Annotated in this window: 58 protein-coding genes and 1 tRNA gene (2 of these 59 running past the window's edge); 23 read left to right on the top strand and 36 right to left on the bottom strand. The window is 60.0% G+C overall.

The genetic code is table 11. The features are described 5' to 3' along the window. The 4 genes from AOA59_RS07615 to AOA59_RS07600 all read left to right on the top strand — a co-directional run. Positions 1–368 carry the 3' end of an alpha-L-glutamate ligase-like protein gene (locus AOA59_RS07615; protein WP_065929897.1) on the top strand. It extends 619 nt beyond the left edge of the window, so 368 of the gene's 987 nt are visible here — the last part of the coding sequence; its start codon lies off the left edge, out of view; the stop codon is at positions 366–368. 185 nt (positions 369–553) lie between these two features. Then, positions 554–1,897, top strand: a complete 1,344-nt coding sequence (gene pabB, locus AOA59_RS07610; RefSeq protein ID WP_099486681.1) for an aminodeoxychorismate synthase component I — start codon at positions 554–556, stop codon at positions 1,895–1,897. Positions 1,898–2,124: 227 nt separating this feature from the next. Beyond that, complete coding sequence (locus AOA59_RS07605; RefSeq protein WP_056861583.1) at positions 2,125–2,427, top strand: type II toxin-antitoxin system HigB family toxin; 303 nt, start codon at positions 2,125–2,127, stop codon at positions 2,425–2,427. Next, on the top strand, positions 2,427–2,783 hold the full coding sequence (locus AOA59_RS07600; protein ID WP_065929900.1) for a type II toxin-antitoxin system HigA family antitoxin: 357 nt from the start codon (positions 2,427–2,429) through the stop codon (positions 2,781–2,783). Before AOA59_RS07605 ends, AOA59_RS07600 begins: the two co-directional genes overlap by 1 nt. A 98-nt stretch (positions 2,784–2,881) precedes the next feature. Here AOA59_RS07600 and thrH read toward each other — a convergent pair whose 3' ends face one another. Then, positions 2,882–3,499, bottom strand: a complete 618-nt coding sequence (gene thrH / locus AOA59_RS07595; RefSeq protein ID WP_065929901.1) for a bifunctional phosphoserine phosphatase/homoserine phosphotransferase ThrH — start codon at positions 3,497–3,499, stop codon at positions 2,882–2,884. A 151-nt stretch (positions 3,500–3,650) separates the two neighbouring features. Here thrH and AOA59_RS07590 point away from each other — a divergent pair, with 151 nt between their 5' ends. From AOA59_RS07590 to AOA59_RS07580, 3 genes are all read left to right on the top strand, one after another. After that, the gene (locus tag AOA59_RS07590) at positions 3,651–4,385 is read left to right on the top strand and encodes a phosphoadenylyl-sulfate reductase (RefSeq protein WP_065929902.1); all 735 of its coding nucleotides are present in this window, start codon (positions 3,651–3,653) and stop codon (positions 4,383–4,385) included. Between the two features lie 471 nt (positions 4,386–4,856). Continuing rightward, positions 4,857–6,386 carry an NCS1 family nucleobase:cation symporter-1 gene (locus tag AOA59_RS07585; protein ID WP_065929903.1) on the top strand — a complete coding sequence of 510 codons (1,530 nt, stop codon included), beginning with the start codon at positions 4,857–4,859 and terminating at the stop codon, positions 6,384–6,386. 13 nt (positions 6,387–6,399) lie between these two features. Further along, a complete protein-coding gene (locus AOA59_RS07580) occupies positions 6,400–7,119 on the top strand; it encodes an aspartate/glutamate racemase family protein (RefSeq protein ID WP_099486679.1) in 720 nt (239 codons plus the stop codon). Positions 7,120–7,225: 106 nt separating this feature from the next. On the opposite strand, the gene AOA59_RS07575 is transcribed toward AOA59_RS07580, so the two are convergent. Beyond that, positions 7,226–8,149 carry a LysR family transcriptional regulator gene (locus tag AOA59_RS07575; RefSeq protein WP_099486677.1) on the bottom strand — a complete coding sequence of 308 codons (924 nt, stop codon included), beginning with the start codon at positions 8,147–8,149 and terminating at the stop codon, positions 7,226–7,228. A gap of 105 nt (positions 8,150–8,254) precedes the next feature. Here AOA59_RS07575 and AOA59_RS07570 point away from each other — a divergent pair, with 105 nt between their 5' ends. Then, entirely contained in the window at positions 8,255–9,001 is a 747-nt protein-coding gene (locus AOA59_RS07570; RefSeq protein WP_099486675.1) for a 3-oxoacyl-ACP reductase family protein, read from the top strand. 90 nt (positions 9,002–9,091) lie between these two features. Here the strand turns inward: AOA59_RS07570 and AOA59_RS07565 are convergent, their stop codons facing one another. Continuing rightward, positions 9,092–9,781: an HAD-IA family hydrolase gene (locus tag AOA59_RS07565; RefSeq protein WP_099486673.1), complete on the bottom strand. Its 690-nt coding sequence runs from the start codon at positions 9,779–9,781 to the stop codon at positions 9,092–9,094. 222 nt (positions 9,782–10,003) lie between these two features. On the opposite strand from AOA59_RS07565, the gene AOA59_RS07560 reads away from it, so the two are divergent. Continuing rightward, on the top strand, positions 10,004–10,387 hold the full coding sequence (locus tag AOA59_RS07560) for a DUF2784 domain-containing protein (RefSeq protein ID WP_099486671.1): 384 nt from the start codon (positions 10,004–10,006) through the stop codon (positions 10,385–10,387). Here AOA59_RS07560 and AOA59_RS07555 read toward each other — a convergent pair. Next, positions 10,347–11,315 carry an NAD-dependent epimerase/dehydratase family protein gene (locus AOA59_RS07555; RefSeq protein ID WP_099486669.1) on the bottom strand — a complete coding sequence of 323 codons (969 nt, stop codon included), beginning with the start codon at positions 11,313–11,315 and terminating at the stop codon, positions 10,347–10,349. The genes AOA59_RS07560 and AOA59_RS07555 overlap by 41 nt on opposite strands. A gap of 93 nt (positions 11,316–11,408) precedes the next feature. Here AOA59_RS07555 and AOA59_RS07550 point away from each other — a divergent pair, with 93 nt between their 5' ends. From AOA59_RS07550 to AOA59_RS07535, 4 genes are all read left to right on the top strand, one after another. Beyond that, positions 11,409–12,293, top strand: a complete 885-nt coding sequence (locus AOA59_RS07550) for a LysR family transcriptional regulator (RefSeq protein WP_099486668.1) — start codon at positions 11,409–11,411, stop codon at positions 12,291–12,293. Between the two features lie 54 nt (positions 12,294–12,347). Beyond that, on the top strand, positions 12,348–12,926 hold the full coding sequence (locus tag AOA59_RS07545) for a DUF4337 domain-containing protein (protein ID WP_065929911.1): 579 nt from the start codon (positions 12,348–12,350) through the stop codon (positions 12,924–12,926). A 252-nt stretch (positions 12,927–13,178) separates the two neighbouring features. Further along, entirely contained in the window at positions 13,179–13,514 is a 336-nt protein-coding gene (locus tag AOA59_RS07540) for a hypothetical protein (protein WP_056861597.1), read from the top strand. Positions 13,515–13,582: 68 nt separating this feature from the next. Continuing rightward, positions 13,583–14,623: a DMT family transporter gene (locus AOA59_RS07535; protein ID WP_099486666.1), complete on the top strand. Its 1,041-nt coding sequence runs from the start codon at positions 13,583–13,585 to the stop codon at positions 14,621–14,623. 71 nt (positions 14,624–14,694) lie between these two features. Here AOA59_RS07535 and AOA59_RS07530 read toward each other — a convergent pair whose 3' ends face one another. Beyond that, the gene (locus AOA59_RS07530) at positions 14,695–15,054 is read right to left on the bottom strand and encodes a hypothetical protein (RefSeq protein WP_065929913.1); all 360 of its coding nucleotides are present in this window, start codon (positions 15,052–15,054) and stop codon (positions 14,695–14,697) included. Further along, on the bottom strand, positions 15,055–16,029 hold the full coding sequence (locus AOA59_RS07525; protein ID WP_099486664.1) for a hypothetical protein: 975 nt from the start codon (positions 16,027–16,029) through the stop codon (positions 15,055–15,057). A 505-nt stretch (positions 16,030–16,534) separates the two neighbouring features. On the opposite strand from AOA59_RS07525, the gene AOA59_RS07520 reads away from it, so the two are divergent. Continuing rightward, positions 16,535–16,807 (top strand): short-chain dehydrogenase, encoded by a 273-nt coding sequence (locus AOA59_RS07520; protein ID WP_099486662.1) that lies wholly within the window; start codon positions 16,535–16,537, stop codon positions 16,805–16,807. 268 nt (positions 16,808–17,075) lie between these two features. On the opposite strand, the gene AOA59_RS07515 is transcribed toward AOA59_RS07520, so the two are convergent. Further along, positions 17,076–17,165 (bottom strand) — tRNA-Ser (locus AOA59_RS07515). A 336-nt stretch (positions 17,166–17,501) separates the two neighbouring features. Here AOA59_RS07515 and AOA59_RS07510 point away from each other — a divergent pair. From AOA59_RS07510 to AOA59_RS07500, 3 genes are all read left to right on the top strand, one after another. Then, entirely contained in the window at positions 17,502–18,194 is a 693-nt protein-coding gene (locus AOA59_RS07510) for a crotonase/enoyl-CoA hydratase family protein (RefSeq protein ID WP_099486660.1), read from the top strand. A 427-nt stretch (positions 18,195–18,621) separates the two neighbouring features. Then, positions 18,622–19,368 (top strand): 1-acyl-sn-glycerol-3-phosphate acyltransferase, encoded by a 747-nt coding sequence (locus AOA59_RS07505; RefSeq protein WP_065929916.1) that lies wholly within the window; start codon positions 18,622–18,624, stop codon positions 19,366–19,368. A gap of 42 nt (positions 19,369–19,410) precedes the next feature. After that, positions 19,411–20,382, top strand: coding sequence for a magnesium and cobalt transport protein CorA (locus AOA59_RS07500; protein ID WP_099486658.1), 972 nt, complete (start codon positions 19,411–19,413; stop codon positions 20,380–20,382). On the opposite strand, the gene AOA59_RS07495 is transcribed toward AOA59_RS07500, so the two are convergent. From AOA59_RS07495 to AOA59_RS07485, 3 genes are all read right to left on the bottom strand, one after another. Beyond that, positions 20,379–21,104: an amidotransferase gene (locus AOA59_RS07495; protein WP_065929918.1), complete on the bottom strand. Its 726-nt coding sequence runs from the start codon at positions 21,102–21,104 to the stop codon at positions 20,379–20,381. The genes AOA59_RS07500 and AOA59_RS07495 overlap by 4 nt on opposite strands. A 189-nt stretch (positions 21,105–21,293) precedes the next feature. Beyond that, entirely contained in the window at positions 21,294–23,441 is a 2,148-nt protein-coding gene (locus tag AOA59_RS07490) for a 3-hydroxyacyl-CoA dehydrogenase NAD-binding domain-containing protein (protein WP_099486656.1), read from the bottom strand. A gap of 16 nt (positions 23,442–23,457) precedes the next feature. Beyond that, positions 23,458–24,663 carry an acetyl-CoA C-acetyltransferase gene (locus AOA59_RS07485; protein ID WP_099486655.1) on the bottom strand — a complete coding sequence of 402 codons (1,206 nt, stop codon included), beginning with the start codon at positions 24,661–24,663 and terminating at the stop codon, positions 23,458–23,460. Between the two features lie 648 nt (positions 24,664–25,311). On the opposite strand from AOA59_RS07485, the gene AOA59_RS07480 reads away from it, so the two are divergent. After that, on the top strand, positions 25,312–26,118 hold the full coding sequence (locus AOA59_RS07480) for a cytochrome c (protein ID WP_069787982.1): 807 nt from the start codon (positions 25,312–25,314) through the stop codon (positions 26,116–26,118). 121 nt (positions 26,119–26,239) lie between these two features. On the opposite strand, the gene AOA59_RS07475 is transcribed toward AOA59_RS07480, so the two are convergent. From AOA59_RS07475 to AOA59_RS07405, 14 genes are all read right to left on the bottom strand, one after another. After that, positions 26,240–27,043 carry a transglutaminase family protein gene (locus AOA59_RS07475; RefSeq protein ID WP_099486653.1) on the bottom strand — a complete coding sequence of 268 codons (804 nt, stop codon included), beginning with the start codon at positions 27,041–27,043 and terminating at the stop codon, positions 26,240–26,242. Further along, positions 27,040–27,990 carry an alpha-E domain-containing protein gene (locus tag AOA59_RS07470; protein WP_056861611.1) on the bottom strand — a complete coding sequence of 317 codons (951 nt, stop codon included), beginning with the start codon at positions 27,988–27,990 and terminating at the stop codon, positions 27,040–27,042. The genes AOA59_RS07475 and AOA59_RS07470 overlap by 4 nt, the downstream gene beginning before the upstream one ends. 3 nt (positions 27,991–27,993) lie before the next feature. Next, complete coding sequence (locus AOA59_RS07465) at positions 27,994–29,403, bottom strand: circularly permuted type 2 ATP-grasp protein (RefSeq protein ID WP_065929923.1); 1,410 nt, start codon at positions 29,401–29,403, stop codon at positions 27,994–27,996. 414 nt (positions 29,404–29,817) lie between these two features. Beyond that, complete coding sequence (locus AOA59_RS07460) at positions 29,818–30,159, bottom strand: ribonuclease E inhibitor RraB (RefSeq protein WP_003193463.1); 342 nt, start codon at positions 30,157–30,159, stop codon at positions 29,818–29,820. Between the two features lie 213 nt (positions 30,160–30,372). Beyond that, entirely contained in the window at positions 30,373–30,609 is a 237-nt protein-coding gene (locus tag AOA59_RS07455; RefSeq protein ID WP_026013791.1) for a hypothetical protein, read from the bottom strand. Between the two features lie 103 nt (positions 30,610–30,712). Then, entirely contained in the window at positions 30,713–31,318 is a 606-nt protein-coding gene (locus AOA59_RS07450; protein ID WP_065929924.1) for an START domain-containing protein, read from the bottom strand. A gap of 41 nt (positions 31,319–31,359) precedes the next feature. After that, positions 31,360–31,614 (bottom strand): YkgJ family cysteine cluster protein, encoded by a 255-nt coding sequence (locus tag AOA59_RS07445; RefSeq protein WP_017138333.1) that lies wholly within the window; start codon positions 31,612–31,614, stop codon positions 31,360–31,362. Between the two features lie 161 nt (positions 31,615–31,775). Next, entirely contained in the window at positions 31,776–32,267 is a 492-nt protein-coding gene (locus tag AOA59_RS07440; RefSeq protein WP_065929925.1) for a translation initiation factor 2, read from the bottom strand. Positions 32,268–32,382: 115 nt separating this feature from the next. After that, positions 32,383–33,822: a PLP-dependent aminotransferase family protein gene (locus tag AOA59_RS07435; RefSeq protein WP_017138335.1), complete on the bottom strand. Its 1,440-nt coding sequence runs from the start codon at positions 33,820–33,822 to the stop codon at positions 32,383–32,385. Between the two features lie 285 nt (positions 33,823–34,107). After that, positions 34,108–34,923, bottom strand: coding sequence for an OmpA family protein (locus AOA59_RS07425; protein ID WP_099486649.1), 816 nt, complete (start codon positions 34,921–34,923; stop codon positions 34,108–34,110). Beyond that, positions 34,920–35,282, bottom strand: coding sequence for a DUF4398 domain-containing protein (locus AOA59_RS07420; RefSeq protein WP_017138337.1), 363 nt, complete (start codon positions 35,280–35,282; stop codon positions 34,920–34,922). Before AOA59_RS07420 ends, AOA59_RS07425 begins: the two co-directional genes overlap by 4 nt. 9 nt (positions 35,283–35,291) lie before the next feature. After that, positions 35,292–36,101: an ABC transporter substrate-binding protein gene (locus AOA59_RS07415; RefSeq protein ID WP_099486895.1), complete on the bottom strand. Its 810-nt coding sequence runs from the start codon at positions 36,099–36,101 to the stop codon at positions 35,292–35,294. 73 nt (positions 36,102–36,174) lie between these two features. Beyond that, complete coding sequence (locus AOA59_RS07410; protein ID WP_056861617.1) at positions 36,175–37,104, bottom strand: electron transfer flavoprotein subunit alpha/FixB family protein; 930 nt, start codon at positions 37,102–37,104, stop codon at positions 36,175–36,177. A 2-nt stretch (positions 37,105–37,106) separates the two neighbouring features. Then, on the bottom strand, positions 37,107–37,856 hold the full coding sequence (locus AOA59_RS07405; RefSeq protein ID WP_099486647.1) for an electron transfer flavoprotein subunit beta/FixA family protein: 750 nt from the start codon (positions 37,854–37,856) through the stop codon (positions 37,107–37,109). Between the two features lie 508 nt (positions 37,857–38,364). On the opposite strand from AOA59_RS07405, the gene AOA59_RS07400 reads away from it, so the two are divergent. Next, positions 38,365–40,029 carry an electron transfer flavoprotein-ubiquinone oxidoreductase gene (locus AOA59_RS07400; RefSeq protein ID WP_099486646.1) on the top strand — a complete coding sequence of 555 codons (1,665 nt, stop codon included), beginning with the start codon at positions 38,365–38,367 and terminating at the stop codon, positions 40,027–40,029. Positions 40,030–40,199: 170 nt separating this feature from the next. Here the strand turns inward: AOA59_RS07400 and AOA59_RS07395 are convergent, their stop codons facing one another. Further along, positions 40,200–41,093 carry an AraC family transcriptional regulator gene (locus tag AOA59_RS07395; RefSeq protein WP_099486644.1) on the bottom strand — a complete coding sequence of 298 codons (894 nt, stop codon included), beginning with the start codon at positions 41,091–41,093 and terminating at the stop codon, positions 40,200–40,202. A gap of 181 nt (positions 41,094–41,274) precedes the next feature. Here AOA59_RS07395 and AOA59_RS07390 point away from each other — a divergent pair, with 181 nt between their 5' ends. Then, on the top strand, positions 41,275–42,327 hold the full coding sequence (locus tag AOA59_RS07390; protein ID WP_069787974.1) for an NAD(P)-dependent alcohol dehydrogenase: 1,053 nt from the start codon (positions 41,275–41,277) through the stop codon (positions 42,325–42,327). Here the strand turns inward: AOA59_RS07390 and AOA59_RS07385 are convergent, their stop codons facing one another. From AOA59_RS07385 to AOA59_RS07360, 6 genes are all read right to left on the bottom strand, one after another. Next, on the bottom strand, positions 42,328–43,131 hold the full coding sequence (locus AOA59_RS07385) for an IclR family transcriptional regulator (protein WP_065929302.1): 804 nt from the start codon (positions 43,129–43,131) through the stop codon (positions 42,328–42,330). It lies immediately after the preceding gene. A gap of 186 nt (positions 43,132–43,317) precedes the next feature. Further along, positions 43,318–44,283, bottom strand: coding sequence for an L-arabinose ABC transporter permease AraH (gene araH / locus AOA59_RS07380; RefSeq protein ID WP_056861621.1), 966 nt, complete (start codon positions 44,281–44,283; stop codon positions 43,318–43,320). Between the two features lie 19 nt (positions 44,284–44,302). Continuing rightward, positions 44,303–45,802: an L-arabinose ABC transporter ATP-binding protein AraG gene (gene araG, locus AOA59_RS07375; protein WP_099486642.1), complete on the bottom strand. Its 1,500-nt coding sequence runs from the start codon at positions 45,800–45,802 to the stop codon at positions 44,303–44,305. After that, positions 45,799–46,779: a substrate-binding domain-containing protein gene (locus tag AOA59_RS07370; RefSeq protein WP_099486641.1), complete on the bottom strand. Its 981-nt coding sequence runs from the start codon at positions 46,777–46,779 to the stop codon at positions 45,799–45,801. The genes araG and AOA59_RS07370 overlap by 4 nt, the downstream gene beginning before the upstream one ends. 22 nt (positions 46,780–46,801) lie before the next feature. Beyond that, positions 46,802–47,623, bottom strand: coding sequence for an SDR family oxidoreductase (locus AOA59_RS07365; protein WP_099486640.1), 822 nt, complete (start codon positions 47,621–47,623; stop codon positions 46,802–46,804). 154 nt (positions 47,624–47,777) lie between these two features. Next, positions 47,778–48,257 carry a GNAT family N-acetyltransferase gene (locus tag AOA59_RS07360; RefSeq protein ID WP_099486893.1) on the bottom strand — a complete coding sequence of 160 codons (480 nt, stop codon included), beginning with the start codon at positions 48,255–48,257 and terminating at the stop codon, positions 47,778–47,780. 187 nt (positions 48,258–48,444) lie between these two features. On the opposite strand from AOA59_RS07360, the gene AOA59_RS07355 reads away from it, so the two are divergent. The 3 genes from AOA59_RS07355 to AOA59_RS07345 all read left to right on the top strand — a co-directional run bounded on the left by AOA59_RS07355 (position 48,445) and on the right by AOA59_RS07345 (position 50,371). Then, a complete protein-coding gene (locus AOA59_RS07355) occupies positions 48,445–49,641 on the top strand; it encodes an MFS transporter (RefSeq protein ID WP_099486638.1) in 1,197 nt (398 codons plus the stop codon). An 85-nt stretch (positions 49,642–49,726) separates the two neighbouring features. After that, positions 49,727–50,053: a hypothetical protein gene (locus tag AOA59_RS07350; protein ID WP_099486637.1), complete on the top strand. Its 327-nt coding sequence runs from the start codon at positions 49,727–49,729 to the stop codon at positions 50,051–50,053. A 51-nt stretch (positions 50,054–50,104) separates the two neighbouring features. Continuing rightward, positions 50,105–50,371 carry a hypothetical protein gene (locus AOA59_RS07345; RefSeq protein ID WP_058420784.1) on the top strand — a complete coding sequence of 89 codons (267 nt, stop codon included), beginning with the start codon at positions 50,105–50,107 and terminating at the stop codon, positions 50,369–50,371. A gap of 119 nt (positions 50,372–50,490) precedes the next feature. Here AOA59_RS07345 and AOA59_RS07340 read toward each other — a convergent pair whose 3' ends face one another. The 5 genes from AOA59_RS07340 to AOA59_RS07320 all read right to left on the bottom strand — a co-directional run. Beyond that, positions 50,491–51,408: a PfkB family carbohydrate kinase gene (locus tag AOA59_RS07340; protein ID WP_099486635.1), complete on the bottom strand. Its 918-nt coding sequence runs from the start codon at positions 51,406–51,408 to the stop codon at positions 50,491–50,493. Then, a complete protein-coding gene (locus tag AOA59_RS07335) occupies positions 51,401–52,867 on the bottom strand; it encodes a cytosine permease (RefSeq protein ID WP_099486633.1) in 1,467 nt (488 codons plus the stop codon). The genes AOA59_RS07340 and AOA59_RS07335 overlap by 8 nt, the downstream gene beginning before the upstream one ends. Before the next feature lie 192 nt (positions 52,868–53,059). Then, entirely contained in the window at positions 53,060–54,061 is a 1,002-nt protein-coding gene (locus AOA59_RS07330; protein ID WP_099486632.1) for an ADP-ribosylglycohydrolase family protein, read from the bottom strand. Beyond that, a complete protein-coding gene (locus AOA59_RS07325) occupies positions 54,058–54,771 on the bottom strand; it encodes a GntR family transcriptional regulator (protein WP_099486630.1) in 714 nt (237 codons plus the stop codon). Before AOA59_RS07325 ends, AOA59_RS07330 begins: the two co-directional genes overlap by 4 nt. Positions 54,772–54,842: 71 nt before the next feature. Beyond that, positions 54,843–54,885 carry the final stretch of a DUF1285 domain-containing protein gene (locus tag AOA59_RS07320; RefSeq protein WP_099486629.1) on the bottom strand. Its footprint extends 518 nt past the window's final position, so the window shows 43 of its 561 coding nt (coding positions 519–561); its start codon lies beyond the right edge, outside the window; the stop codon is at positions 54,843–54,845.

Genomic DNA, 54,885 nt, shown 5'->3' with positions numbered 1-54,885 from the left:
TGCGCGGCACCTGGCTGAACAACATCATTACCAAACACCCCGACACCACCAACGCGGTGGATGGCGTGCAGTTGCCCAACTGGGACGGGTTCATGAAGCTCGCGGCCGGCTGTTACGAGCTGTGCGGGCTGGGCTATATCGGCGTGGACATGGTGCTGGACCAGGAAAAAGGCCCGTTGATCCTGGAGCTGAATGCGCGGCCGGGGCTGAATATCCAAATCGCCAATGACTGCGGTTTGACCTTGCGTACCCACGCGGTGGAAGCGCGACTGGACGAACTCAAAGCGGCTGGCGTGACGGAAACTGCGGAAGAACGCGTGAAGTTTGTGCAGGAAATGTTTGGGCATATTCCTGCGGTGGAAGGCTGATCGCCTCATCGCAGGCAAGCCAGCTCCCACATGAGAACGCGATCAACCAGTGGGAGCTGGCTTGCCTGCGATAGCCTTCTGACAAGCAACACCTCTATCGAGCTATCACCGACATCCCCTCTAGGACCAAACCCTTCAGGGGAATACAATCGCCACCCCCACGCCAACAGCTGATCCACCCTGCAATGTCGACCTGCTCCGTACACCCGCTGCCCTACCGGGCCAACCCCGCCGACTACTTTGCGGCGATTCGCCATGCCCCTGGCGCAGTGCTGCTCGACAGTGGCCGCCCAGCTGCCGAACGCGGGCGTTATGACCTGCTCAGCGCCTGGCCGCAAGCGACATTGACGGTAGCGCCCGACGAAAGTGGCGCTGATTTCCTGCAACGCTTGCGGGCAAACCTGACGCAATTGGGCGAAGCGGATCTGCCGGCAGGTTACGCGCTGCCCTTCGCTGGCGGCCTGATTGGCTACTTGAGTTATGACTTTGGCCGGCACCTGGAGCAACTGCCTGATTGGGCCGTGGATGACCTGCACCTGCCGGATGCGCGCTTCGGCCTGTATGCCTGGGCGCTGATCAGCGATCACCAGGCGCAGACCAGCCAGTTGGTATTCCACCCTGCGTTGGCCGACAGCGAACGGCTTCGGTTGCTCGACCTGTTTGGGCAACCAACGGCTGAATCATCTGACACCTTCAAGCTGAACGGTCCCATGGCGTCGGACCTCACGCCCGAGGACTACCGACAGGCCATCGTGCGTATTCAGGCCTACATCCAGGCGGGCGACTGCTACCAGGTCAACTTTGCGCAACGTTTTCGCGCGCCCTGTGCCGGCGATCCCTGGGTCGCGTATTGTGCGCTGCGTGAGGCCTGCCCTACACCGTTTTCCGGGTTTCAGAGCTTGCCGGATGACGGCGCGATACTCAGTCTGTCGCCGGAACGTTTCGTGCAGATCAGCGAACGCCATGTGGAGACCCGCCCGATCAAAGGCACCCGCCCGCGGGGTTTGACGCAGGAAGAGGATGCCGCCAACGCCGCCGAACTCCTGGCCAGCCCAAAGGATCGCGCCGAAAACCTGATGATTGTCGACCTGCTGCGCAACGACCTCGGCCGCACGTGCCGCACCGGCTCGGTAAAGGTGCCGGAGTTGTTCAGCCTGGAAAGCTACCCCAATGTGCACCACTTGGTGAGCAGCGTGACCGGGGTGCTGGCCGATGACAAAGACGCCCTCGACCTGATCGCCGGCAGCTTCCCTGGCGGCTCCATCACCGGCGCGCCGAAGATCCGCGCGATGCAGATCATCGATGAGCTGGAGCCGACCCGGCGCGGGTTGTACTGCGGCTCGCTGGTGTATCTGGATGTACGCGGCGAAATGGACAGCTCCATCGCCATCCGCAGTTTGCTGGTCAAGGATGGGCACGTGAACTGCTGGGGCGGTGGCGGGATCGTGGCGGATTCGCAATGGGAGGCGGAGTATCAAGAGTCGCTGACCAAAGTACGGGTCTTGTTACACACGTTGGAAAACTTGTAGCACCCCGCCTTTCCTGGCGCTCGCACGCGGCGCCCAGCAACAGAAAAAACCTGAATCAGAATGGCTGTGGACGGAGTATGAGCGGGCCGATAGCGTCCGGCTCAGACCGTCCACCCGCCACCTGTGAAGGATCACATGAAGCGAATGCCTACTCGTCAGAAATTATTTCCGGGATTGCATCTCACACCAACCCCACCTAACATCTCCCAAATTGGGAGGATACAGCGATGCGGATAATCGCTCTCTCGACCTTACGGACATTCTGGGAAAGCCATCCCGCTTATACCGATGCCAAGACACCGCTGGTCGAGCTGTATCGCCATATGGAGAGGACCACTTACACAACGCCACAGGCACTCAAGGCAGAGCTTAGAACGGCGAGTATTCTCAAGGGCAGCCGGGTGGTGTTTAACGTGGGCGGCAACAAGTATCGAGTGATCATGGCGATCGACTATCAACGACAGCTGGGGTTCGTGCGTTTCGTGGGCACCCATATGCAATATGACCAGATCAACGCGGAGACCGTGTGATGAACATCAAACCTATTCATTCCCAGGAAGACCTGGCTGCCGCGCTTGCGCGTGTGGAGCAGCTTTGGGGCGCGCCAATCGGCTCGCCTGAGGGTGACGAGCTGGAAATTCTCGCCGTACTCATCGAGAAGTACGAGGCGGAACACTTTCCCATGCCACCTTCGGACCCGGTGGAAGCGATTAAATTTCGCATGGAACAGCTTGGCATGACAGCCCGTGATCTGGAGCCCTTCATTGGCACCAGCGGGCGGGTGTCAGAGGTGCTGAACCACAAGCGCAAGCTGAGCCTGTCGATGATCAAACGGCTGCACGAAGGCTTGAGCATTCCTTATGAGCGGTTACTGGCCGGGGTTTAAGCAGTGGCCGCACGGACCTCATCGCAGGCAAGCCAGCTCCCACGGGTGATGTGGGAGCTGGCTTGCCTGCGATGGGGCCATCAACAGCGCTGGGTGTATTACAGGCTCAACTGCCGATTCGACGCCTTGATAAATTCTTTCTTCAAGTCCTCAAAGGTGTGCACCGCCGGGAACTGCGGGAACTCGCGAATCACATTTTCCGGCGCATGAAACAGAATCCCACGGTCAGCTTCACCCAGCATCGTGGTGTCATTGTAGGAATCGCCAGCGGCGATCACGCGGTAGTAAAGGGTCTTGAACGCCAGCACGGACTGGCGCTTAGGGTCTTTCTGACGCAGTTGATAGCTCACCACTCGATCATTTTCATCAGTGATCAGGCGGTGGCACAGCAAGGTCGGGAAACCGAGCTGGCGCATCAATGGCTGGGAAAATTCGTAGAAGGTGTCCGACAGAATCACCACCTGGAAGCGTTCGCGCAGCCAGTTGACGAACTCGATAGCGCCATCCAGCGGCTTGAGGGTGGCGATCACTTCCTGAATATCGGCAAGTTTGAGCCCATGCTCGTCAAGAATGCGCAGACGCTGCTTCATCAGCACGTCGTAGTCGGGAATGTCACGAGTGGTGGCCCGCAGGGATTCAATACCGGTTTTTTCGGCGAAGGCGATCCAGATTTCCGGGACCAGCACCCCTTCCAGGTCGAGACAGGCAATTTCCACAAGACACTCCTATTGGATGTTATTAGTTGAGCGAGCAAAAGGACTGCCGAACTCTAGCGATTCAAGCGCGGCGCCGCAACGCAGAGCGGATTTTGATACCATCGCTCCCCTATAGAGCGCTCAGCGCCACTGACCTGTAGGAACCGTCCTGATGAACCAAGCCTTCGACGTCGCTGAACTCGCCGCGACTTATGCCAACAAATCCGCCCAGGACATTCTCAAACTGGCATTCAGCCAGTTCGGTGATGACCTGTGGATTTCCTTCAGCGGTGCCGAGGATGTGGTGCTGGTCGATATGGCATGGAAGCTGAACAAGAACGTCAAGGTGTTCAGCCTCGATACCGGCCGCCTGCACCCGGAGACCTACCGGTTTATCGAGCAGGTGCGCGACTTCTACAAGATCGACATCGAGCTGATTTCGCCGGACCAGAGCAAGCTGGAGCCCTTCGTCAAAGAGAAAGGCCTGTTCAGCTTCTACAAAGACGGCCATGGTGAATGCTGTGGCATACGCAAGATCGAACCGCTGCGCCGCAAGCTGTCCGGCGTGAACGCCTGGGCCACCGGCCAACGCCGCGACCAGAGCCCCGGCACTCGCAGCCAGGTGGCGGCGCTGGAGATCGATACGGCGTTCTCCACCCCGGAGCGCACCCTGTACAAATTCAACCCGCTGGCGCAGATGACCAGCGAGGAAGTCTGGGGCTACATCCGCATGCTGGAGCTGCCCTACAACAGCCTGCATGAGCGCGGGTTTATCAGCATCGGCTGCGAGCCCTGCACCCGCCCGGTATTGCCTAACCAGCACGAGCGCGAAGGGCGTTGGTGGTGGGAGGAAGCCACGCAGAAGGAATGTGGGCTGCATGCTGGGAATATCATCAGCAAGGCTTGAGAACTAACACGGTAAAAAAGTGTGGGAGCGGGCTTGCTCGCGAAGGCGGTGGATCAGTCATTTATAAGTCGACTGACACGCCGTCTTCGCGAGCAAGCCCGCTCCCACATTTTGTTTTGCACCGCCTATAAAAAATGTACACATCAATGTAACCATAAGTGCCATTTATGTGTGCAATCCGGGGGCATCCGCACCAAAACGTAACACCCATTTACGCACGCTGTTCGACGCTTCAATAGCGCGCCTCCCCGTAAAAAAATAAATACCTGTTCAATCGGTCAATTTATATTTCTTTTAATTCAGCTAGTTATTTATCTAACCTATAAAAACGAAATTAACCCATATTTTCATAGACCCGAAACTGGCACACATGTGGCTTAAGGTGAGTAGCACTTTGTATACAATAAATACAAAACATACATACACTTTGCCATCTGCACTGTTCCTGCAGATGCGCCGGAGCCTGCCGGAATGCGTACAAGCCTCTCGAATGACATCGCACTGGATCTGCCCTCCTCTTCCCTGAACCCCGAGGCGGCAAGCCTCGGCCCATTGGTGCTCAGCCCACGCCTGCACAACAAGGACCTGGCGCCCACCAAAGCCGAAGGCCGACGCTGGGGGCGTTACAGCATCTTCGCGTTGTGGACCAACGACGTGCACAACATCGCCAACTATTCGTTTGCCATCGGCTTGTATGCGCTGGGCCTCGGCGGCTGGCAGATCCTGTTGTCCCTGGGGATCGGCGCGGCGCTGGTGTATTTCTTCATGAACTTGTCGGGGTTTATGGGCCAGAAAACCGGCGTGCCGTTTCCGGTGATCAGCCGTATCAGTTTCGGCATCCATGGTGCGCAGATCCCGGCGTTGATCCGCGCGGTGATTGCGATTGCCTGGTTTGGTATTCAGACCTACCTGGCCTCGGTGGTTTTCCGTGTGCTGCTGTCGGCGATTCATCCAGGATTTGCCGATTATGACCACAACTCGATTCTCGGCCTGTCGACCCTGGGCTGGGCGTGTTTTATAACGATCTGGTTTGTGCAACTGGCGATCCTGGCCTACGGCATGGAAATGGTGCGCCGCTATGAAGCCTTCGCCGGGCCGGTGATTCTGGTGACCGTGGCGTCGCTGGCCGGCTGGATGTACTTTCAGGTCGGCGGCAATATCGCCTGGTCGATCCGCGAGCCTTTGAGCGGCGGCGAGATGTGGCGCAACATTTTTGCCGGTGGCGCGCTGTGGCTGAGCATCTACGGCACACTGATCCTCAATTTTTGCGATTTCGCCCGCTCCTCGCCCTGCCGCAAGACCATCCTGGTCGGCAACTTCTGGGGCTTGCCGGTGAATATCCTGGTGTTTGCCGCGATCACCGTGTTGCTCTGCGGCGGGCAGTTCCAGCTCAATGGCCGGGTGATCGAAAGCCCGACCGAAATCATCGCGGCCATCCCCAATACCTTCTTCCTCGTGCTGGGCTGCCTGGCGTTCCTGATCGTTACCGTGGCGGTGAACATCATGGCCAACTTTGTCGCGCCGGCCTTTGTGCTCAGCAACCTGGCGCCCAAGTATCTGAACTTCCGGCGGGCCGGGCTGATCAGCGCCACTGTGGCGGTGCTGATCCTGCCGTGGAACCTCTACAACAGCCCGCTGGTGATCGTGTATTTCCTCTCCGGGCTGGGTGCGCTGCTGGGGCCGTTGTATGGGGTGATCATGGTCGATTATTGGCTGATCCGTAAAAGCCAGGTGGATGTACTGCAGCTGTATAGCGAAGACCCGAATGGCGTTTATTACTACAGCCGTGGCGTCAATTTACGCGCGGTCGCGGCGTTTATTCCGGCGGCAGTCATCGCGATTCTGCTGGCGCTGTTGCCCGGTTTTGCCAGCGTCGCACCGTTTTCCTGGCTGTTTGGCGCCGGTATTGCAGGGCTGTTGTACTTGCTGATTGCCAAGCGCCAAGGGTTCTACGCCGATGTCAGCGGCGAAAGCATTGCAGTCGATAACGTCAGTCATTAATCAAGGACATTCCATGCGCATCCTCGTGGTCAACGTCAACACCACCGCATCCATCACCGACACCATCGCCCAGCAGGCGCGGGCCGTGGCCTCACCCGGCACCGAAATCGTCGGGCTTACGCCGTTCTTTGGCGCCGAGTCCGTGGAAGGCAACTTTGAAAGCTACCTGGCCGCCATCGCCGTGATGGACCGGGTGATGGCCTACGATCAACCGTTCGATGCGGTGATCCAGGCCGGCTACGGCGAACATGGCCGTGAAGGTTTGCAGGAATTGCTCAACGTACCGGTGGTAGACATCACCGAAGCGGCGGCCAGCACGGCGATGTTTCTGGGCCATGCCTATTCGGTGGTCACTACCCTGGACCGCACCGTGCCGCTGATTGAAGACCGCTTGAAACTCGCGGGTCTCTATCAACGCTGCGCCTCGGTGCGCGCCAGCGGCATGGCGGTGCTGGAGCTGGAAGAAGACCCGCTGGCCGCCATGCAAGCCATCGTGCGCGAGGCGGAGCTGGCCATTCGCGACGACAAGGCCGAAGTGATCTGCCTGGGCTGCGGCGGCATGGCCGGGCTGGATGAGCAGATTCGCCAGCGTACCGGCGTGCCGGTGGTGGATGGCGTCACGGCGGCGGTGACCATTGCCGAATCCCTGGTGCGCCTGGGGTTGTCGACGTCGAAGATCAGGACTTATGCGACGCCGAGGCCGAAGAAAGTGATTGGTTGGCCAGGTCGGTAGACCGAGGCGTCCGCATCGCGGGCAAGCCCGGCTCCCACAGTTGATCGCATTCCCCTGTGTGAGCCGGGCTTGCCCGCGATGGCCGCGACTCGGTAGATCGCCTTGATCAAATCGCGCTGAATGCTTGCCCCCGTTTCTGCTCGGCAAACTGCTCGATGATGAAGTCGACAAACGCCCGGGTCTTGCCGGGCAGCAGTTTGTGTTCAGCGTAGTAAATGGAGATGTTGCCATCGTCGACGTACCAGTCGGGCAGTACGCGTACCAGCTTGCCGCTGGCCAGCCAAGGCACGGCAAACGGCATGCTCACCAGCGCGATGCCCAACCCTTGACCTGCCGCGACGCAGGCCGCCTGGGAATCGCTCATGGTCATGCGCGCCTTGAGGTTCAGCGGCGCGTGCCCGCCGTGGCGGCCGGTCAGTTGCCAGGAGCGTACTCGGCCGGTTTGTGGCGAACGAATCAGAATGCCTTCGCAGTGCTCAAGGTCGTTGGGCTGCAACAGCTTCGCACGTGTCGCCAGATAATCGGGTGAGGCCACCAGCACTCGATGCGCCGGCGCGAGCTTACGCGCGACCACGCCCTGAGGCAGTTCAAAACCACCGCCCAATGCCGCGTCGAAGCCTTGGCCAATCAGATCAACCTGGCGATTATCAAAATGCCAGTCGGGGCTGATATCCGGGAAGCGTTTTAGAAACTCGCCCAGCAACGGCACGATGTACAAGCACCCCACCACCGTGCCCATGCTGACTTTCAAGGTTCCCACCGGCCGCCCTTCGGCGCTGGCCAGGTTGGCCACCGCGTTCTGGATGGTGGTGAGGCTGGCGCTGACTTCTTCGAGGAACAGCTTGCCGGCTTCGGTCAGCGCCAGCCGCCGGGTGCTGCGCTGAAACAGCCGAACACCCAGGCGCGCTTCCAGCTTGGCGACGCTTTTACCGACTGCCGCCGGGGTCAAACTCAGATGCCGCGCGGCTTCGGCAAAGCTGCCACCTTCGGCGCTGCGCACGAAACATTCGATACTGCCAAAGCTCTCCATATCGACCACTCTAAACTTTTGGTTTACACAGACTATAGCAATCACGGTCTACCGGCTGGAGTGGGTGAGGCCGATACTCGGTCCATCAACTACTTGGAGATCGACATGACCACACTCAACCTCAGCGGCAAAGTTGCATTGATCCAGGGCGGTTCCCGCGGTATTGGCGCTGCCATCGTCAAGCGTCTGGCAGCGCAGGGTGCAACCGTCGCCTTTACCTACGTCAGCTCCGCCGCCAAGGCCGAAGAACTACAAAACAGCGTGATCAGCGCAGGCGGCAAAGCCTTGGCGATTCAGGCCGACAGCGCCGATGCCACGGCAATTCGCAACGCGGTCAACGCCACCGTCGAAGCTTTTGGGCGCCTGGATATTCTGGTGAACAACGCAGGCGTGCTGGCCATCGCGCCACTGGAAGACTTCACGCTGGAAGACTTCGACCAGACCTTGGCGATCAATGTGCGCAGTGTATTTATCGCCACTCAGGAGGCGGCCAAACACATGGGCGAAGGCGGCCGCGTGATCAATATCGGCAGCACCAATGCCGAGCGCATGCCGTTTGGCGGTGGCGGGCCGTATGCGATGAGCAAGGCGGCGCTGGTGGGGCTGACCAAGGGCCTGGCCCGGGATCTGGGACCGCGTGGCATCACCATCAACAATGTGCAGCCTGGGCCGGTGGATACCGATATGAACCCGGCGGACAGTGAGTTTGCGGCGAGTTTGATTGGGTTGATGGCGGTTGGGCGGTATGGGCAGGTGGAGGAGATTGCCAGCTTCGTGGCGTACCTGGCCGGCCCGGAAGCGGGCTACATCACAGGTGCGAGCCTGACCATCGATGGTGGTTTCAGCGCATAACCAAATGTGGGAGCTGGCTTGCCTGCGATAGCGTCCTCAAGATCGCCATCGCAGGCAAGCCAGCTCCCACATTTTTTTGACCGCGTTTACTCAGGACATCGGTGGCAAGCCGTAGGCCGCCAGGTCAAAGTCCGCCAGCTTGCGGATGATCTGGTCGGCATGCTGGTACTTGCTGTCGGCCATGGCTTCATCGGGCACGGCGATGGCGGTCATGTGGGCGGCCTTGGCGGCGGTCACGCCAAACGGCGAGTCTTCGAACACCAGGCAATCCTCGGGCGCGACACCCAAGCGGCGGGCGGCAGTGAGGAAGATATCCGGTGCGGGTTTGGCGGCCCCCACTTCAGGGTCATCGGCGGTGACAATCGTGCCGAACAAGCCAAACCACTCACGGTGCAACGTAGTCTTGTGGCCAAACGAATTACGCGAGGAACTGGTGCCCACGGCAATCGGAATATTGTGCGCCTTCAAATGCCGCACCAGCGCTTCGGCACCGGGCATGCCCAAGGCCTTGGGGAAACGCTCGCTCATCAAAGGCTCGCGAATCTGCAGAAACTCCGCCGGTGTGATCGGCAAGTCCAGTGCCTTCACCACATATTCGGCCAGGTCCTGAGCGCCTCGGCCGATGATATGCTGCTTGATGCCCCAATCGTAGGTGCGGCCGTATCGTTCGGCGATGATCTGTGTGACTTCGGTGTAGATGCCTTCGGTATCCAGCAACAACCCGTCCATATCGAAAATCACGGCCTTGATGGGACCGACTGCGGTACGCGGTACATTCATCGCAACAGAACCTTGGGGGAAGGACTAAAAGGATTCAGCACAATAGCGGCCTACAGCGTAGGTAAGCAACCTTGGCGGCCCTCCACCCTGCGGCGATATTCAAGGTGCCCACGGTGCGCTGTACTTGTATGACTTCAACCGCAGCAACACGCCAAAAAAACTGCGCGTGTTTATCGACTACCTGCAAACTCAACGCCAGCCCTGATAAAAGTGAACCTCTTCATGCTCTATCGCATTGCCGCCGACAGCCTCGTACTGTTCCACCTGTGTTTTATCCTGTTCGTGCTGTTTGGCGGCTTGCTGGCTCTCAAGTGGCGGCCAGTCATGTGGCTGCACCTGCCCGCTGCGACCTGGGGCGTGGCGGTGGAAGTGTTCCACCTGCCCTGCCCGCTGACCCGCTGGGAGAACCTGCTGCGTCACCTCGCCGGGCAGGACGGTTATGGCGGCGGTTTTATCGAGCATTACCTCCTTACACTGATCTACCCGGCCGGGCTGACCCCACAGATTCAGCTGGGGCTGGGCGCCGTGGTGCTGCTGGTGAATATCGCGGTGTATGTGCGCTTGATCAGACGGCGTCAGGCAAACAACCCAGACCGAGCAATGTAGCTTCCACCGCCTGCTCCAGCGGCGTGTGCGGCTCGCGCCCCAAAGCCGCGACCAACCGCGTGTTGTCCAGACGCAACGGGGTTTGCCACAGGTAACGCATCTCCTGCATCTCGCGAAGGGTGACGGCAAAGGGCGCAGCCACTTTCAGCAACCACCATGGGAAACGACCTACGCGTGGTTGCTGGCCGGTCCTGCGCAGCACCACCTGTTGTATCGCCTGGGTCATCTGCGTGCCGTCCGTGTCCATATGCCCGGCCATGTGAAAGCGCGCAAAAGCCTCCAGGGTTGACCGGCGTTCAAGCAGCTCGACCATGGTGCGCGCCACGTCCGGCAAATAAGCCCATTGGTGCGCCACACCCGGCGCGCCCGGATAGCTCACGGCATGTACCGGTTTGCCGGGTTTGATCAAGCCTTGGGCAAACCAGTTGTTGGCCAGCCGAGCGCCGAAAAAATCCCCGGCGCGCACAATCAGCACACGGGCGCCACGGCGGCACGCCTGTTCCAGACGCTGCTCCAGTTGTACGCGAATAGCCCCCTTGCGCGTTCGCGGGTGCTGCGGCGAATCCTCATACAGCACCGGAAACACATCCGGCCCGAAGTTGTAGACCGTGCCCGGCAACACAATCGTCGCGCCCTCGGCGATGGCCGCCGCAATGCTGTTGTCGATCATCGGTATGACCAGCTCAGCCCAATGGCGATAACCCGGAGGGTTGACGGCATGCACGATCACCGCACAACCACGGGCGGCGGCGCGTACCTCATCACGGTTGAGCGCGTCGCCCTCGACCCACGAAAAGTCGGCATTCGCCCGGCGGGCCTTGCCCACATCCCGCGTCAGCGCACACACCTCCCAGCCAGACGCGTGCAGTTGCCGCGCCACTTCACCGCCGATCCCGCCGGTTGCACCCAGCACCAGAACCTTCCTCATCACCTTCTCCTACACGGGTTGGTGAGGCCAGTGTGTGTGCGGCCTTGCTATAGATAAATTGCCGAAGACCATCCAGCCGCTATACATTTATGCATGGCATCGACAATTGGATGGGAGCTCTACCGGTCGTTCCTCGGCGTACTCAAGGAGGGATCGTTATCGGGTGCCGCGCGGCAGCTCGGTATCACACAGCCTACGGTGGGCCGGCACATCGCTGCGCTGGAAGCCGAGCTGGGCGTGGTGCTGTTCACCCGCTCGCCCGCCGGATTGCTGCCGACGGCGGTGGCCCACACCTTGCGCGCCCATGCCGACACCATGGAGCGCACCGCCGCCGCCCTGGAGCGCACCGCGTCTGCCCACGGCGAGGAAGTGCGCGGCGTGGTGCGGGTGTCAGCCAGCGAAGTGGTCGGCGTGGAAGTACTGCCGCCGATCATCACCCAACTGCGCCGCCAACATCCACGCCTGCGGGTTGAGCTGGTGCTGAGCAACCGCCTCAGCGACCTGCTGCAACTAGAAGCCGACATCGCCGTGCGCATGGTCCGCCCCAGCCAGGAGCAACTGCTGGCGCAGCGCGTCGGTTTGATTGAGGTCGGCTTGCACGCCCGCGACGATTACCTGCAACGGCATGGCACTCCTCTGCACATGCAGGATCTGGTCAACCATTGCGTCATTGGTTTCGACCAGGAAAACGCGTTTATCCGCAGCCTGGCCATCAAGGGCTTTGAACGCAGCGCCTTCGCCATCAGCAGCGACAGCGACCTGGCGCAATTGGCGCTGATCCGCGCCGGTGCCGGTATCGGCGGTTGCCAGGTGCAACTGGCCCAGCGCGACCCGCGTTTGCGCCGCGTGCTGCCCGAGGGCTTTGCGCTCAAATTGGACACTTGGGTGACCATGCACGAAGACCTGCGCAACAGCCCGCGCTGCCGCGTGACATTTGATGCACTGGTGCAGGGTTTGCAGCGTTACGTACAGGCTTGAGACAGCTTCACTGGTAAAGAATCAGACTCCCTCAGTCCCTTCATAGACGCCCCCATGTCCGAAGCCTTCGAAGTCCCCAGCCCCCACGAAAAACACCTTGAACACACCACCGAACATGCCCACGGGCGCGGTGACAACTTTGCCAGCCGCATCGCCGTAATGACCGCATTGATGGCCACCCTGGGTGCCATGCTCAGCTACCAGGCCGGCTCCACCGAGAGCGAAGCAGCGATGGACAAGAACAACGCCGCCATCATCAAGACCGAAGCCGCCAACCAGTGGAACTACTACCAGGCCAAATCCAGCCGCCAGAACCTGGCGGAGCTGGCCACGCATATTCCGGGTGTGGATGCCGCGCATTACAAGGACGAGATCGAGCGCTACAAGGGCCAGAAGGAAGAGGTGCGCAAACAGGCCGAGAAGCTTGAGGCGACATCCAAGGAATGGGACCAGAAATCCGAAGAGGCGCTGCACCAGCATCACCGCTGGGCGCAGGCGATGACCGCGATTCAGATCGCAATTTCGTTGGCGGCGATTACGTTGCTGACGCGCAAGGAGTGGCTCAAGCGTATGTCTTATACCGCAGGTGGTGTGGCAGTGGTGCTGGGTAGTCTGGCGTGGCTGCACCTCTGACTGACTGAACGCGGTTAAACAGGTGGGAGCTGGCTTGCCTGCGATGGCGGTGGGCCAGCTCCCACATTACCCGTATGCCCGGCGGTGAACTCTGGAAATCCAGATCCTGACCCGCGTACGTCCTACGGCGCGTTTTACGTGCAGGCCTGAAAATGAAACATCCGGGTAATTTATTTCAATCTGCCCGTGTGGGGATTAAAGTAGTGCCCCCTCGAGAATTGAATCCCGGGGGTCAGTCCATGGAGTTTCACAGTGAAGTACGTCAGTAAAGTAGTTGCCGCAGCTGTTCTCGGTTTCACCCTCGCAGGCTGCACCGGCACCGCCATCAAATCCCCGCAGTACGACAGCAGCCAATACACCGTTTTGGGCCACAGTGAAGGCAGCGCCACCGGCGTGATGTTGCTCGGCATCATCCCGATCGGCCAGAACAGCCGCTTCGTGCGCGCCCAGGATGCCGCCATCAAGGCCAAAGGCGGCGACGCGCTGATCAACACTCAAGTGCAGGAAAAATGGTTCTGGGCCTGGGTACTGAACGGTTACACCACCAAGATTTCGGGTGATGTGATCAAGCTGAAAACCGCGCAGTAAATATAAAGTTGTCAGGGCGCTGACCCTGGCAAGCGACGTATCATGGGTCAACCTTTCGAGGATGGCCCATGAACCTCAGCATCGTTTACGCACTCGCCGCCGCCGCCCTGTTCGGCGCCAGCACCCCGCTCGCCAAAAGCCTCGGCCTGAACCTTTCGCCCGTACTGCTCGCCGGCCTGCTCTACCTCGGCAGCGGCCTCGGCCTGGCCTGCGTGCGCCTTATCCGTGATCGCGGCTGGAAACCCAGCGGGCTGACCCGCCCTGAATGGCCCTGGCTGCTCGGCGCCATCGCCTTCGGCGGCATCCTCGGCCCGGTTGCCTTGATGTTCGGCCTGACCCGCACCGCCGGCGCGACCGCCTCCCTGATGCTCAACCTTGAATCGGTGCTGACCGCCGTGATCGCCTGGCTGGTGTTCAGAGAAAACGCCGACCGCCGCATCGTCCTCGGCATGCTCGCGATCGTGCTGGGCGGCGTGGTGTTGTCATGGTCCGACGGCGGCGGCGCCAGCCACGACTGGACCGGCCCGTTTGCCGTGGCGCTGGCGTGTGCATGCTGGGGGATTGATAACAACCTGACGCGCAAAGTCTCGGCCTCGGACGCGCTGTTTATCGCCGGCGCCAAGGGGTTGATTGCCGGGCTGGTGAATTGCAGCCTGGCGCTTTACCTCGGCGCGCAGATTCCGGGCGTGGCGCAGTTGGCGCCGATCTTGGTGGTTGGATTTTTGGGGTATGGCATCAGCCTGGTCATGTTCGTGCTGGCGTTACGCGGGTTGGGCAGTGCGCGCACGGGCGCTTACTTCTCGACGGCACCGTTCCTCGGCGCGGCTGTTGCCCTGCTGGCATTCGGGGAATCGGTAACGGTGGCGTTCTGGATTGCATCAGCATTGATGGCCCTGGGCGTGTGGCTGCACCTGACGGAGCGGCATGCCCATGAGCACCTGCATGAGGCGACGGAACATGGGCATCGGCATGTGCATGATGAACATCATCAGCATGAGCACGGGTTTGAGTGGGACCCGGCGCAGCCGCACAGCCATGTGCATGTTCATAGTGTGATGCGGCATAGCCATGCGCATTTTCCGGATGTGCATCATCGGCATCGGCATTGAGGGCCTGACGACAGAAGTCTGCCGGATGACAATATGGGAAAGGGCGAAAGACAGTCGCCCAAAAAGGCGGATTAGTTTTCTATAAAAAGCCAGGCGACACACATGACGGTAGCGGAAGTGAAAGCAATCAGTGTCGGTATGACCATCCAATATTTGAGATGTCGTGGGATTTTTTCAACATCCTCAACCCGCACTAAACGCCTCCATTGGAGTACTTTTGGCATAAGAATGATGGTGGCCATGGCGAATACGCGCACTTGTCGGCCTTCAAATGGAGCATTACGAAAAATGCGCTTGTGCATGGCTACATAGTCGCTGTGCTCCACAAAGCGTTCTGCTGCATCGAGCTTTTTGAACATGACAAAAAAAGTGAGAGGAAGGCTGAGCAGCATGATGACGCCCGCACACATGCCGATGTATTCGAAGACCATTTAATCCCTCACCGCCGCATAGAGAACTTTTCCCGTGCTTTCTCCGAGAGCGCTTGCAGCTTTGCCTAAAACGAGTCCGCCTGTGGCGCCGCCAACGATGGCACACCCCAAGGCTCCGGCACCTGCTGTAGGTATGCCAAAAACAACCATGCAGGCGCCTATTCCTACAGAGGCACCTATACTTCCACCTAACGATGCACCACCGACTCCAAACACTAACTTACCCCCTTCAACATACGTCGCCTGCGTACACGCTTGCTCACGCCCCGTGGAACACGCCTCCGTTATCTCCAGCGCCGTCGCCCCAACATCCAGCGCTATGCCAATGTAAGTCCCCTTCTTCAATATTTGCGAGGCCTTGGCCAAATGCTTGACCCTTTCCTCATACCCGCGAATTTCTCCGTGGTGCCAATAGCTTTTACTGGAAATCCCCAACATCTTTTTTATCGAACCTTCGTTTTTCAACCCCGTACCAAAGCGCGCCATGCCCGAGATTTGGCTATCAAACTTGGCAAACAGTGCCCTTCGTTTAACCAAAAACTCCTCCCTCGCCCCAGTGGTGCCTTTGCTCAAGTACTGCTTATGCAAACTCTCGATTTCGATAAGGGTCTTCTCAACTTGCGCCAAATGCTTGCTCCATGCACTGCTGGCACTGCCGATGCCAAGGGACGAATAGGTCAAGATGGCCTGCACCTGATCATAGTTTTTGATCAGAAATTGGTCAGTTGCGGAGTGCGCCAACAGGGCGAGCCTTATATTTTGCGCCGAGCGCATCAGCTGTGCTTCTTCAGCGGTGCAAGCGGCGGTTCGGCTATCCCCCATGATCACCAATTGCCCCGGCAACACCACCGTGTTGCGAATGTGCTGGTTGAGGGTGTCGAACTTGGTGTGTGTATACGGATCAAGCGCCAGGCTTAGTTTAAGCAATGGATAAGGCTGGGGATGTTCATTGATAAATGCGTAGGGTCCCTGCATGCGTGCACCTCCAGGTGGCTGAGGCGCAGGACTATAAGAAAGCGTAACGGCGCAGGTAAGACGTGCAGAGGGGTGGTTTTAACGTTTCAGAAATGGACTACCTCAATCCAGGTGCATGCCTACGATTTCAGGTGCCAACTGAGCACCCAACCCTTTACTTAGCGGGATAGCGTTAAACTAGAAGTAGATAATTAATCCAAGCAACGTCCTACAAACCGTTCAGAAGCGTCGGCCTCGCACTTCAAAATCGTCGAGCCTATAGTCACTGGGTCGCCCATATGGCGAACGGGTTTGGCGACTCGACGATAAATCGACAGAAACGTCCTGGCGTATTTGCGGGATGCTTCTGCGCGCAATAAGCTGCTCAACGGTAGCTGTGCGCGGGAGACCTTCGGGTCTGCCGGTTTTTCCGATTGTCCCGGTTCGCCAACCTGCGTACAGCTGCCACCCTTTTGTTTGGCGACAAATGTGTGGTTGCTACCTTCTGACAACCGGAGTTCCACATATGAACCAATACATAGCCCTCACCAGCAACGACAGCGCCACCCCTGCCCTTTTTGTCGATACCACCGCCCCCCTGGAAATTCTCCTCGACGCCGCGAGTTTTCGGCTGCGTGCCGTCACCCAAGTCCTTGAGAACCTTGCACTGCGCAGCGAGATCAGTAGTGATGCCGTTGTTCTCAGTGATTTTGCCTTGCTGTGTTCAATCCCGTTACGCGATGGCTGCGACTTGCTGGACGTGATAGGCCGGCGCATGGATATGCCTTGCGCCGCATGATTTAAAAAAGACACGTTTTCAAACGCCAGAAACTATAAAACCCCTGACTTCTCACGAAACCAGGGGTTTTGTTTGTCACAGGGGTGCTTGAAGAATAAAAAAACCGTCCCCCGTTTTGCTTTTTCGATTCCTCAGTACGCTTGCTAGCGCAGCCCTGTCTGGCGAGGTGTATTCCCAGGCATGTTCCCAAACGGCTCTTTTTCAAACGCCAAAAACCACAAACCCCCGACTTTCTCTATGAAAATCAGGGGTTTGTGTTTACTTAATGTGGCGGTGAAGGAGAGATTCGAACTCTCGATACAATTTCTTGTATACACACTTTCCAGGCGTGCTCCTTAAGCCACTCGGACACTTCACCGTATCTCGTCAAACCAGTTCAGTCTGTCGAGGCGCGCTAATGTAGTCGAAAGCCTTTCTGATGGCAAAGGTTTTTTTCAGAATTTTCATGTGCTTAGACGGTTATGCCGTGACTCGCCTGGTGAGGGGCGGTGAATCTGCCATTCTTGGGCATTGGTCGTGGGCGTCTGGCACGGCGGCTGTGCCCTGCTGCGGGCCGTCTACGCTTGGGCAAGCGGCAAAAGTCTGACTGTGTAGTCAGTCACGGCGCTTTACCAGGGCGGGCGTGGTGGGTAACGTCTGCGCATGCGCTTCTATTAACAGCCTATCTATAACAATTCCTACAAGGAACCGCGTCATGAGTGAGTTGATTGCCTACCACCTCGAAGACGGTATCGCGACCCTGACCTTGAGCAACGGCAAGGTAAACGCCATTTCTCCGGCAGTGGTTACTGAGTTCAACGCTGCGCTGGATCAGGCCGAGAAGGATCGGGCGGTGGTGATCATCACCGGCACGCCGGGGATTCTGTCGGGTGGTTATGATTTGAAGGTGATGACCGCTGGCCCTAAAGAAGCCATTGGCCTGGTGACGTCGGGTTCGACGTTGGCGCGGCGCCTGTTGTCGCACCCGTTTCCGGTGATCGTGGCGTGCCCTGGGCATGCGGTGGCCAAGGGTGCGTTCCTGCTGTTGTCGGCGGATTACCGGATTGGTGTGGAAGGCCCGTTCAGCATTGGCCTGAACGAAGTGGCGATCGGCATGACCATGCACCACGCCGGTATCGAGTTAGCGCGGGATCGTCTGCGTAAATCTGCGTTTCATCGTTCGGTGATCAATGCCGAGATGTTTGATCCGCAGGGCGCGTTGGGTGCGGGCTTCCTGGATAAGGTGGTGGCGCCGGATGAGTTGCACGCAGCGTCCCTGGAAGCGGCGCGGCAGTTGAAGAAGATCAATATGAATGCCCACAAGCACACCAAGCTGAAGGTGCGTAAGGCACTGCTGGAAGCCCTGGATGATGCAATTATTCAGGATCAGGGCCACAACCTGGGCTGATGCTCCGTAGCTGAGCAGCTATAGGCAACATCTGCTCTGAGCGGGCAGTTGTGGCGAGCGGGCTTGCCCCGCGTTGGGCTGCGCAGCGGCCCCAGTAAAGGCGCTGAGGTTTCTCCTGAAAGAACGCGGGGCCTGGTTTTGGGGCTGCTTCGCAGCCCAACGCGGGGCAAGCCCGCTCGCCACAGGATAGGTGGGCCCGTTAATCATTGTGAAGATACTTACAGCTGATGAGCTAAAGCCCGACCTTAAGTCGGGCTTTTTCTTACAAATAAATCCGAAACGTCTTTAGCCGCTCTAGTCGGGCTGTGTCGGCACACGTTGAAACATGTGCTTAAACATCGCCTATCTCCTACGTCTGTAGGGGCAATTGCCGAATACAGTGCACATCCGTACACTGCGCCACCTTTTGTCCCGATGGGCTGTGTCGATGCTTTTTCTGTTACGTATGTTGTTGATGGGCCTGCACTTTATGGTCGCCGGGGTATTGGGCGTGCTTTTGGGTGTGTGCCGGCCGTTCAACCCGGACAACAGCCGCCTGTGTGCTCGCCTCTATGCGCTGCCTGCCATGCGTATTCTGGGCCTGCACCTGAAGGCCGATGTCGACTCGCTGCGTAACAAGCCCGGCACCTGTGTGGTCATCGCCAACCATCAGTCCAACTATGACCTGTTTATATTCGGCAATGTGGTGCCCCATCGCACCGTGTGCATCGCCAAAAAAAGCCTGAAATGGGTGCCGCTGTTCGGCCAGTTGTTCTGGCTGGCGGGCAACGTGTTGATTGACCGCGGCAATGCGCACAAGGCGCGCCGGGCGATGCTTACCACCACACAGACCTTGCAGCATGAGGACACCTCGATTTGGGTGTTCGCCGAAGGCACGCGCAACCTGGGTAACGGTTTGCTGCCGTTCAAGAAAGGCGCGTTCCATATGGCAATTGCGGCCGGCGTACCGATTGTGCAGGTGTGCGCCAGCACTTACGTCAAGCATATGCAGCTCAATCGCTGGAACAGCGGTGGCGTGCTCATACGCTCATTGCCGCCGATTCCTACCTGTGGGCTGACTTCGGATGACATCCCGGCGCTGATGCAGACCTGTCAGGCGCAGATGGAAGACTGCATCGCGGCAATGGACCGCGAACTGCAAAATGCCGCAACAATAGAACTCCCCTCCAGCTAAGCTGCCCAACACCTGTCCTCCTAACAAGAAGCGATCAGCACCATGGGTAGAGTTGTTGCGGCAGCCGTTTACAGCGCCGGTAAGAAAGTCACGGATATCACCCTCGACGAAGGCGCCGCCTGGGCCGCCAAACCCGACCATTTTGTGTGGATCGGCCTGGAAGAGCCCAGCGCCCAGGAGCTGGCCAACCTGCAACGCCAGTTCAACCTGCATGAACTGGCCATCGAAGACGCCCTGGAAAAACACAGCCGCCCGAAGCTTGAAACCTTCGGCGATGCGCTGTTTATCGTCACCTACTCACCGGTGCGCGAAAACGGCAAGCTGGAATTTATCGAGACCCATATCTTCGCCGGCAACGGCTACATCATCACCGCCCGCAACGGCCACTCGGCGTCCTACGGTTTTGTGCGCCAGCGCTGTGAGGCGCGACCGTTATTGCTGGAGCATGGGGAAGATTTCGTACTCTACGCGCTGCTGGATTTCGTCACCGAAAACTACCAACCGGTGAGCGAAGCGATCCACGCCGAGATTGATGAGCTGGAGCGCAACGTGCTGTGCAGTTCCCTGAGCGAGCACGATATTCAGAACCTGCATGGCCTGCGACGCGATGTGCTGCGCCTCAAGCGGTATGTGGCGCCGATGGTGGAGATCAGCCAGGAGCTGCAGAAGCTCAGCTTCCCGTTTATCGACAAGAATATGCGCCCGTATTTTCGCGATGTGCAGATTCACGTGACGCGGCAGATGGAAGACCTCACTACCCTGCGCGACATCGCCAGCCAGACCATCGAGATTGGTGTGTTACTGGAGGCTTCACGGCAAAGCGTGGTGCAGCGCAAGTTCGCCGCCTGGGCGGCGATTCTGGCGTTCCCCACGGCGGTGGCGGGGATTTACGGGATGAACTTCCAGAACATGCCCGAGCTGCAATGGCACTACGGCTATTTTGCGGTGCTCGGGTTGATTGCGGTGGGCTGCACCAGTTTATGGGCCAGCTTTAAACGCTCGGGCTGGCTTTAAACCGCCGTATCTGGCTTGTGGGCGACAAAGCGCATCATCCATTCCGCCACGGTAGCGCCATGGTGGTCACGCGCCAGGCTGGCCACGCCGTGGGTGTAGACCTTTTCGCCCAGGGTTGTCTGAAGAATCTCCAGTAACTCGCGGGAATAGTCGTGGATAAATTCCGGATGACCCTGGAAGCACAGCACCTGGTCTTCGATGTGGTACGCGGCATACGGGCAGAAATCGCTGGAGGCGATCACGGTGGCGTTGGCCGGCAACGTGGTGACCTGGTCCTGATGGCTGATCAGCAAGGTCAGTTCTTCCACCACCGGGCTCATCCACGGCGCCTTGGCGTTGAGCTTGTAGTCGTGGATGCCCATGCCCCAGCCTTGGCTGGCGCGCTCGGTCTTGCCGCCCAGCAGCAGCGCGAGTAACTGGTGGCCGAAACACACGCCCAGCAGCTTGTCGCCACGCTTATAGCGCTCCAGCAGGTAGGTTTTGAGGGTCTGGATCCACGGGTCGGTGCCGAAGGAGTCGGCCTTGCTGCCGGTGATCAGGTAGGCGTCAAACACCTCGTCGGCAGGCGGGTATTCGCCCTGCACCACGTTGTAGATGACGAATTCGGCGGCAATCGGTTGCTTGGAGAACAGGCGCTTGAACATCTGCCCGTACCCTTGGTATTGATCGATCAAGCCTGGACGCAGGATATCGGTTTCCAGGATACAGACGCGTAGCGACATAAAAAATACCTGACACGGTGATGGGAATAATGCACAGCCCAGAGCCTGCCTTGAAACACCCCAGCAAAGCAAGTCCCGCCGAGTGAACACTTGTGGGAGCCGGGCTTGCCCGCGATGGCGTCATATCAGCCGATATTTGCAGTGGCTGGCATACCGCTATCGCGGGCAAGCCCGGCTCCCACATTTTGATCAGCGGAAGGTTTCGTCCCGTGCAGCCTTCTCAAGCAACAACGCCGGCGGCGAGAACCGCTCCCCGTATTGCTCGGCCAGGTAACGCGCCCGGGCAATAAAGTCGTTCAGGCCATACTGGTTGATAAACTGCAGCGCGCCGCCGCTCCACGCGGCAAAACCTATGCCGAAGATCGACCCCACGTTGGCATCCGCCGTGGACAGCAACACGCCCTCCTCCACGCACCGCACGGTTTCAATCGCCTGGATAAACAGTAAACGGTCGCGCACATCCTGCGCTGAGATCTGTTTGCCGGCTTGTTCAAAGCGGGTTTTCAGCTCGGGCCACAGATGCTTGTGCCCGCCCACGGGGTAGTCGTAAAAACCGCCGCCAGCCGCCTTGCCCGTGCGTTTGTATTCATTCACCAACAGATCGATCACAGCCGTCGCCGGGTGAGCCGGCAGCGCTTTGCCTTCGGCTTGCAGATCCCTCGCCGTTTGCTGTCGGATATGACTCATCAAGCTGAGGGACACTTCATCCGACACCGCCAGCGGCCCCACCGGCATACCAGCCTTGCGCGCCTCGGTTTCGATCATCGGCGCGGCCACGCCTTCGCCGAGCATGGCGATGCCTTCGTTGGTGAAGGTGCCGAACACCCGCGAGGTAAAGAAGCCGCGGCTGTCGTTGACCACGATCGGAGTTTTCTTGATTTGCAGGACGAAATCAAAACCCCGGGTCAGGGCTTCGTCACTGGTGTGAGCGCCCTTGATGATTTCCACCAGCGGCATCTTGTCGACGGGGCTGAAGAAATGCAGGCCGATGAATTTGCCTTGATCGGGCACCGCCGTCGCCAGGCCGCTGATGGGCAAGGTGGAGGTATTAGAGGCGATCACGGCCTCGCTGCCGACCACGCTTTGCGCCGCCGCCGTGACCTTGGCTTTGAGATCCCGGTCTTCATATACGGCTTCGATAACCAGGTCGCAACCGGCCAGGTCGGCATCGGAGGCCGTAGGATGAATCCGCGCCAGGGTGCTTTCCCGCTGTTCGGCGGTCAATTGCCCACGGCTGACTTTCTTGTCCAGCAGCGCCGCCGAATGCGCCTTGCCCTTCTCGGCCGCCGCCAGGTTGATGTCCTTAAGCACCACCTCGACGCCCGCACAGGCACTCACATACGCAATGCCTGCGCCCATCATCCCGGCGCCCAGCACGCCTACCTTACGCGTGACATAAGGTGCAAAACCTTTGGGCCGTGAGCTACCGGCATTGATTTCATTGAGCTGAAACCAGAAGGTACCGATCATGTTTTTCGCCACTTGCCCGGTGACCAGCTCGGTGAAGTAGCGGGTTTCGATCAGGTGCGCGGTGTCGAAATCCACTTGGGCACCTTCCACAGCCGCACAGAGAATTTTCTCCGGCGCGGGGAAGCAGCCATTGGTTTTACTGCGCAAAATCGACGGGGCGATGGCCAGCATTTGCGCAACTTTTGGATTTGACGGCGTGCCGCCGGGGATCTGGTAGCCCTTGTTGTCCCACGGTTGTTTGGCCTCGGGGTTGGCAAGAATCCAGGCACGGGATTTGGCCAGCAGTTCATCGCGGTTTGCCGCCAGCTCATTGATCAAACCCGCCTGCAAAGCCTGCTGCGGCCGCACTTTTTTACCTTCCAGCAAATACGGCAAGGCTTTTTCCAGCCCGAGCATGCGGACCATGCGCACTACCCCGCCGCCGCCCGGTAACAGGCCCAGGGTGACTTCCGGCAGGCCAAGCTGGGTGGATTGGTCATCCAGCGCCACGCGGTAATGACACGCCAGGCAAATCTCCCAACCGCCGCCCAGCGCTGCGCCATTGATCGCGGCCACCACCGGTTTACCGAGAGTTTCCAGGCGGCGCAGTTGCGCTTTCAATACCAGCACGCTGTCGTAGAAATCCTTGGCGTGGGCTTTGTCGACTTTGATCAGTTCATTGAGGTCGCCACCGGCGAAGAAGGTCTTCTTTGCTGAGGTGATAACGACGCCGGCGATGTCGGCCTTTTCCACCTCAAGGCGTGTGACGATGGCCGCCATGGCCTCGCGGTACACGCCGTTCATGGTGTTGGCGCTCTGGCCGGGCATGTCGAGAGTCAGCACCACAATCTGGTCGTGGTCTTTTTCGTAACGAATGGCTTCGGTCATGACAAATTCCTTGGGCTCAGAGGCGTTCGAGGATGGTGGCGATGCCCATGCCACCGCCGACACACAGGGTGGCCAGGCCGTAGCGCTGCTGGCGTGCTTCCAGCTCGTCGAGCAGGGTGCCTAGGATCGCGCAGCCGGTGGCGCCCAACGGGTGGCCCATGGCAATGGAGCCGCCATTGACGTTGACTCGGGCGGGGTCGACCCCCATGTCTTTGATGAACTTGAGGACCACGGAAGCAAACGCTTCGTTGACCTCGAAAAGGTCGATGTCTTCAACGCGCAAACCGGCTTTGGCCAACGCCTTGCGCGTCGCCGGTGCGGGGCCGGTGAGCATGATGGTCGGGTCGGTGCTGGTGACTGCCGTGGCGACGATGCGCGCCCGCGGTTGCAGGCCCAGCTCGCGGCCCTTGGCCTCGGAGCCGATCAGCATCAACGCGGCGCCGTCGACGATGCCGGAACTGTTGCCCGGCGTGTGTACATGGTGGATACGCTCCACATGGCTGTAGACCCGCAACGCAGTGGCATCGAAACCCATCTGGCCCATCATTTCGAAACTCGGTTTGAGCTTGCCGAGGCCTTCGAGGGTGGAGTCGCTACGGATAAATTCGTCGTGGTCCAGCAGCACAATACCGTTCTGGTCCTGCACCGCGATCAGCGACTTGTTGAAGGAACCGTCCGCACGAGCCCTGGCCGCTTTCTGCTGGGACTGTAGGGCGAAGGTGTCGACGTCCTGGCGGGTGAAGCCTTCCAGTGTGGCGATCAGGTCCGCGCCGATGCCCTGAGGCGTGAAGTGGCTGTGCAGATTGGTCTGCGGGTCGAGCACCCAGGCGCCGCCGTCGCGGCCCATGGGCACGCGGGACATGGATTCGACACCGCCGACCACCACCAGGTCTTCGAAGCCCGAGCGCACTTTCATTGCGCCAAGGTTCACCGCTTCCAGGCCCGAGGCGCAGAAGCGATTGATCTGCACACCCGCGACGCTGACGTCCCAGTCGGCCACCAGCGCGGCGGTCTTGGCGATGTCGGCGCCCTGGTCGCCCACCGGGGTGACGCAGCCGAGGACGATGTCATCCACCTGGCGCGTGTCGAGGTCGCTGCGTTGCGCCAGCGCCGTCAGCAGGCCCGCCACCAGGTTTACCGGTTTGACGCTGTGCAGGGCACCATCGGCCTTGCCTTTGCCACGGGGCGTACGTATCGCATCAAAGATCAAAGCTTGGGTCATGACATCCTCGAGCAGCCAGTGCGTGTGTGCCTACCTTCAGGCCCGATTGACACGGTTTCAATGACGGATGCGCTCATTGCTTTTGACCCCCTCGCTCGGACGAACGGTAGGCAGCTATGGGAAACCGCTGATTAATCGTTTTAGCTGTCTAGCCCTAGGGCTGGCGCCAAGATGGCAATAAGCCTCATGCCGTTTTTAGCGAAAATACTGATTAGCTGATACGAAATGGATCTAAGCCGCGAAGAACGAGGGCTCTAAGGTTGAATCAGTAGGAAGCTGCTGCCGGGTTTTGCTGGGGCAGTTGTAAGAAAAGTGCAACGTCACATCGCGATACTGAAATACATCGGCACGCATTTGACGCTCAGGAATAACAACAAAAGGCAGTCAGCCATGTTTAAACATTCGAAAGTACGTCAGGCGGGACTTATTCTGTTCGCCACCACACTGATTCTGATCTTGCCCAATTTAACCAAGGTTATCGGGTGACGATTAAGCCTCCGGATTCCGTGCACACACAGCATCAGGACTGCAGTTTTTGGCAGCACCTGCCGGGACATTGCGCATAGCGGTCCTGTTGCAGGGGCTGTCTTTTTGCGTGCAGATTTCCGCTATCGTAGGCGTCATCGCCACTTCGAACCGGGCTGTCCCTTGAAACCAATCCTTGCCATCCTCGCTTTGCTGTTGGCCCTGCCGGCAACGGCCGCGCAATTGACCATCGAACTCGACCACACCCGCAAGACCTGGCAGACCGCCGACCTGCTCAAGCACCCGGATGCGCAGACGGTGCAGATCGTCGATGACGTTTCCTACAAGCGCACTATGACCTATCGCGCCGTGCCGCTGGCCTCTCTCCTGCAGGGACTCAAGCCTGCGAACCCTCTGCAAGCCGTGGCCCTGGATGGATTTGCCGCCGAACTCACCGCTGCGCCGTTGCTGGAGAAACACGGCGCCCGCGCCTGGCTGGCAGTCGAAGACCCGGCCCAGCCATGGCCTGCGCTGGCAGACGGCAAACCGAGTGCCGGGCCCTTCTACTTGGTATGGACCGACCCACAAGCCGGGCACATCAGCCCTGAACAGTGGCCGTTCCAGGTGTCCGCGATCAAGCAATTGAAGACGGTGGCTGAGCGTTTTCCGGCGCTGTTGCCCGACCCGAAGCTGGCGGCGAATGACCCGGTCAACCAGGGCTTTGCGCTGTTCCAGAAGAATTGCCTGGCGTGTCACCGTCTCAATGGCGCCGGTGATGCGCAGGTGGGGCCGGACCTGAATATTCCCTACAACCCCACCGAGTATTTCAGCGGGGATTTCCTCAAGCGCTACATTCGCGACCCGCAGAGCTTGCGGCATTGGCCACAGGCGAAGATGCCGGCGTTCGCCGCCAGCGTACTGCCGGACGGCGAGCTGGATTTGCTGGTGGGGTACTTGAAGCATATGGCGGGGCGTAAACAGCAACCTTAAATCCATCACAAATCCAATGTGGGAGCTGGCTTGCCTGCGATAGTAGCCTGCCAGTCGGCACAGGTGTAGCTGACCCACCGCTATCGCAGGCAAGCCAGCTCCCACACTGAAAGTGCTGTGCCTATTGCTGCTGCACCGAAACCACCGGCGTCGGCGCAACGAACACCTTGGCATGCATCTGCTCATGCCCGCCGCCTCTGCGCATGCCGCGCACCGGGCAGGCATCCAGGTAATCCAACCCCACCGCCAGTTTCAAATGCCGCTCCGGTCGGGCCAGTTGGTTGGTCACGTCAAAACTGTACCAGGCGTCATCCAGCCAGGCTTCGGCCCAGGCGTGGCTGGCCAGGTGCGTGCTGTCTTCGGTGTACAAATACCCCGACACATACCTTGCAGGAATCCCCAGGCTGCGTGCGCAGGCCAGGAACGCATGGGTGTGGTCCTGGCACACGCCCGCCCGACCGGCAAAGGCCTGGGCGGCGCAGGTGTCGACTTCGGTGGCGCCGGGCGTGTAGACCATGGTTTGGTTGAGCGCGTGCATCAGGTCGATCAACGCGCTGCGGTCGCGACGTTGCCGGCAGTGCTGTTGCGCAAAGCCCAGCAAGGCTTCATCGGGTTCTGTCAGGCGTGTACTGCGCAGAAACGGGAATGCTGACTGGCTCTCGTGTTCGGCCTCGCGCAATTCGTCGATATCCACTTGGCCACGGGCGCCAATGATGATCGCATCGTGGGGCTCATCCAGGGTCAGCACGTGCAGGATATTGCCGAACGGGTCGACTTGCGCGCGCACCGGGCGCGGCAGGTCCAGCTGCCAACTGATCACATGCTGGCGCTCGCTGTCGTGGGGCGTGAGGCGCAGGTACTGAATGCTGGCGCGCACCTGGTTCTCGTAGTGGTAGGTGGTTTCGTGGCTGATGGAGAGTCTCATGCGGCCTCCAGGTAGGAACTGTAAATGGCGTCGCCCAACTGGCGCACCAAGGGGATGAAGTCGGTCAGCCAGGCGTGCAGGCCTTCCTCGAGGATTTCGTCAATCGCAGTAAAACGCAGGCGCGCGTCCATCTCGGCGGCCAGGCGCTGGGCCGGGCGGCCGTTGATGCCCGGCAGGCTGGCGAGGATCTGGTCGATCTCTTCGCTGCACGCCCTTAACGAGCGCGGGACGTCGGCGCGTAGCAAGAGTAATTCAGCCACTTGCCGGGCGCCGGGCGCGTCGCGATAGATCTCGGTGTAGGCCTCGAACGACGACAAGGCGCGCAGCAAGGCGCTCCACTGATAGTAGGCGTGGGCCGTGCCGTCGGTGACGGCGGCGGCTTGGTCGCCGGCCATTTCGTAGCGCGCATCGAGCAGGCGCAAGGTGTTGTCGGCACGCTCAATAAAGGTGCCCAGGCGAATAAAGCGGAACGCGTCGTTACGCATGATGGTGCCGTAGGTGGCGCCGCGGAACAGGTGCGAGCGCTCCTTGACCCATTCACAAAACCGGCTCATGCCGTAACGGCTCAGCCCTTGCCGGGCGATATCGCGAATATCCAGCCAGGTGGCGTTGATGTTTTCCCACATGTCAGCGGTAATTCGCCCACGTACCGCATGGGCGCTGGCCCGCGCGGCGCCGAGGCAGCTGTAGATGCTCGCCGGGTTGGCCGCGTCCAGCGCGAAAAAGTGCAGCAGGCGCTCGGCATGCAACTCGCCGTGACGCGCGTGGTAATCGTCCAGAGTGCCGGTGATCAGCAGCGGCATGGCCAGTTCGTGCAGGCCATCACCGCGCCCGTCCTGAGGCATCAGCGACAGCGAATAGCTGACATCGAGCATGCGCGCGAGGTTTTCCGCGCGCTCCAGATAGCGCGACATCCAGTACAAATCCGAGGCAGTTCTACTCAACATGGTTCAATCCTCGACCACCCAGGTGTCTTTGGTGCCGCCGCCCTGGGACGAGTTGACCACCAGCGAGCCTTCGCGCAGCGCCACGCGGGTCAGGCCGCCGGGGACCACGCGGGTTTCCTTGCCGGACAACACGAATGGGCGCAGGTCGATATGCCGTGGCGCGATGCCGTTTTCAACAAAGGTCGGGCAGGTGGACAAACACAGGGTCGGCTGGGCGATATAGGCGTGGGGCTTGGCCTTGATGCGCGCGCGGAAGGCTTCGATTTCCGCCGCCGTGGCGGCCGGTCCCACCAGCATGCCGTAGCCGCCGGAGCCTTGGGTTTCCTTGACCACCAAGTCCGGCAGGTTAGCCAGCACATGGGACAATTCATCGGGCTTGCGGCATTGAAAGGTCGGCACGTTCTGCAGAATGGGCTCTTCATCCAGGTAAAAACGGATCATCTCGGTGACAAACGGGTACACCGATTTGTCATCCGCGACCCCGGTGCCGATCGCATTGGCCAGCACCACATTGCCCGAGCGGTACGCGGCCAGCAGGCCGGGCACGCCGAGCATCGAGTCGGGGTTGAAGGCCAGCGGGTCGAGGAACGCGTCGTCGAGGCGACGGTAGATCACGTCCACCGCCTTGGGGCCGTCGGTGGTGCGCATGAACACACGGTCATCACGCACGAACAGGTCGGCGCCCTCCACCAGTTCCACGCCCATCTCACGCGCCAAAAAGGCATGCTCGAAAAACGCACTGTTAAAACGCCCCGGCGTCAGCACCACCACGCTGGGGTTATCCAGCGGGCTTGAGCTTTTGAGGGTGTCGAGCAGCAGGTTGGGGTAATGGTCGATGGGCGCAATGCGCTGGGCCGCAAACAGTTCGGGGAACAGGCGCATCATCATCTTGCGGTCTTCGAGCATGTAGCTCACACCGCTCGGCGTGCGCAAATTGTCTTCCAGCACGTAGTACGTGCCGTCGCCATCGCGTACGAGGTCGACACCGGAGATGTGCGAATACAGATCACGGTGCAGGTTCAAGCCCTGCATGGCCAGTTGGTATTGGTCATTGGCCAGCACTTGTTCGGCGGGGATGATGCCGGCCTTGATGATGCGCTGCTCGTGGTACAGGTCGGCGAGGAACAGGTTCAGCGCCTTGACCCGTTGAATGCAGCCACGCTCGACCATTCGCCATTCGCTGGCGGGAATGCTGCGCGGGATGGTGTCAAACGGGATCAGGCGCTCGGTGCCTTGCTCGTCCCCGTAAAGGGTGAAGGTGATGCCGGCGCGGTGGAACAGCAAATCGGCTTCACGCCGACGTTGCGCCAGCAATTCGGCCGGCGTGTCGGCCAACCAGCGGGCGAACTCGCGGTAATGGGGCCGGACCTGGCCTGCCCCGTCGTACATTTCATCGTAATAAGTGCGGGTCATGCCGTACTCCTTGTCACTCGGACGCAAGCAGTGTTGCAAGGCTCGCGCCATCGGCATAAACACTTAAAAATCAGTGAGTTGAATAAACAACGGATTCCGCCCGCACCTTCCTGGTGCGCAGAATGCCCGCCGTCACGCCCCGCGCTTCATCACAATGCGGGTTTTGACTATCAACAGCATAGTCAGAGTTGATTTCACTGCCCGCCCCGCCTTGCGGATAATCACCTCCATCGGCTGAACAGGACGCGTCCTACAGCTTCAGCGAACCGCTCTTCCCTTTGGGCCACCCTGTTTGGGTGGCTTTTTTTTGGTGCAAGAAAACTGGGGGACAGGGTTGGGAGATTTCATACAGCACACACAAAATCGGCCGACCCGAAGGTCAGCCGATACGCTGCTTTACTCATCACAATTGCACTACATGGGTAACCCACGCACCTCCTGCTTGACGCCCCATCCTTCGATGATGCCGCCCAGCGGTTCCACCACCGCTTCAAAGTCTTGCTCGAAGTCTCCTATGCCGTCGTAGGTTGCGAACATGATTTTGCTCAATTCCAGGTACCAGGCGCCGTCATCGCGCGCGCTGACCTGAGCATTCAGGGATTCCCCGCGAAAGCGACCCGCAGCCCTGCGCGCACGTTCCTCATCCGGGAAAATGGCGTAGAACTCGATGGGGTGAAAACGCGAGAAGTCGAACCCGCCTTCTTTCATCCGGCGCAGTACGTTGGTGCTGATGTCTTCTTGATAGGCTGTGCTCATGAAACGTCCTCCTCAAACCGATGGATAGACTTTCCGTGCTTCCCGAAGCCCGCGCCCTACTGGCGCGGGTACTACGGCAATAACAACACCGAGGGAAAACAAGCATGTAGCTGACAAGACCAGACCTTAGCGATTCATTCGCTGATCTCAATTGCAGAGTAGCGCGAAGCTATCACCTCCACCAGAGGGGTTTCGTGGTCCTACAGGAAATGTTCAGGCGGCGGGTGAGATGTCGAGGATCTGGATGCTGTTCTGATCTTTGAGGATCTTGACCGTAGGCTCGGGCTTGCGGCCCTCCAGGTCATTAAGGTCAAGTTCGGCGGCCACGGGCACCAGCTTGTTGCGGATCATGTGCGCCGCGTCTTCGAGGCTGGGCTTTTGCGCGCAGGCGAACTGCTCCACGGTCTTTACACCGTGATCATCTACGAAGGTAATCTGCCACGTTTGCATCGGTGCCTCCTCGATAAAGCCCATGTGTGGGCTCACATCTATCTGGACCTTGAGCGGTCGGCAAACGTTCCACTCAAGGCCTGAGGCACCGGATCAACTGCGCTTATTTTTCAGCGTGTTCTTTCAAGGCTTTCAAGGTGTTAAACGGTGCGTCGACCACGAACTTGTTGGCCAGCCACGAGGGCACGCTGCCGCCTGGCTCGGTGTGCACCTGGTAGGTGACTTCGGTCTGGTTATCGCCTTTTGGCACCAGTTTCCAGTAACCGTCTACCTGGGCTACACGCACGTAACCTTTAACTTCGGGCTGGTAGGTCGGCACTTCCAGCAGCTTGCGCGTCACGGTGCCGTCGGCGGCCTTGGAGGTGGTGATCTCAAGGATCGAGTCGCGGTCGGTCACCGGGAACGGCGCCTTGAACTGGGTGTAGGTCCAGCTTTTGTCGCCTTCGGTCTTGAGCAGTTTTTGCGACTTGCATTCGTGAATCCAGGCGCAGGCGCCGGCCACGTCTTCCTGCAGGGCCTGGATCTTGGCGATGGGGGCCTTGATCACGGTGACACCGCGATAAGCCTTGTACTTGGAGCCGGCGATTTCGCTCAAGGACACTTTGATACCGTCTTCGTCCTTGGCGACTTGCCAATCTTCAGCCTGGGCAGTGGCAGCAAACAACACCGTAAAACCGCACAACACAGCCAATCGTTTCAGCGAACCCATTGTTGTATTCCTTATTTTTGAAGTTCCGATAATAAAGCCCATCAAGCCGCCGTCATCTGCTCCCACCAGCCGATCAAACGGATCGCATCGGCCTGATCGTTGCCGCACACCTCAAGGTCTGCCTTGAAATCACTGCAAACCGCCGGCCGCTCCGGTTGCCCGAACAGCTGGCATAGCTGTTCGACCGACAGGTGCAGGCAACGTTCTCCCGCCGGTTTGCCATTGGGCATTCCCGGTAACGGCGAACTGATGGAGGGGGCAATGCAGCATGCGCCACAGCCTTCACGGCATTTCATGACCAGCAGGTCCTCGACGACTCAATGTGGATGGCCGGGCTAGAGTACGCCCTTAAACAGCCGTTTTAAAATGGTCTAACAGGGGTTTTTCGCACAAAACAAAAGTGACCGACCAGTCTGCGACAGATGGTCGAAGGCGTACGTCACCCAAGCGTGCAATTTTATTGCTTGAACTCGAAATCCAGCGCCGCGCCTTCGATGTCGCGGCGCTCTTCGTTACGCAGTTGCAACTGCATCTGGTTGCTGAGCAGGCGGCCATTGATCTGGAACGCGCTGTTGTCGGTGGGCTTTTCCGCAAACATCGGCGGCAACAGCGGCACGCTCTTGGGTTTAGGCATGGTGCCGATGGGTTGCAAGTGCCTGACCATTTCGGTTGGCAGGGACAGGTCCAACTGTGCCGGTGGCAGTTTGGTCTGGGCCACTTCGTGGGCAGATTTGGATTTGCTCGCCATCGGTGCACGTTTTTTCACGACGGCGGTTTTTTTCTTGGCCGCCGGGGCTTTTTTAGCCGACGCCGGTTTCTTCGCGGGAGCCTTCTGCTCGGTGCTGGCGGTGGGCTTGCTTTGAGTCACGGGGGCTGCCGCCAGGACAGTGCCGACGTTACACAGGCTTAACAGGCCAATCACCACAACAGCGCGAAAAATAGAGGTCATATTGCCTACAGCATTAACGGCAGAAGGCCATATGCTCGCTTGTTGAGCGCGGCATGACAACCCTTGTGATCAGCCGGTCAATGTGAGTGTCCCCTTTTCGCGCCTCAGCCCAGGTTCAAAATCCGGCCGCAGTTTCCTGGCACAATTGGCTGGCCAACATCCCCAACGTCATCAGCGCTCGCTCTGCCTCGCGGTTCCACGGCGTGCCGCAGTTAAGCCGAATACAGTGGTTGAACTGTTCCGTATTACTGAAGATGACGCCCGGTGCGATGCTGATGCCCTGCTGCAGGGCGCGCACGTGCAGTTCCTGGGTATTGACCCTTCCCGGCAAACTGACCCACAGGATAAAGCCGCCGGTCGGGCGGGTCATCTGCGTGCCTTCGGGGAAATACTGCTGCACCGCCAGCTGGAATGCGCTGAGGTTCTTGCGGTATTCCTGGCGGATGTAGCGCAGATGTCGGTCATAGCCACCGTTTTCCAGGTACGCCGCCACCCCCATCTGGGTGACGCTGCACGCCGAGTGGGTGCTGAACATCTGCAGCCGCTGGATTTCCTGCTGGTACTTGCCGGCAATCATCCAGCCGATGCGCACGCCAGGCGACAGGGTCTTGGAGAAACTCGAACAGTAGATCACCCGGTCCAGGCGGTCATAGGCTTTAAGGGCCTTGGTACGACCCAGCTCGAACATCAGCTCGCCGTAGATATCGTCCTCAACAATTTGAATATCGAAATCCGAGGCCAGGCGCAGCAACTGTTTCTGCCGTTCCTCAGGCATGGTCGCGCCCAGCGGGTTGCTCAGGCGCGTGGTCAGCACCAGGGCCTTGATCGACCATTGGTTGGCCGCCAGTTGCAGCGCCTCAAGGCTCATGCCCGTCGCCGGGTCGCTGGGGATCTCGATGACCTTGAGGCCCAGCAGGTCGGCCAGTTGCAGCAAACCGTAATAGGTCGGTGATTCAGCCGCGATCAAGTCGCCTGGGCGCGTCAGCACGCGCAACGACATCTGCAACGCATCAACGCACCCGTGCGTGATCACCACTTCGGAAGGGTCCACCACCACGCCGGCATCACGCATGCGAATCGCCACCTGGCGGCGCAGCGGCTCGAAACCGGGGCTGAACATGTAGCTGAAGGCCCGCGGGCTCTGGAAACGCGTGACCTTGGCCAGTTGCTGGTGCAACGCCCGCACCGGCAAGTAGTCGACACTCGGCACGGCCGCGCCCAGCGGGAACACCCCTTCGCGGCGCGACTCGACCAATACTTGCTGGATAATGCTGCTGCGCGTGACCAACCCCGGACGCTCAACCCGGGCGATATCCGGCGTCGGCGCCGTGAGTGCAGGCGTCTGGTGCACGTAATAACCCGACTGCGGCCGTGCACGAATCAGCCCCTGGTCTTCCAGGTTGGCGTAGGCCTGCAACACCGTGGCGTGGCTGACGTTGAGCTGTGAGCTCATCTTGCGCACCGAAGGCACACGTTCGCCGGGTTGATAAACACCGCGCCGGATGTCCTCAGCCAGTTGCTGGGCGATACGTTGGTAAAGCAACAGATTGGTCATGACGCAGCACTCGATTTCACGGGTATTTTATTTTTGTGTGAAACATACCGGCACAGTTTAGAAGTGTACGGGGACAGTTGCCACAATAGTCGAGCGCGGGCGGCAGTGATAGAGAAAACTGTAGGGACAAGGTGCATAAAAAAACCGATCAATGATCGGTTCTGTGTGTACACAGGCAACCTGTGGGAGCTGGCTTGCCTGCGATAGCATCGCCTCGGTTTGCCTGCTGTACCGAGGCGCCTGCATCGCAGGCAAGCCAGCTCCCACACTGATCGGTGTCAGCCTTTAGCGAGCGGCGCCCAGTTGGCCTTTTTCGTCGGAGAACACAATTTCCACCCGGCGGTTCTGCGCGCGGCCGCGCTCTGAGGCGTTGGCCTCTACCGGGTACTGGTCACCGTAGCCCTCGACCTGGATGCGTTTTTCATCAATGCCCAGGTCCATCAGCACATCAGCCACCGATTGCGCACGGTCGCGGGACAGCTTGAGGTTTTCCTGCTCGCCGCCGGTGTTGTCGGTATAACCCTCGATGCGCACCACGCGCTTGGGGTTCAACTGCAGGAACTGCACGATCTTGAGCACGGTGCGGTTGGCCGAGTTTTGCAGCTCGGCATCACCGGTGTCGAACAACACATCGCCCAACGTCATGACCAGGCCGCGATTGGTCTGGGTGGTGGTGAGGCTGGCGATTTGCTCTTCGAGCCACTTGCCTTGCTGCTGCACGCTGGCCAACTTGCTCTCACGCAGGGCCAATTGCAGGCGCTGGCGCTCCAGTTCCAGCTTGGTACCGCGCTCGGCGTTGAGCCCCTGCTCGGTGTGTTCGCGGGCGATCTCACTGTAGCGCTGGCTCAGGTAGGCGTAATGCACCACGTCAGGGCCGCTGCCCCAGTAGCTGGACAAGCGATCGGCGCGGGCCAGGGATTCTCCGGCACGAATCACGTCCTTGGGCGCAAAGCGCAGCACATTCGCGTCTTCCTTGACCTTCTGGAAGTCGTTGCCGGCCTGTTGCAGCGCTTGCTCGCTGTTGGGATGGCTGGCGCAACCGCCCAACGCCGCGCCAGCCAGCAGCAACACACAGCTCAAACCACGGATCAGCGGGCTCATTGGGCTTCTCCCAGCTGCAATTGTTTGCGCAGTCGGGCGATGCGGGTGTTGAGCACGTTCAACTGTTCCTGGCTTTTGCGCGTCAATACCCGCGCCTCAGCCAGGCGCGCGTCCAGTTCGGCCTGTTCGGCCTGCATGCGCGCATCCTTATAAGATTGGTCGGCCATGTCGGCCCGCGCTTTGGCGAACTTGTCTTCAGCCAGTTTCAGTTCAGGCGATTCATCGGTGCTGGCACCCACGGCATTGGCCTGTTCCAAGGCCTGCTGGGTGAGGCGTATTTGTTCATTCGGCGCAGGATCAGCTGCACATCCCGCCAGAGCGACAACGGCGAGGGCCGCGAAAAGAGGTCGAAGAGTCACTGAAAATCCTTACTTTGCTGGGGTGCCGACGGGTTGCTGCAATTGCGCTTTCCAGCGTTCGAGGTTGCGCTGCAAGGCGGCTTGCGCGACACCGGACGCGGGCAATTCTGTCATCTTTTTCGCCAGCTGTCCGCGCAGCCACGGATCGTTGCAGGCGGAGTTGTGGGAAATCGCCAGGTACAGGCCGGGCTGGTCGACGGGTATTTCGCGGGCGACCAGGTCGTTGCTCATGCCCAGCGTCTGGGCCATGGCCATGCCCGAGTAGCGCCCGGCCAGCACGTAGTCGACTTCACCCAACAGCAGTTTCTGGAACGCCGGAGTCAAGCTGGGCAGACGTTGCAGGCTCAGCTGTTGAGCGGCGAAGGCGTCGAAACCAGCGCTCAAGCGCGCACGCTCGGAGACCCCGCCTTTATGCCCGTGCAAGTCTTCAGCGCGGGTGTAGACCAGCGGCGAATCCTTGCGCGTCCACACCAGGTAGTCGATCTGCACCAGCGCCGGGTGGATGTAATCGAGGGTTTCCAGCTCGCCAAGGTTCAGCGGCGCATCGGCGAGAATGTCCATGCGCCCACTGCGCACTTCATCCAGGGCCAGCGAACGTTTGCCGCCGTAGAGCAGGTCGATTTTAACGCCCAGGTCCTTGCCGACTTGTTGCAGTACATCGGCGGTGGCGCCGATCAGGTGCGTTGGGTCTTGAGGGTCACGCCAGAGCAAAGGCGGCGCGTCCGGGCTGCCGGTGATCACCAGGCGATCACACTTGCCGGCGGCCAGCGCAAGGCTTGGCAGCAGTGAAAGGGCCAGCAATACGGGACGCAGCTCCATGGCGAGGTTCTCCAGCAAGTCAAAAAAAAACCCGGTCACAAGGACCGGGCTCTTTATAAGTGAAGCGGCTGGATTAGACCAGCTTCTCCAACTCGGGTACGGCTTCGAACAAGTCTGCCACCAGGCCGTAATCAGCCACCTGGAAGATGGGTGCTTCTTCGTCCTTGTTGATCGCAACGATCACTTTGGAGTCTTTCATACCGGCCAAGTGCTGAATCGCGCCGGAGATACCGACGGCGATGTACAGCTGTGGCGCAACGATTTTGCCGGTCTGGCCGACCTGCATGTCGTTGGGTACAAAGCCTGCGTCGACGGCCGCGCGGGAAGCGCCGACCGCAGCGCCCAGCTTGTCGGCCAGGGCGTACAGGTGCTTGAAGTTGTCACCGTTCTGCATGCCACGACCGCCGGAAACGACGATTTTGGCAGCGGTCAGCTCAGGGCGATCCGACTTGGCCAGCTCTTCGCCAACAAAGCTGGAAGTGCCGGCGTCGTGGGCAGCGGAGACGGCTTCAACGGCAGCCGAACCACCTTCAGCGGCAACCGGGTCGAAACCGGTGGCACGCACGGTGATGACTTTTACCGAAGCGTTGGACTGTACGGTGGCAATGGCGTTACCGGCGTAGATCGGGCGCTTGAAGGTGTCGGCGCTTTCTACCGAGATGATCTCGGAGATCTGGTCAACGTCCAGCTGCGCGGCAACGCGTGGCAGGATGTTTTTGCCATTGGACGTGGCGGCGGCCAGGATGTGGCTGTAGCCAGCGCCCAGCTCTGCAACCAGTGGGGCAACGTTTTCCGGCAGCTGATGCGCGTAAGCAGCATTGTCAGCGTTCAGGACTTTGCTCACGCCCGCGATTTTCGCAGCGGCTTCAGCCACGGCGCCAGCGCCCTGGCCAGCTACCAGTACGTGGATGTCGCCGCCGATTTTGGCTGCGGCAGCGACAGTGTTCAGGGTGGCCGGGGCCAGCACCTTGTTGTCGTGTTCGGCGATTACGAGGATAGCCATGATCAGATCACCTTCGCTTCGTTTTTCAGTTTCTCGACCAGTTCAGCCACCGACTTGACCTTGATGCCCGCGCTGCGTGCAGCCGGTGCTTCAACCTTGACGGTCTTGTTGGTAGAGGCGGTGGAAACGCCCAAAGCTTGCGGACTCACCGACTCAAGCGGCTTCTTCTTGGCTTTCATGATATTTGGCAGAGACGCGTAGCGCGGCTCGTTCAAACGCAGGTCGGTGGTGACGATGGCCGGCAGTTTCAACGAAACGGTCTGTGCGCCGCCGTCGATTTCACGGGTCACAGCGACGCTGTCGCCGCTCACTTCGACTTTGGAAGCGAAGGTGCCCTGGCCGTAACCGGTCAGCGCAGCCAGCATCTGGCCAGTCTGGTTGTTGTCGCTGTCGATGGCTTGTTTGCCGAGGATCACCAACTGAGGCTGTTCCTTGTCGACAACGGCCTTGAGCAACTTGGCCACGGCCAGGGAGGTCAGGTCTTCAGCCGACTCAACCAGGATGGCGCGGTCGGCGCCCAGGGCCAGGGCGGTACGCAGCTGCTCTTGAGCAGTGGTCGGGCCGATGGAAACCACCACGATTTCAGTCGCCACGCCTTTCTCTTTCAGGCGTACAGCTTCTTCCACAGCGATTTCGCAGAAAGGGTTCATCGACATTTTGACGTTAGCAAGGTCGACGCCGGAATTGTCCGCCTTGACGCGAACTTTCACGTTGTAATCGACAACGCGTTTGACAGCTACAAGAACCTTCATGGATTCCTCGTTACTCTCCGGTGAAAAGAAAGTCGCCTAGGCGAACCTGGCGGTTGATGCTCATCGGCACACAAGGGCACCTCCAAAAACCTCGGCGAGTGACTCAGCGATGGGGAAATGATGACCGTTCGTCAGGGGTGACTAAGAGGTCATTCTTTATCGCAGCGTGTAAACTGCGCGCCATCGTTGGGCGCGCGCGTCACCTGTCGTGCTTTTGGACGTGCTCTTGAAACCTGCTGTCTGCCTACGGTAAGCGCAAAACCGACCGTATATTGACCGGAACGCCTATTCTGGTCAATACGCCAAAATAGCCAGTCATAAGCCGCGTTGCTTTGATTTACCTAGCCTGCAAGCAATTCAAACAAACGTTTGTATTGGACGCTGCCAGTGGTGTAGATATAATGCGCCACCTAGAGAGAAAGGTGGGTCTTGCCGTTGTTGCAAGACGACACCGAACCTCCACCCATTAGAAAAAAAAGCCTGTTGAGCCTTGAGTAGGAGATAGCCTGTGGAACGCGAATACATGGAATTCGACGTGGTCATCGTCGGCGCTGGCCCGGCAGGCCTGTCTGCCGCCTGCCGACTGAAGCAGAAGGCCGCCGAAGCCGGTAAAGAAATCAGCGTCTGCGTGGTCGAGAAAGGCTCCGAAGTCGGCGCCCACATCCTCTCCGGTGCCGTGTTTGAACCACGCGCCCTGAACGAACTGTTCCCGGACTGGAAAGCCCTCGGCGCCCCGCTCAATACCCCGGTAGTGCGCGACGACATCTATGTACTGCGCAGCCCCGACGCCTCCACCAAGGTGCCTGACTTCTTTGTGCCCAAGACCATGCACAACGAAGGCAACTACATCATCTCCCTGGGCAACCTGTGCCGCTGGCTGGCTCAGCAGGCCGAGAACCTGGGCGTGGAAGTCTACCCAGGCTTCGCCGCCCAGGAAGCGCTGTTCGACGAGAACGGCGTGGTGCGCGGGATCATCACCGGTGACCTCGGTGTCGACCGCGAAGGCCATCCGAAAGAAGGCGTCTACACCCCAGGCATGGAGCTGCGTGGCAAATACACGCTGTTCGCCGAAGGTTGCCGTGGCCACATCGGCAAGCAACTGATCCAGCGCTTCAATCTGGACAGCGACGCCGACGCCCAGCACTACGGCATCGGCCTCAAGGAAATCTGGGAAATCGACCCGGCCAAGCACCAGCCAGGCCTGGTGGTACACACCGCCGGTTGGCCGCTGGACATCATGAGCAACGAGAACACCGGTGGTTCGTTCCTCTATCACCTGGAAAACAACCAGGTGGTCGTTGGCCTGATCGTCGACCTGTCCTACAGCAACACTTTCCTGTCGCCGTTCGATGAGTTTCAGCGCCTCAAGCACCATCCGGTGCTGGCCCAGTACCTGGAAGGCGGCAAGCGCATCAGTTACGGCGCGCGCGCGCTGGCCAAAGGCGGCATCAATTCGCTGCCGAAGATGGTCTTCAAGGGCGGTGCATTGATCGGTTGCGACCTGGGCACTATGAACGTGGCCAAGATCAAGGGCAGCCACACCGCGATGAAGTCCGGCATGCTCGCCGCCGACGCCGTGGCCGAGCGCCTGTTCGCCGAGTCTGAAGGCGGTGATGAACTGACCAACTACGTCGACAGCTTCAAATCCAGCTGGCTCTACGAAGAACTGTTCGCCAGCCGCAACTTCGGCCCGGCGATGCACAAGTTCGGCCCGATCATCGGCGCCGGCTTCAACTGGTTCGACCAGAACATCCTCGGCGGCAAAATGCCGTTCACCTTGCACGACACCAAGCCGGACTACGCCTGCCTGAAGCTCGCCAAGGACAGCAAGAAGATCGACTACCCAAAACCCGACGGCAAACTGAGCTTCGACAAGCTGAGCTCGGTGTTCATCTCCGGCACCAACCACGAAGAAGAGCAGCCGTGCCACTTGAAGCTAAAAGACCCGAGCATCCCGATCGGCACCAACCTGCCGCTCTACGATGAACCGGCGCAGCGCTACTGCCCGGCCGGCGTGTATGAAGTGATCACCAAGGAAGACGGCGAGAAGCGCTTCCAGATCAACGCCCAGAACTGCGTGCACTGCAAGACCTGTGACATCAAGGACCCTTCGCAGAACATCACGTGGGTGACACCGGAAGGCGCGGGCGGGCCGACTTACCCGAATATGTAAGGCAGTTGCTTGAACAAAAAAGGCTCCCACATGGGAGCCTTTTGTATGGCCAACATAAATCAACTGTGGGAGCTGGCTTGCCTGCGATGGCGGTGGGTCAGCTAAAGATTGGTTGACTGATACTGCGCTATCGCAGGCAAGCCAGCTCCCACAGCTTTGACCGCGTTGTGTCAGGCGACCCGCTCTTCACCCGGGTTACGCAAGAAGTAACGCTTATACTCTCGACTGAACTGCGATGTACTCTGGTACCCCACGTTGTGCGCCGCCTGCGCCACACCCAAGCCTTCCACCAGCAGCAACTGCTGCGCCTTCAACAACCGCAAACGCTTCAAATACTGCACCGGCGATAACAGCGTGCAACGCTTGAAGTGTTCGTGAAAGGTCGACGCACTCATATGCGCATACCCGGCCAATGTCTCAATGTTCAGCGGCTCGGCGTAATGGGCATGCAGGTGATGCAACGAGGTGGCAATACGTGAGAATTGCCCCTGCTGTTCCACCAATGCACGCAGCACATCCGCCTGTGGCCCGCGCAATGCGGTAAACAACACTTCCCTTACCCGCGCCGGGCCCATGATCCGGCTTTCCAGCGGATCGTGCAGGCATTGCAGCAGCCGCTCGACGCTGCCGCGCATTGCATCATCGAGCATCACCGAGCTCATGGATTCCAACGTCTGCGCCGTCGGCGGCGGCCCGGCCTGCATGCCCATGGCCATGACCAATTCACCCAGCACCACGCGATCAATCCCCACGGTAACTCCGTACAGCGGCGCCTCGGGCGCCATGGCAAAGGTCTCGCATTCGAACGGCACCGGCATCGCCTGGATCAGGTAATGCCCGGCGCCATACTCCAGTGTGCGCGGACCCAAATAGGCGACTTTGCTGCCCTGGGCCACAAACATCAGGCTCGGCTCATAGATCTGCGGGCCGCGTGCCACATCGCAACTGGCGCGCAATACCTTCACGCCGGGCAGGTACGTCGGGGAGAAACCGTCGCAGGGCGTGAGGTCCTCAATCAAGGCAACCAGCGTGGCATTGGCATCGAGATGGCGGGTCAACAACATGGCAAAAAACTTCGTTAAAAAGGGATAAGAGCATCATCGCAGGTCTGAGCGTGCATGAATCCAATCACAGGGCACTCCCGGACGAATAGGCATGAGGTTCGGAGCAATCGCCATAGCCGCATCCCCGCCCTGCGCGGAAAATGCGCCACCTCCCTGATCAATTCTTTTGCGAGGTTTCTGCATGTACACCGCCATCGGTTATGCCGCCCAGTCGGCCACCACTCCCCTCGCCCCCATGTCTTTCGAACGCCGCAGCCCGCGCGCCGATGATGTAGCCATCGAGATTCTCTACTGCGGCGTGTGCCACTCCGACATCCACCAGGCACGCAACGAGTGGGGCATCGCCGTGTACCCGCTGATGCCGGGCCACGAGATCGTCGGCAAAGTCACTGCCGTCGGCGCCAGCGTGACTACGCACAAAGTCGGCGACCTGGTAGGCGTGGGCTGCATGGTTGATTCGTGCCGCCACTGCGACGCTTGCCAGGCGGACCTTGAGCAGTACTGCCTCGAAGGCCCGACCATGACCTACGCCACCCCGGACCGGGTGGATGGCAGCAACACCATGGGCGGCTACTCCGACAGCATCGTGGTCAGCGAGCACTTTGTGGTGAAGATCCCGGCCACGCTCGACCTGGCCAGCGCCGCGCCGATTCTGTGCGCAGGCATCACCACCTACTCGCCGCTCAAGCACTACGGCGTCAAGGCGGGCGACAAAGTCGGCGTGCTGGGCATGGGCGGCCTGGGCCACATGGGCATCAAGTTCGCCAAGGCCATGGGCGCGGAAGTTACGCTGTTCACCCGCTCCGCGAGCAAGGCTGAAGAAGGCCGCCGCCAGGGCGCCGACCACGTGATCGTGTCCACCGATGCCGAGCAGATGAAAGCCGCCGCCGGCAGCTTTGACTTCCTGCTGGACACCATTCCGGTGCAGCACGACCTGAACCCCTACCTCGACGTGCTGCGCTTTGACGGCGTGCATATCCTGGTCGGTTTGATCGAACCGGTCGACCCGCCGGTGAATGCCGCCAAGCTGGTGCTGGGCCGTAAAGTGCTGGCCGGCTCCTTGATCGGCGGCATTGCCGAAACCCAGGAAGTCCTGGATTTCTGCGCCGAGCACAACATCACCTGTGACATCGAAATGCTCGATATCCGCCAGATCAACGAGGCTTACACCCGCATGATCGCCGGTGATGTGAAGTACCGCTTTGTCATCGACATGGCGACCTTGAAGGCCTGATCAGGCCTTCGCACCCAACTCCGCTGACAGCCGCGCTGCGACCTGTTTGATCACAGGGATCAGCTCGGCCATCTTTTCCAGCGGCATGTAGGGCACGGTACTGGCGATGCTGATGCCGGCGACGATTCGCCGGCTGGCATCGCGCACCGGTGCCGCCACACAACGGATCGACGGTTCGTTGTCTTCCAGGTCGAACGCATACCCGCCCACCACGTATTCGCGCATGCGCTGCTCGAACTGCGCCCAGGATTGCTCCGGGTGCGACGGCCATTGCTGGCTCTTGCCCTCGGCGGGCAGGCTGGCTTCATACAGGCGCTGCCACTCCTGCACAGAGTCATCCAGCAACATTGCCTTGCCCACACCCGTGCGCGCCAACGGCATGCGATGGCCGACCCGCGAGCGCATTTCCGGGCCGTAGCGGCCGGGGTTCTTGTGCAGATAGAGCACGTCGTCGTATTCACGAATCGCCAAGTGGATGGTGTCGCCGGTCAGTGCCGACAGCTCATCCAAATACGGCACCGCCAGGGTCACCAATGGCAGTTCGTCGCGGGCTTGAAAACCCAGTTCGATCAGCTTCGGCCCGAGCAGATAACCCACTTGCGGCACCACACGCAGGTAACGCTCCTCCACCAGGCAGCTGGCCAGGCGGTGGGTGGTGCTGCGGGTGGTGCCGATGCGCTTGGCGATCTCTTTCAAGTCGCGCGCACCCGCCGCCACCGCTTGCACCACGCCCAGGCCACGCAGCAGGGTCTGGGTGCCGGTGGGGGCGGCGTCTTTGACGGGGTTGTGGGCGTTTTCCTGCATATCGGGCCTATTGGGAAGTACGAAAACGGCGCCATTATGGCAAATGCAGCCCTGCTGAACAGAGGAGATCCATTGTGGGAGCTGGCTTGCCTGCGATGGCGGTGTATCAGCCAACAAATACTTAGCTGACCCACCGCCATCGCAGGCAAGCCAGCTCCCACATTTGGATCTTCACAGGGCAAGAGTTCAGCGTTGCTTCATGCGGTCGATGATGACCGCCAAGAGCAGGATCGAACCCCGGATCACATACTGGTAAAAGGTGTCGATGTTCTTCAGGTTCATCGCGTTCTCGATGATGGCCAGAATCAACACTCCGGCAATCACATGACGGATCATGCCGATACCGCCACTCAACGACACACCGCCCAGTACACACGCCGAGATCACCGTCAGCTCAAAGCCCTGGCCGATCATCGGCTGGCCCGAGGTCATGCGTGAGGCGAGGATCACTCCGGCCAGTGCGCCGATCAAGCCGTGCACGGCAAAGATGATGATCTTGGTGCGGTCGACATTCACCCCGGCCAGCAACGCCGCTTCCTGGTTGCCGCCGATGGCCATGGTGTTGCGCCCATAGGTGGTGTAGTTGAGCAGCCAGCCGAAGAACACAAAGCACAACACGGTGATGATGATCGGCACCGGCACGCCCATCAGTTGGCCGTTGCCGAACACGAAGAAGCGTTCGTCCATCACACCGACGGCTTTGCCGTTGGAGAAGATATAAGCCAGCCCGCGCACGATCTGCATGGTCGCCAAGGTGGTGATCAAGGCGTTGATGCGCAACTTGGCGATGACGATGCCGTTGATCAGCCCCACCACCAGGCCCATGGCCAAGGCCGCTGACACGCCGAGCACCACGCTGTCGGTGTCGCGGATCACAATCCCCGCGACCACGCCGGCACAGGCAATCACCGAGCCCACCGACAAGTCGAAGTGCCCCGAGGCCAGGCAGAACAGCATGGTGCACGCCGCAATGCCCACCGTCGAAATCGCCAGGCCCAGGCCGCGCATGTTCAGCGGCGAGAGGAAGTTGTCGATAAACAACGCGCTGAGCACAAAGATGCTCAATGCCGCGAGCAGCATCACCCAATCATCGAGAAATTTACGTTGGTTGAAACCCGGCCAAAAGCCCTTTGCAGTTTTTACCTGTGACATGCCTACACCCTCGAATTCTTCAAGCCCGCGAACGCGGGAGAGCCAGTTGCAACAGCTTCGCTTCATCCGCCTGGTCGCGGGTTAGCTCGCCAGTCAGCGCGCCTTCACTCATCACCAGGATGCGGTCAGAGATGCCCATCACTTCCATCAGGTCGCTGGACACCACAATCACGGCAATGCCGCTGGCCGCGAGGTTATGGATGATCTGGTAAATCTCGGATTTGGCGCCGATATCGATGCCGCGTGTGGGCTCATCGAGCAGCAACACCTTCATCGGCATCGACAGCCAGCGGCCGAGAATGGCCTTCTGCTGATTGCCGCCGGACAGGTACATGATTTTCTGTTCGGCGTTCGGCGTTTTGACTTTCATCGCCGTGATCTGCTTGTCGGCGTTGCCCTTCTCCCAGCCTTCACGCAGCAGCCAGCCAAAGGTGGAATGCGCGCCACGCGCACTGATGTTGATGTTCTCGGCCACGCTGGACAGCGGGATGATGCCTTCCTTTTTGCGGTCCTCCGGGCACAGCAGTACGCCGGCGGCGATGGCATCGCGTGGTGAATGCAGTTGCAGGGCTTGCCCAAACAATTCCAACTGCCCGGCCGTTGCGCGCTCCAGGCCACTGAGCAAACGAAACAGCTCGGTACGCCCGGCGCCCACCAACCCGAAAAGGCCGAGAATCTCGCCCTTGTGCACCTGCAGGCTGATCGCTTCGCGCAAGCCAGGCCCAAGCAACCCCTTGACCGTGAGTACCACCTCCCCGCGCTCACGCGGGCGATAGTCATAGATATCCTGAATATCGCGCCCGACCATGCAGGTCACCAACTGGTCGTGAGTCAGTGTGGCCATGTCGTCAAAAGTGCGCACATAACGGCCGTCCTTGAACACCGTCACCGCATCGCAAATACGGAACACTTCTTCCATGCGGTGCGACACATACAGCACCACTTTGCCCTCATCGCGCAGGCGGGTGATGATCGCCATCAAGCGGTCGATTTCCCGCGCCGACAAGCTGCTGGTGGGTTCGTCAAACGCGATCACATGGGCACCACGGGACAACGCCTTGGCGATTTCCACCAGTTGACGCTGGCCCAGAGACAAGCGCCCAAGCTTCTCTTGCGGGTCGATTTCATCGGCCAGGCCTTTAAGGCACGCCAATGCCTGCTTGCGCAGCTGGCCGCCGTTGACCACGCCGAAACGTGACGGCAAATGCCCGAGAAACAGGTTCTCGGCCACGGTCATTTCCGGCACCAGATGCAGCTCCTGGTGAATCACCGCTACGCCGTTGGCGATGCTGTCGGCAGCGTTCTTGAACGCCATGACCTGCTCGCCGATCTGCACCGTGCCGCTGCTGGGCGTGTAGGCACCGCCGAGAATCTTGAGCAGCGTGGACTTGCCCGCGCCGTTCTCGCCCATCAGCGCGTGCACCGAGTGCGGCCGCGCCTCAAAGCTGATCTGCGCCAGCGCCTTGACCCCGGGAAACTCCTTGCCGATGCCGTTGAAACGCAACGCCGCGCCGGTCATTTCCACAGTCCGATTTTGCTCAACTCTTCCTTGAAGTTGGCGCGGGTGATCAGGGTTACGTTATCCAGGGCGGTGAACTTGGCAGGCTCGGTGCCTTTGGTGACCCACTCGAACATCGCCGTGGCGGTTTTGTAGCCGGACGCATCAGGGCTGAGCAGCATTGAGCCGTAGAAGCCGGTGTCGGTTTTCTTCAACTCTTCAATCGCATCGGTGCCATTGATGCCCACGCCGATCACGTTGGCCGCCTTGAAGCCGGCGCTTTCGGTGGCGCGCACGCCGCCCAGTACGGTGCTGTCGTTCATGCCACCGATGATCAGGTTTTTTGCAGTGCCCGGCAGCTTCACCAGCGCCGAGTTGGTGGAGTCCATGCTGCCTGGCACGTCGAGGGTTTTCTGTGCGCTGAACAGGATGTGGTCAGCCGGCAAACCAGCGGCCTTGAGGCCTTCTACCGAACCGTCGGTGCGTTTTTTGCCGGTTTCCAGCTCGTCGAAGGTGTTGATGACGGCGTAGGTTTCCTTCCAGTCCCAGTTGCGATGCTTGGCCTCGGCAGCCATGGCTTCGCCTTGCTTCTGGCCGATCTTGTAGGCATCCAGGCCCAGGTAAGGCACGTCTTCCATCGGCTTGCCCTTGGCATCGACGAAGCGGTCATCCACCGCCAGCACTTTCAAGCCGTTGAGCTTGGCCTTGGCCATGATCGCAGGGCCGAGGGACACATCCGGCGGGCAGATGACAAAACCCTTGGCACCGTTGGCCGCGAGGGTGTCGATGGCGGACAAGGTTTTCTCGCCGTCGGGCACCGCGATCTTGATCACGGTGAAGCCCTGGTCCTTACCGGCCTTTTCGGCAAAGGCCCATTCGGTCTGGAACCAGGGCTCTTCTGCCTGCTTGACCAGGAAGCCGATCTTCACTTCTTCGGCCGCTGCAAAACCGCTGAAGGCTACCGCCAGCGCCACGGCGCCTAACGTCTTTTTGAACATGAACCACCTCTCTTGATTGTTGTTAGTCGTGGTACATCACGGAACGCCCGCCATCGATCATCAGGCAGGTTGCGTTGATAAAGGGCGCCTCGTCGGTGGCCAGGAACAGCGCCGTCATCGCCACCTCGACCGGTTGGCCGATGCGCTTGGGCGGGTGCAAATCGAAGGCGCGCTGGCGCTCGGCATGCGGGTCAGGGAAACCGTTCCAGTAATCGACGTTGAGCTGGGTTTCGATATAGCCCGGCGCGATGGCATTCACGCGGATGCCTTTGGGCGCGTATTCGATGCCCAGGGCGCGGGTCAAGCCGAGCAGGCCATGCTTGGCAACCGGATAGGGAAAGCAGCCGGGAATAATGTGGCTGGAATGGGTGGAGGCGATGTTGATGATGTTGCCGATGCCCTGCTCGATCATGTGCGGCAGCACGGTGCGACAGCCGAACCAGGCACCGTCGAGGTCGATGGCGAAGCAGCGGCGCCAGTCTTCGTCGGTCATCTGCAGCGGGTCACGGAACACGTTGACGCCGGCGCAGTTGATCAACACATCCACGCGGCCAAAGCGCTCGATCGCCAAGTTGACCAGCGCCTGCCATTGCTCTTTGGAGGTGATATCGACGCCCTGCGCAACGATTTCAGCGCCGCGTTCGCGCCAGTGGGCGGCGACGTGCTCGACCTTTTCGGCCTGGATATCCGCAATCACCAGCCGTGCCTGCTGGGCCTGGAAGCAGGCGACGATCGCCTCGCCTATACCTTGGGCGGCGCCGGTGATGATCACCACTTTGTTTTTCAGCCGCTCGCCATAGATGGGTTCGGGCACGGCGGGTAATGACAACGGTTGGGGCTGCATCGCTTCACCTGTTTTATTTTTGGTAGTGAGTGCTGATGCCGCCGACTATAAACCCATCTTTTGAAATATCTCAATATATAAATTTGCATCCCATATAGTGAGACTCAGCACAAAAAAAGTGGGAGCTGGCTCCCACTGTTGATCTTCAGTGCTTTCAGCCCTGGGCAAAGTCGCGCAGTGCATTACCTTCCATGCGATAGCGCACCCACTCTTCCTGCGGCTGGGCGCCGATGGACTTGTAGAAGGCAATCGCCGGCTCGTTCCAGTCCAGCACGCTCCACTCGAAACGCCCGCAACCGTTGTCGCAGGCGATCCTGGCCAGGTGGCGCAGGAGCTTCTTGCCAGCCCCGCCGCCGCGTTGCTCGGGGTTGATGTAGAGGTCTTCGAGGTACAGGCAGTTGCTGCCCAGCCAGGTGGAGTAACTGAAGAAGAACACCGCAAAGCCAATCGGCAGACCATCCCGTGAGCAGATCAGGCCATGGGCGGTGGCGCCCTCGCTGAACAGGCTGCGCTCGATATCCACCACGCTGGCGATCACTTCATGGCGGGCTTTCTCGTATTCGGCAAGCTCGGTGATGAAAGTCAGGATCTGCGCAGCGTCGCTGGGCACGGCAGGGCGAATCTCGATGGTCATGGGCGGGCCTTGGGCAATGTCAAAGGCCACATACTAAGGCGCTTTGATGACTGATTGCAGTGCAATTTGATTACTCCGGCCACGCGTAAAGCAAGCACCACCAACCACAGAACAAACCCGGCACGCGCGCATGGTAAACAGTCGCCATAACGCTAATAACTCACGCTAATAAATTCCAGGTTGCCCCATGCATTCCACACCTGCGGTAAACACTAAGCTGTTCGCCCTGTTCTGCCTCGCCAGCTTCCTGTTGTCACTGTCCTACGGCTCGACGTTTTTGCTGTCGCTGCTGATTCATTCGCGCGGCGGCAATGAACACGACGCCGGCAGCGTAATTTCCATGGCGATGCTCAGCACGTTCGTGGCGGTGCTGTTCTGTGGGCACTTGGCTGATGCCGTCGGTGCGGCGCGCGCCATCGCGGGCATGGGCGTATTGCTGGTGGTGGCGTGCCTGGGGTTTGCCCTGACACCCGGGTTTGGCCTGGGGTTGATGCTGTTCGGTCTGTCCCTGGGGCTGGGCTGGGGCGTGTTCTACACCCTGGGGCCGATCATCGTGACACTGCTGGTGCAGCCGGCGCAGCGGGCCAAATATTTTGCGCTGCTGTCGGGCAGTATGTTGAGCGGAATCGGTGCCGGGCCTTTGCTCGGCCGCGCCGCCGGCGCGCTGGGCCTGCCGCTGACAGCGGCCTTCTATATTGCCGGTGTGGCCAGCCTGGTCGGCGTGCTGCTGTTCTGGCGAATGGGCGTGCACCTCAAACACCACGCGAATGCGCCCACCTCGAAGATTTCCTGGGCGTCGAGCCGCCGCGTGCTGTCATCCAAAGCCGCGTTTGCGATCCTGATGGTTGGCTTGGGCGGCTGCGTGTTTGGCGGGCTTTCATCGTTTCAGACCAGCTATGCCGCTGCGCATGGGTTGGACTATTCGCTGTTCTTCGGCGGCTTCCTGAGCGCCGCCATTACCAGCCGGCTATTGATCGCGGGCTACGTGGTCAGGCGCGATGCGTACGGGGCCGCCTGCGTGCTGTCCGGGATCATGCTCGGCTCGATCGCGCTGTTTGCGTTTGGCGTGAGTGGCAACCTCAGTTACCTGTTGGCAGCCGCCACGCTCGGCGTGGGTTATGGCCTGACGTATTCGGTGATCAATGGGCTGGTGGCCAATGAGGCGCCGCCCGGTACAACGTCACAAGCCTTGCTGCTGTTCAGCCTGGCGTACTTTGTCGGGGTGTTCGGCTTTCCGCTGCTGGCGGGCAAGCTCATCGTCGATTACGGCTTGCCGACGCTGCTGGCAAGTGTGCTGGGCGTGGCCTTGTTCAACTGGTTGATCACGGTGGCGCGATTGATCTGGCGCCAGCGTTCGGCACACAAAATCTTACAGGTGAGTTAAGACCGTTCGTCGCCATCAAGGCACGAACCGCAAACCGGGGCGGACCAATAAGGGGTAAGGACATTAATCATATGGAGACACCCTCATGAAGAATTCCAAGTTTGCTGCCCTCGCCCTAACCGGCCTGCTGTCCGCCGCTTCGTTGAGTGCAGTTGCCGCCACCTCGTCTACCGGCACCACCAACCCTGCTACCAAGGAGTCTCAGGATTCGATGGGCACAGGGATGGAAACCAACGGTGGCGCGATTATCGATAACGGTGCAGACCCTCGCACCAAAGGCGCCGACACCCAACGCCAGGCCCCGGCGGCAGTCGGTAACGGCAAAATGGGTCCAGGCGTCAATGAAGAACCCAAAATCAACAAAGGCGATGACAGCAACATTCCGGGCGCCCCGAAACAACCTGCGCCGTGATGCATCGATAGCCGCACCGACACCCGATCATTTCCCAGTGAAGAGGTACGCATGAACGTCGATAGAAACCTTGAAAAAGAAGTCCTCACCCGCCTGCTGCACGCCCACCCCAACGGCCTGGGCAAGGAGGTGCTGGACAACTACCGCGGCGAAAAAGAGGTCGCCAGTGTGCTGGCGTTTTTGCAGGACCGCGGATTTATCAAGGATGGGCATGTGACCACCGACGACGCCGGTGAATACTCGTTGAACCTGCCGATCAAGCTGACTGCTTCGGGTGTTGATGAGGCGCGCAAGCTGGAAGGCGAAGGTACCGTGTGAACTAGACGAAGATCAAATGTGGGAGCGGGCTTGCCCGCGATGGCGATGTCTCAGCAGAATATGTACTAGCTGGCGCACCGCTATCGCAGGCAAGCCAGCTCCCACATTTTTATTCGTGTTTATTCGGCGACTAAGGCGTCGACTTCGGCCCTGCCAGGCGACGTCGCCGGCCCCCAGCGCGTGACCGCCAACGCCGCCGCCGCATTGGCTCGACGCGCCGCCACTGCTGGGGTTAAACCCTCGGCCAACCCGGCCAGAAACACCCCGGCATGGGCATCGCCCGCGCCGTTGCTGTCGACCGCCTGCACCTTGAAACCCGGCACATGCTCGGCCTTTCCGTGGCGACTCACCCAGCAGCCATTTGGCCCATCACGCACCACCAATGATGCTTCGGCCGACAGGTGACGATTGAGTTCGCGCAGCGCTTCGGACAGCGTTCCGGCCCCGGTAAACGCCAGGGCTTCAGGGCCATTGCTGGTCCAGATGTCGATGCGCGGCAGCAAGGCCGCCATCAATGCCGAATCCGGCGCCTTGACCAACGGCCCCGGGTCGAACACCACGGTGATCTCCCGTGGCAGCGCCAGCAACCAATCAAGCAGCGCCTGGGCCTTGCCGTCGAGTAACAAGCTGTAGCCGCTGACGTAGACATAATCGTCTGCGCGCGGCACCACGCCTGCCAGGTCCTCTGCGCTCAAATCCCCTTCAGCGCCGATATGCGAAATGAAGGTGCGCTCGGTGCTGGCTTCGGTCAGCGACACACACAAACCGGTGTCCTTGCCCTCGCTGGCCGCCTGGGCCATTTCCACGCCTTCGGCCTGCATGGCGACGCGCGCCAGGTCGCCGAAGCGCCCGCTGCCATGGCGGCCAAGGTAAACCACCGGCAAACCATTACGCCGGGCGGCAGCCATCACGTTGAAGCCCCCGCCGGCCTCGAAACTGGCGGATTTTGCCAGCACGTCGCCGCCGGCTGCAGGCAGTGTGTCGAGGGCCATGACCAGGTCGACGATGACCTGGCCGGTGTGCAGCAATCTAGACATTAGCGCGCTCTACCAAAGCCGGACGACGGTCAGCTGCGCCGCCCAGTACCGCATAAATCCCGCCGGCCACCAGGAAGGTGACGATCCAGCCCAGGCCGTTGTGGCCCAGCCAGGAGTCGGACAAAGGCCCGGCGAACCAGATGTTTTCGGCAGTGGTGCCGATGGTGGTGAAGCTGAAACCCAGCACGATCGCCACGGCCCAGGCGCCGAATGCACGCCATTCCACACCGCCGCGATACCAGTAGGCGCTGCTCGGGCTTACGTCCAGCAGGTCTTTGGGGCTGTAGCAGTGACGGTGAATCAGGTCGACCACAAAGATCCCCACCCAAGCGGTGATGGGCACGGCCAGCAGTGAGATGAAGGTGATGAACGGGCCGTAGAAACTGTCCGCAATCAACATGAAGTAGATGGAGCCGGCGAAGATCGCCACGATGTCGACGATCACCGCATGCACGCGTTTGACCTTAAGGCCCAAGGTCAAGGTGGTGAGACCGGCCGAGTACACCGAGAGGTTATTGGAGAGCAGCAGCCCGCCGAACGCGGTGATCAAGTACGGCACGGCCATCCAGGTCGGCAGCATGTCGCGGATCGCGATGATCGGGTCGGTGGCCGACGCCAGGTCGTTGTTGCCCACCGACAGCAGGCCGCCGAGGGTGATCAACAGCACCAGCGGAATGCCCGCCCCAAACGCGGCAGACGCCACCAGGCGCACGGCCTTGACGCTGCGGTGCTGGTAGCGCGACATGTCGGCACCGGCGTTGGCCCAGCCGATACCGGTACCGGCGGCCATGGTGCCGACGCCAATGATCATGGCGCTCAGTGGCGCCGGAGTGGCGTTGAACACCGCGCTCCAGTCGATGGTGGCACATAGGAAGCCGCCCACCAGGATATTCAACGCGCCGAACACGTAGGTGGCCCACTTCTGGATCACCAGCAAGGTAGCGTGGCCGAGACCGGATACGGACAGGGTCAGCAGCACGAAGATGGCGATAAAGATCAGCGTGAGTACCGGTGCGCTTTTGGCTTCGACCGGCGAGCCGAACAGGATCGAACACAACGACAGCAGCACAAAGGCAGCAGTGGTGGTATTGACGGTTTCCCAGCCCAGCCGCGACATCAACGAGACCAGCGTGGGGCCGATATTACCGCGCACACCGAAGATGGCGCGCGACAGCGTCAGGCTCGGCGCCCGGCCACGGCGGCCGGCAATCGAGATGATGCCCACCACGGCAAAGGAGCCGGCGGCGCCGAGGATCGCCACAATGATCGCCTGCCAGATCGCCAGGCCACGGAACGCCACCAGGGTCGCGCCGAGCGGCAAGCCAAGGATGCTGATGTTGGCCGCGAACCACACCCAGAACAGTTGCAGCGGGTGGCCGTTGCACTCGCCTTCGGGGACCGGTTCGATGCCGCGTGTTTCCAATTGCCCGGCACTTTGGCCGGAAGAAGTGCTGCTCATGAGGGGTGCTCCTGGTGCCTGTATTGTTGTGGTTGTGGCAGATAGTCAAAGCTTTAATCGGTCGTCCTGACTCAAACACGATTTAATGTGGGAGCTGGCTTGCCTGCGATAGCGGTCTTTCAGTGAGTGCATCAGTGGCTGGCACACCGTTATCGCAGGCAAGCCAGCTCCCACATGTTTGCTTAGTGGTGTTCAGCGCAATGGCAGCAGCCCTTGAACCAACGCCTGCAAATCCAGGCCATTGACCTGCTTGACCTGCTCAATCATCGCCTCAGACCAGCACTGCATGCCCAGGCACGCGCCCAACATCGCGCCCAGCATGGCGGCAATGGTGTCGGTGTCGCCGCCAAGGCTGGCCGCCAGGCACAGCGCTTCGAAGGCATTCATGTCGCCCACCGCCACTTGCTGGGCGAGGGCAAACGAGACCACCACCGACTCCTGGGACGCGACGGAGGTGCCGATCAGTTCGTAAAGCAGGTCGGCAAACAGGGCTTTATCGCCGCTGCCGACGCTCAAGGTGCGCGCCCAACTGATGCGTGTGGAAATCCGCCCACCGGCAATCCAGTGGCCATGGCCTTCGGCCTGCTGGGCGAGCTGGGTGCCGATGTTCAGGGCCTCGCCCAAATCCACACCGTTGATACCCGCCGAAACCACCGCCGCCACTGCCGCAGCGCTGGAGATGCCCAGGTTGGTGTTATGGGTGACCTGGCAGGCCTGGATCACCGCCTGGATAAACCGCGCCGGGTCGCTGACGTCGGCGGCAATCCCGACCGGCGTGATGCGCATCGCGGCGCCATTGGTGGTGCCGTAGCGCCCGGATTCTTCCGGGGTGTGGCCGGCGAGAATCATATCGATAGCGCGTTTGGTCGATGGCCCCAGCAAGTCCTGGGAGCCTTTGGCGCGCATCGCCGCTTCCCAGTCGATCAGGCGCTGGGCGAGTACCGTGGGTTCGATTTTGCCCTGCCCTTGCACCAGCAACTCACCCACCAGGATCGCCTGCTCGGTGTCGTCGGTGATGGAGCCGGCCGGCATGTTCGGCGCGATGGGTTGGTCGGCGCCGGCCGCTTCCAGAGCGGTGATGGCCCCGAAACGCTGCTGCACCTGCTCACGGCTCAACGACTGGGTGGGCATGCCCAATGCATCGCCCAGGGCCAGGCCGTAGAAAGCACCGAGGGCACGATTTTGCGCGGTCATTTCGAAGCTCCAAACTGCAGGTGCAGGCGAAAATGCAAAGGGTCGAGCAAGCTTTCGACATGCTCCATGAGGCGTTCGCGGCGGTCGTAGGTGGTGCGCGAGGCTTTGAGAAACACCGTACCGGCTGGGCGGCCGAGCAGTTCGGCGTCTTCATCGCTCAAGGGCTCGGCGCCGATCCACTGGTCCCCTTCGGCGCCCACATAGCCATAGGCGGCCAGGGTGATGGTCAGGGAATTATCGATCAGGCCCACACGCGGCAAGCTTTCCAGGCCGCCGGTGGCGGGCATCAGCGAACGTTCGAGGGACACAGCGGTGCCATCGGGGGTGCGCCGACGGCGGTCGAGGGCGATAAATTGGTCGCTGCCGAAACGGCTGAGCAGGTCCGGTCGCGTCACGGCTTCCAGGCGCAGGATGTCGGTGATGACCAACGCGCCGGTATCGGCCAGCGCCTGTGCCCAGCCGCTGCGTTGATCGAGCGCCATGCCGTCAAAGGTGACGATGGAGCCGACGCCGCTCTGCGTGGCGATGTAGTTGCGCCGTTTGAGCTCCGCCAGGGCTTCGCGCAAGGTGCCACGGCTGACCGCAAACTCCTCGGCCAGTTGATGCTCGCCCGGCAGCAGGAAACCGTCGGCCATCACTCCACCTTCGATACGGCGGATGAGTTCGTCGACGACGCGTTTTTTCTTATCAAATCGGACATGTCTAATCATGTACAAATTGATAACCGAAAGCGCCCGATCTCAGCAAGCAAAATTATTTCAGTATGATGAAAAAATCGGCCTCAGGGCTCCAGGCCAATACGGAAAAACTCCCCGCCGCTCCAT

It is taken from the genome of Pseudomonas sp. 2822-15, from assembly GCF_002742515.1.
GTDB classification, from domain to species: Bacteria; Pseudomonadota; Gammaproteobacteria; order Pseudomonadales; family Pseudomonadaceae; genus Aquipseudomonas; species Aquipseudomonas salomonii.
The sequence above is the reverse complement of the archived record's forward strand: the minus strand, read 5'-3'. Positions and strand labels throughout refer to the sequence as shown.

What these genes read in the sequence shown, in the direction of transcription:
- AOA59_RS07545 (WP_065929911.1), top strand. Translation starts at nt 12,348, where the DNA reads ATGTCCGAAGCCTTCGAAGTCCCCAGCCCCCACGAAAAACACCTTGAA.
- AOA59_RS07490 (WP_099486656.1), bottom strand. Translation starts at nt 23,441, where the DNA reads ATGACCGAAGCCATTCGTTACGAAAAAGACCACGACCAGATTGTGGTG.
- AOA59_RS07470 (WP_056861611.1), bottom strand. Translation starts at nt 27,990, where the DNA reads ATGTTGAGTAGAACTGCCTCGGATTTGTACTGGATGTCGCGCTATCTG.
- AOA59_RS07435 (WP_017138335.1), bottom strand. Translation starts at nt 33,822, where the DNA reads ATGACCAATCTGTTGCTTTACCAACGTATCGCCCAGCAACTGGCTGAG.
- AOA59_RS07455 (WP_026013791.1), bottom strand. Translation starts at nt 30,609, where the DNA reads ATGCAAACGTGGCAGATTACCTTCGTAGATGATCACGGTGTAAAGACC.
- AOA59_RS07580 (WP_099486679.1), top strand. Translation starts at nt 6,400, where the DNA reads ATGCGCATCCTCGTGGTCAACGTCAACACCACCGCATCCATCACCGAC.
- AOA59_RS07605 (WP_056861583.1), top strand. Translation starts at nt 2,125, where the DNA reads ATGCGGATAATCGCTCTCTCGACCTTACGGACATTCTGGGAAAGCCAT.
- AOA59_RS07350 (WP_099486637.1), top strand. Translation starts at nt 49,727, where the DNA reads ATGAAGAATTCCAAGTTTGCTGCCCTCGCCCTAACCGGCCTGCTGTCC.
- AOA59_RS07520 (WP_099486662.1), top strand. Translation starts at nt 16,535, where the DNA reads ATGAACCAATACATAGCCCTCACCAGCAACGACAGCGCCACCCCTGCC.
- AOA59_RS07425 (WP_099486649.1), bottom strand. Translation starts at nt 34,923, where the DNA reads ATGAGCCCGCTGATCCGTGGTTTGAGCTGTGTGTTGCTGCTGGCTGGC.
- AOA59_RS07535 (WP_099486666.1), top strand. Translation starts at nt 13,583, where the DNA reads ATGAACCTCAGCATCGTTTACGCACTCGCCGCCGCCGCCCTGTTCGGC.
- AOA59_RS07505 (WP_065929916.1), top strand. Translation starts at nt 18,622, where the DNA reads ATGCTTTTTCTGTTACGTATGTTGTTGATGGGCCTGCACTTTATGGTC.
- AOA59_RS07555 (WP_099486669.1), bottom strand. Translation starts at nt 11,315, where the DNA reads ATGAGGAAGGTTCTGGTGCTGGGTGCAACCGGCGGGATCGGCGGTGAA.
- AOA59_RS07550 (WP_099486668.1), top strand. Translation starts at nt 11,409, where the DNA reads ATGGCATCGACAATTGGATGGGAGCTCTACCGGTCGTTCCTCGGCGTA.
- AOA59_RS07385 (WP_065929302.1), bottom strand. Translation starts at nt 43,131, where the DNA reads ATGCAGGAAAACGCCCACAACCCCGTCAAAGACGCCGCCCCCACCGGC.
- AOA59_RS07405 (WP_099486647.1), bottom strand. Translation starts at nt 37,856, where the DNA reads ATGAAGGTTCTTGTAGCTGTCAAACGCGTTGTCGATTACAACGTGAAA.
- AOA59_RS07330 (WP_099486632.1), bottom strand. Translation starts at nt 54,061, where the DNA reads ATGACCGCGCAAAATCGTGCCCTCGGTGCTTTCTACGGCCTGGCCCTG.
- AOA59_RS07370 (WP_099486641.1), bottom strand. Translation starts at nt 46,779, where the DNA reads ATGTTCAAAAAGACGTTAGGCGCCGTGGCGCTGGCGGTAGCCTTCAGC.
- AOA59_RS07530 (WP_065929913.1), bottom strand. Translation starts at nt 15,054, where the DNA reads ATGGTCTTCGAATACATCGGCATGTGTGCGGGCGTCATCATGCTGCTC.
- araH (WP_056861621.1), bottom strand. Translation starts at nt 44,283, where the DNA reads ATGTCACAGGTAAAAACTGCAAAGGGCTTTTGGCCGGGTTTCAACCAA.
- AOA59_RS07365 (WP_099486640.1), bottom strand. Translation starts at nt 47,623, where the DNA reads ATGCAGCCCCAACCGTTGTCATTACCCGCCGTGCCCGAACCCATCTAT.
- AOA59_RS07395 (WP_099486644.1), bottom strand. Translation starts at nt 41,093, where the DNA reads ATGTTGTTGACCCGCCATCTCGATGCCAATGCCACGCTGGTTGCCTTG.
- AOA59_RS07440 (WP_065929925.1), bottom strand. Translation starts at nt 32,267, where the DNA reads ATGACCTCTATTTTTCGCGCTGTTGTGGTGATTGGCCTGTTAAGCCTG.
- AOA59_RS07325 (WP_099486630.1), bottom strand. Translation starts at nt 54,771, where the DNA reads ATGATTAGACATGTCCGATTTGATAAGAAAAAACGCGTCGTCGACGAA.
- AOA59_RS07355 (WP_099486638.1), top strand. Translation starts at nt 48,445, where the DNA reads ATGCATTCCACACCTGCGGTAAACACTAAGCTGTTCGCCCTGTTCTGC.
- AOA59_RS07460 (WP_003193463.1), bottom strand. Translation starts at nt 30,159, where the DNA reads ATGAGCACAGCCTATCAAGAAGACATCAGCACCAACGTACTGCGCCGG.
- pabB (WP_099486681.1), top strand. Translation starts at nt 554, where the DNA reads ATGTCGACCTGCTCCGTACACCCGCTGCCCTACCGGGCCAACCCCGCC.
- AOA59_RS07525 (WP_099486664.1), bottom strand. Translation starts at nt 16,029, where the DNA reads ATGCAGGGACCCTACGCATTTATCAATGAACATCCCCAGCCTTATCCA.
- AOA59_RS07485 (WP_099486655.1), bottom strand. Translation starts at nt 24,663, where the DNA reads ATGACCCAAGCTTTGATCTTTGATGCGATACGTACGCCCCGTGGCAAA.
- AOA59_RS07340 (WP_099486635.1), bottom strand. Translation starts at nt 51,408, where the DNA reads ATGTCTAGATTGCTGCACACCGGCCAGGTCATCGTCGACCTGGTCATG.
- AOA59_RS07390 (WP_069787974.1), top strand. Translation starts at nt 41,275, where the DNA reads ATGTACACCGCCATCGGTTATGCCGCCCAGTCGGCCACCACTCCCCTC.
- AOA59_RS07465 (WP_065929923.1), bottom strand. Translation starts at nt 29,403, where the DNA reads ATGACCCGCACTTATTACGATGAAATGTACGACGGGGCAGGCCAGGTC.
- AOA59_RS07600 (WP_065929900.1), top strand. Translation starts at nt 2,427, where the DNA reads ATGAACATCAAACCTATTCATTCCCAGGAAGACCTGGCTGCCGCGCTT.
- AOA59_RS07510 (WP_099486660.1), top strand. Translation starts at nt 17,502, where the DNA reads ATGAGTGAGTTGATTGCCTACCACCTCGAAGACGGTATCGCGACCCTG.
- AOA59_RS07575 (WP_099486677.1), bottom strand. Translation starts at nt 8,149, where the DNA reads ATGGAGAGCTTTGGCAGTATCGAATGTTTCGTGCGCAGCGCCGAAGGT.
- AOA59_RS07560 (WP_099486671.1), top strand. Translation starts at nt 10,004, where the DNA reads ATGCTCTATCGCATTGCCGCCGACAGCCTCGTACTGTTCCACCTGTGT.
- AOA59_RS07345 (WP_058420784.1), top strand. Translation starts at nt 50,105, where the DNA reads ATGAACGTCGATAGAAACCTTGAAAAAGAAGTCCTCACCCGCCTGCTG.
- AOA59_RS07450 (WP_065929924.1), bottom strand. Translation starts at nt 31,318, where the DNA reads ATGGGTTCGCTGAAACGATTGGCTGTGTTGTGCGGTTTTACGGTGTTG.
- AOA59_RS07590 (WP_065929902.1), top strand. Translation starts at nt 3,651, where the DNA reads ATGAACCAAGCCTTCGACGTCGCTGAACTCGCCGCGACTTATGCCAAC.
- AOA59_RS07475 (WP_099486653.1), bottom strand. Translation starts at nt 27,043, where the DNA reads ATGAGACTCTCCATCAGCCACGAAACCACCTACCACTACGAGAACCAG.
- AOA59_RS07415 (WP_099486895.1), bottom strand. Translation starts at nt 36,101, where the DNA reads ATGGAGCTGCGTCCCGTATTGCTGGCCCTTTCACTGCTGCCAAGCCTT.
- AOA59_RS07565 (WP_099486673.1), bottom strand. Translation starts at nt 9,781, where the DNA reads ATGAATGTACCGCGTACCGCAGTCGGTCCCATCAAGGCCGTGATTTTC.
- AOA59_RS07500 (WP_099486658.1), top strand. Translation starts at nt 19,411, where the DNA reads ATGGGTAGAGTTGTTGCGGCAGCCGTTTACAGCGCCGGTAAGAAAGTC.
- araG (WP_099486642.1), bottom strand. Translation starts at nt 45,802, where the DNA reads ATGACCGGCGCGGCGTTGCGTTTCAACGGCATCGGCAAGGAGTTTCCC.
- AOA59_RS07335 (WP_099486633.1), bottom strand. Translation starts at nt 52,867, where the DNA reads ATGAGCAGCACTTCTTCCGGCCAAAGTGCCGGGCAATTGGAAACACGC.
- AOA59_RS07585 (WP_065929903.1), top strand. Translation starts at nt 4,857, where the DNA reads ATGCGTACAAGCCTCTCGAATGACATCGCACTGGATCTGCCCTCCTCT.
- AOA59_RS07445 (WP_017138333.1), bottom strand. Translation starts at nt 31,614, where the DNA reads ATGAAATGCCGTGAAGGCTGTGGCGCATGCTGCATTGCCCCCTCCATC.
- AOA59_RS07495 (WP_065929918.1), bottom strand. Translation starts at nt 21,104, where the DNA reads ATGTCGCTACGCGTCTGTATCCTGGAAACCGATATCCTGCGTCCAGGC.
- AOA59_RS07570 (WP_099486675.1), top strand. Translation starts at nt 8,255, where the DNA reads ATGACCACACTCAACCTCAGCGGCAAAGTTGCATTGATCCAGGGCGGT.
- AOA59_RS07360 (WP_099486893.1), bottom strand. Translation starts at nt 48,257, where the DNA reads ATGACCATCGAGATTCGCCCTGCCGTGCCCAGCGACGCTGCGCAGATC.
- AOA59_RS07410 (WP_056861617.1), bottom strand. Translation starts at nt 37,104, where the DNA reads ATGGCTATCCTCGTAATCGCCGAACACGACAACAAGGTGCTGGCCCCG.